Source organism: Pseudomonas sp. GW821-FHT01C01 (assembly GCF_059422645.1).
In genome coordinates this window covers 112,341-170,011 of record NZ_JBWKXF010000002.1, presented here as the reverse complement: position 1 = coordinate 170,011, position 57,671 = coordinate 112,341, and the positions used below count along the sequence as shown (strand labels likewise).

Genomic DNA, 57,671 nt, shown 5'->3' with positions numbered 1-57,671 from the left:
TGCATAGTAATGCGTCGATTCGCTCGCGCCTTTGGGCACCACTTCGACACCAATGGCACGCTTGTCCTTGATAATCACGCGCCGAGTAAATGCGCCCAGCATGACCGTCAGGTTGGATCGCCCCATCGCTGGACGCAGATACGCTGCCGAAGTAGATGAGCGCTTGGCATTCAACTGGGTGAGTTGGTAGTAGCCCAACCCGTCCTGAGCAGCCCCGTTAAAGTCTGGGTTGTAAGGAATCCCCATCTCTTGTCCGGCCTGGAAAAAAGCTTCACAGATCGGCAGAGGGCTGATTGGGTTTGAGACTCCCAATGGCCCTTGATACCCATGATACTGATTGGCATAGCGCTGGTTATTTTCAGCACGTTTGAAGTAAGGCAAAACGTCCCTGTACGCCCAGCCTTCAGCGCCACATTCGCTCGCCCACTCGTCGTAGTCCGCCGCCGCTCCCCGGGTGTAGATCTGCGCATTGATAGAAGACCCACCACCGATAACCTTGGCTTGGGTGTATCGCAATACGCGGTTCTTCAGGTGTTTCTGCGGTACGGTCGACCAGCCCCAGGAGCCTCTGCCCTTGGTCATCTTCGCGAAGCCTGCCGGCATGCTGAAGAGAGGGTGGCGATCGCCGCCACCGGCCTCCAGAAGCAGCACCTTGTTGCTAGGATTTGCGCTGAGTCGATTGGCGAGTACACACCCCGCCGAACCGCCACCAATGATGATGAAGTCGTATCTCATGACAGCACTCACAGGCGTGGGATGGCGAGCCCGCCATCGGCATGAATGACAGAGCCAGTCGCGAAACCGAATTGCCCGCAAGCCAAAGCGCTGACTATCGAAGCGATGTCACTGGTCTCACCCCAACGGCCCATCGGCACCAAACCATCTTTGAAGCGCTGCTCGTACTTGTCGGCGACGCCGGCTGTCATGTCGGTACGAATGACCCCGGGACGAACTTCAAACACGCCAATGTTTTCTGGTGCCAGGCGTAAAGCGAAAAGCTTTGTCGCCATGCCGAGACCCGCTTTCGACATGCAGTATTCGCCACGCTCAGGTGACGCCATTTCCACACTGACACTGGAAACGTTGATGATGCTGCGCGGCTGCTCAGAAGACGCCTGGATCATCTGTTTTGCGACCTGTTGCGTCAGGAAAAATGTCCCACGCAAGTTGGTATCCAGTACCTGGTCAAAGGCTGCGGGTTTCATGTCCAGCAGATCGCCGCGAACCGGTGAACCAATTCCGGCGTTGTTCACCAAGCAGTCAACTACGCCGCCCCATGTCTGCACGCGCTCAAGTAACTGAGCATGTGCCTCAAGACTTTGTAGCTCGCTCGCAACTGCCAGGCCACGTCCGCCTAAGGTTTCAATTTCCGCGCACAACTGCTGTGCGACTTCATCTTCATTACGACAAGTAAAGGCAACGTCAAAACCGTCACGAGCCAACCGCAGGACGATTGCGGCACCAATACCGCGACGTCCTCCAGTGACCAATGCAACTGGGCGTTTTGTAATCTTGTTGTTATTTGTCATGGCTTCACTCTCAACGTTTGGAACGTTCCAATTTCTCTGCAAATGAGCGCGAAAATTACTTCGGCAACCACCAGTTCGTACGCTCGCCAATGTGCAATTGGACAGTTTTCTGCTCGGTGTAGTCTTCGACTGCGTGACGGCCCAATTCCCGACCCAATCCGGAGTCACGGAAGCCACCGAAAGGTAATTCGGCGAAACCATCGAGGAAGGTGTTTACCCATACGGTGCCAGCGTCAATTTTCCGAGCAGCCTTCAGGCAGACATCGATGTTTTTGCTCCACACTGCAGCCGAGAGGCCGTAGCAGGTGTCGTTGGCCAGCGCGATGGCTTCATCTACCGATTCGAAAGTCAGTACCGACAGAACAGGCCCAAAGACCTCTTCCCGGGCGATGGTCATGTCAGAGGTGACACCGGTGACGATGGTTGGTTGGATGTAGAGCCCAGGTTCCGTGCCGTGACGTTCGCCACCCAAGCTGATCGTTGCGCCGGCCTCTCTGGCCTCATCAATGGCAGCCTGGATACCGCCCATTTGCGTTTCGCTGATGATTGCGCCGACCTTCACGTCTGGATGCAATGGGTCACCCACTGGAACCTGGCGGGTACGCTCGATAACGGCTTGGGTAAAGCGTTCAGCGATATCTTTGTGCACCAGGATGCGACTGCCGCTGTTGCAGCATTCGCCAGCGTTGAAATAGACGCCAAATACAACGGCATCTACGGCAGCGTCCCAATCACAATCCGGGAAAATGATCTGCGGGTTTTTGCCGCCCAGTTCCAGGGAAACTTTTTTCAGTGCGGCGCCGGCTTCGGCTGCAATCAGGCGCCCTACTCGCGTGGAGCCAGTGAACGAAACCATGTCGACTTTCGGGTGGCCGACCAACGGCTGACCCACGGCAGGGCCAAGGCCAGTCACAATGTTTACGACGCCTTTTGGCAAGCCTGCCTCAAGGAGGATTTCGCCCAGCATCAGGGTAGTGCCATTCGTGAGTTCACTTGGTTTGATCACAGCGGTGCAACCCGCAGCCAGAGCAAAGGGCAGTTTCTGACTCAGAATCCAGATTGGAAAATTCCACGGGGTGATCATCGATACCACGCCGACCGGTTGACGCAAGACAACCCCAAGGTGCGACTCGCCCAAAGTGTTGTAGCTCTCACCGTGAAGGTTGCGTGCAAGAGACGCCGCATATTTCCAAAGGTCAACACAGCCACTGACTTCGCCACGAGCCTGGGTCAACGGTTTGCCGGTTTCCAGACACTCGATGAGTGCCATCTCTTCCACTCGGGCAGAAATACCGTCGGCCACTTTGAGCAACACATCGGCCCGCTCGCGTGCGGACATGTTTGGCCAGGTGCCCTCATCAAAGGCTGCTCGGGCAGCATCAATGGCCCGCACAGCATCAGCACGTGCAGCGTTAGGGTAGATGCCAACCACTACGTCATGAGCCGGGCTACGGCGTTCCGCCTGATCGCCGTTCTGCGCATCACACAGTTCGCCATTGATCAGCATGCGGCCTTTGAACGGGGCCCCAATAATCTCGGCGCTGTTATCTACGGTCAAAAACTTCATTTCAAACTCCTTGGTAATCGGCTGGTCGACGTTCGTTGAAGCTGATTAAGCCTTCTTGTGCGTCGTTGGTGGTGGCGGCCAGAGCTCCAGCCATCCCCTCAAGCACGGCAGCTACATTGGTGCCAGTGCCTGCGTCGATGAGTTGTTTCGTGAGTTGCACCGAGATCGGCGCCTGCTTACTGATTTGATGTGCCAACTCCAGGGCATGGGCCACGACATTGCCAGGCTCGGTGATGTCTTGAACCAATCCAACGCGTTGAGCTTCAGCTGCATCGATACGTCGACCCGTTAAAGCCATCAGCTTCACCTGACTGGGGCCAATCAACTTGACCAAGCGCTGCGTTCCCGACCAACCTGGGCAAGTCGCGATACCCGCCTCAGGCAATGCAAAAGTCGCGTTCGGTGCTGACACACGAATATCGGCGGTTGCCAGCAACTCAAGCCCACCCCCAAATGCATGGCCGTTGATCGCTGCAATGACAGGCAGGCGCAGATTTGCCCAAGCATCGAATACGCGATGCCCGTCTCGCACCCACTGACGCCACATATCCAGAGGCTGCAGACCTGACCACACTCGAATATCGGCGCCCACACAGAAGGCGCGGTCACCGGTGGCGGTCAGTACCACTGCCCGTAGATCTGTGCGTTTATCCAAATCAAGCGCAATCTGACCTAACTGCGTAATCATTTCTGGAGTTAGTGCATGGAGCTTGCCTGGGCGCTCAAGACGAACGACCGCGACCGTTTTTTGAATTTCTACTGATACAAAACCCTCTACTGAGCTCATGCCTGGTGCTCCTTCAATTGCAGCCCCATCAGGGCGTCAGTGAAAATACAAGGGCTCATTACTCGTACTTCGTCTGCTACAAGCAGCGGGAAATCTGCCTGGGCGAGCACATCTTTTTCCAAGTCCAGGCCGGGTGCGATTTCAGTCACCATCAGGCCATTGGCGGTGAGTTTCATCACGCAACGCTCAGTGACATAGGTGACGTCCTGCCCGCGCTCCAATGCCATGCGACCACTGAAGGTCACGTGATCCACGTCCTCGACCAACTTGCGGGATTTACCGTCCTGCAAGATGTTCAGACGCCCGTCATCCACAGACAGTTTGGCGCCGGCAGTGAAGAAGCCGGAGAACACAATGCGCTTGGCGTGGGTAGTGATGTCGACAAAGCCGCCGCAGCCAGCAGTGAGGTAAGGCTTTCCTGGCAGCTTCGATACGTTGACGTTGCCGAACCGGTCAATCTGCAGGAAAGACAGTAAAGTCAGATCGAAACCACCGCCCTGGAAATAGGTGAACTGAGCCGAGGACGGCATGATTGCGTCGGCGTTTGCGGCGCAACCGAATGCGAAGCCCAGCAACGGCATACCGCCGACAGCACCTTGCTCGATGACCCAGGTAGCGGCGCCGTGGTAACCCTCTTCCAACAGGATCCTAGGCACGTTTGCCGAGATGCCAAAACCCAAATTCACAGCCATACCCTTCTCGACTTGCATGGCGGCGCGACGAGCGATGACTTTTTCAGCGCCCCAGGGTGCAAACTCAAATGCGGATTCCGGCTGTTGGATTTCACCGCTGATGGCAGGGTCGTAAACAACTTGAGTTGTTTGCATTTGATCAGGCGCCACGACGATATGGTCAACCAGGTTGCAGGGGACATGTACATCGTGAGGCTTCAACGAACCGGCACGCACGACTCGTTTCACCTGCGCGATAACGATGCCGCCGTTGTTGCGAACGGCCAAGGCCTGATCAAGAGCACCGAGCAAACCGCCTTCGTGTTCGTAAGAAAGGTTGCCGCGCTCGTCAGCGGTGGTCGCACGAATGATCGCGACCTTTGGAATGACGGTGGGAAAAAATAGCCACTGCTCGCCCGCAAACAACACCTTCTCAACGATAGGCATTTCGGCAGCCAAAGCATTCATCGCACAGCCCTGACGAGCTGGGTCTGCGAAGGTATCCAGCCCCACTTTGGTCAACACACCAGGACGCTTGGCCGCAGCGTCCTTGTGCAGATCAAACAAGATGCCGCTTGGCACGTTGTACGCGGCGATCTCGTTATCAGTGATCATCCGCCAGATCTCCGGCATTGGCATCGAGGAAGGGCCACTTGGATATGAGCCAGCCATCACTTTACTGATCAGACCTGGTTGTGCCAGATGTTCAATGCCTTTGATGCCGTACATATCACCAGCGGCAATGGGGTGCAGCATTGTCAGACCTGCAGGGTGCGCAGAATTGCGATAACGCTCCCCCACTGCAGCTAACACTGCGTCTGGGCATGCAAGGCCACTGGATGAACTGACGGTAACGGTATCTCCGTCGTGGATCAGGCTCGCAGCCTGCTCAGCAGTAATGAGCTTTTTCATGAATATTTTCGCCATGTTGAAAACGTAATGGCAGCGCTGATGAAGCGACTGTCGTATCAGTGCCTAGGACTAAAACCAGCGAGGTTTGCGCTTACGGCCACCCCCAAGGCACCAGCGAAGGCATCCAAGCTTTCTTGACGGGATGCGATCGTTTCGGATTGGGAATAGGAAAAAGGGGAAAAGAAGGAATCGATCCGAGTACGTAAGCGCGAGCAGAGCACTGGAAGCACAGAGACAACGTTCATCATGAGTCACCAATTTTTGTTATTTAATCGTTCCAATGTATTTTTGGAACGTTCCAAAAATGTAAATTGAGTATAGAATCCTGTCAACACCATTTGTCGTCGAGAGCACGCAAGGGAACGAAATGCTTTGGCGTAACGATATGTTCAGGATGTTCTGGCTAGCCGACCGACCGCAAAAAAGGGTAATTTGGAACGTTCCGGCTTCGGTCGACTTCCGCCTCCAACCGAGATTTTTACGTTGACCGATCATCATTTGCCTGAAGAGAAGGCCACCATAAACGACATCGCCAGGGTGAGCGGAGTATCCAAATCCACGGTGTCACTTGTGCTGAATAACAGCCCCTTGATACGTCCTGCGACCGCAGAAAAAGTGCGAGCTGCCGCCGAACAATTGGGGTACGTCTACAATCGTAGCGCTGCAAACCTTCGACAGGGTGTCAGCAACGTTATCGGTATGGTGGTCAACGACCTGAGCAACTCATTTTTCGTTGAGTTACTGATTGGCGCTGAGCGCAAAATGCTGGAATCGAACTACATCACCCTCCTCGCCCACACAGCCGAAGATCAGAATGTTCAACGCCAAGTGCTTGCATCAATGCGTGAACACAAGGCTGCCGGGCTGATCATTTGCCCGACGTTCGAGACACCTATCGAGCTGGTGACCTCACTTAGGCAATGGGGCTTGCCTTTTGTGACCGTCATGCGTGCGCTGGGTGGAGACGACACTGACTTTGTAGGTTGCGATAACTACCTCGGCATACAGATTGCGACACAGCATCTGATCGACCTTGGGCATAAAGACATCGCCTTCATCGGTCGAAACAGCACCTATTCGGTGAGCATGGAAAGATTGAAGGGCTACAGCGATTGCCTGGAGAAGAATGGGATTACTCCAAACACCGACTGGATGATCGAAACACCCATCAGTTTGGCCGGGGGCAAGGACGGAATGAGCCGCTTGTTGGATCAGCAGCACCGTCCAACCGGGGTGATTTGTTACAACGATCTCATCGCCACAGGCGCGCTGAGCGAACTGAACAATCGCGGGCTTCGTGCAGGTCGGGACATCGCGATAATCGGCAGTGATGGTGTAGCCGCATCAGCCTATTGCAGCCCTCCCCTTACGACACTGGCGCTGGAGCCTGAACACCTTGGCGAGGTGGCGAGTGAGATGCTTTTAGCCAGATTGAAGAACCCCGATGCGCCTCCTATGAGATTTTTACTCAAGCCAAAGCTAATTGTACGAGACACGTGCGGAGCCAAGCTCCCTAAACGCTGAGTTGATGTTGCAATGCACACGGAAATTATCTCGATGACGGCCTTGGAAGAAATGCTTGCAGGGGCTGACGCCCTGATTTTTGATTGTGACGGAACATTGGTAAACAGTTGTCCCGTTTACTCAGTGGCCTGGACTGCCGGGTTTGCGCTGTCTGGAATAATCATGGATGTGGGCTGGTACGAAGCCCGTAATGGTCTTTCTGAACACGTCCTGATGGATCAATTCGAACATGAACATCGTGTCGTTCTTGATCGCGAAAATGTTGTCGGAACCATGAGACGCTGCTACCTGGATCACCTGACAGCCAACCTCCAAGAGATAGCAGCAGTAACCGAGATTGTCAGGCGATTCGCTGGCAAGCTGCCTATGGCCGTAGCTTCGGGTGGATCACGTGAAATCGTTACCAGTTCTCTAGATACGCTCAACCTCACGAAACACTTCGATAAACTCATCACTATCGACGATGTGGGCGTTCCTAAACCTGAACCTGATCTATTTCTTGCCGCGGCTAAATTTCTTGGAATAGCCCCTGAACGATGCTTGGTATTCGAAGACAGCCCCCAAGGTATAGAAGCAGCTAGACGCGCCTCTATGTCAGTCATAGATGTGGCACATCTTCTTATAAACCCCTCACGCGAGTTTACGTCAAGATGTGGGGTTCACTTGAAATGATGGCCGTGCTGACGCCGAAATTCAGTCGGCGTCATACCCTTTAGAGCCTTGAACTGTCGATTGAACAAAGCGACCGAGGGATATCCAACTTCCTCGGAGATCAAGGAAATCACAGTCCCACTTTCCATCAACAGCGCGCAGGCTCGGCCGATTCTTAATTTGGCGATATAGTCAAAAGCAGTGCTGCGCGTATGACGCTTGAACATACGGTGAAAAGCAGAAACGCTAACGCAAGCCATCTCAGCAAGATCTGGGATCATCAGCGCGGAGGCAAAATTCGCGTGTATATAGTCTAAAACGCGGTGAATGCGTGCGTCCTCGTAAATAATTTCAGGCACGAACGCGGGCTCTGGTGGAATGATGCGTTGAGCCGCAGTGTCCTGAGTCAGTTTAATGAGGATATCCAACAGAGAAACCAGGCGCTGCGATTCGTCCTGATAGACCATGTCTTCAATTTTAGGACGTAGCTCACGAGCTATTTCACTACTGAATGACACCGCGCACTGGGCAGCCGAAAGCAAGGTGCGAATCTGACCCATCTCCGGAAACAGGGTAACCAGCGACGTTGCCCACGCCTCCGAAAACCAGATAACCAATGCAACATGGGGCTTCCCGGTATCGATAAGCTCGCGAGAACACCAGCTGTGTGGCACGTTTGGGCCAACGAGGGTCAGATCACAATCGTCGTATAGCTGCACATCACTACCGATGTAGCGATGCCCTCGGCTGTTAAGGGTCAGGGTCAACTCGTACTCGGGATGATGATGCCACTCAAACGGAATCTCGTCAGGCAAGCGCCTGTTCAGCATCGTCCATGAGGCGTTGGCCTCACTGGGAACCTTCTCAAAACTCGGCTTCATGACGATCCTATCCCACCCATTCAATCGGTACAGACGCCACAATCGTATCACTCAACGCCTGTTACGACACTCCTCAATTCATCGGATTCGAGGCATCCTGAACCTCACCAGTTTGTAAAAATAATAACTATCAATAGGTAATCAAATGGTTAATCCGCCGCGATGCAAAGAGTTCAATCTATCCCACCAGTCGGACAAATTGTCAGATCCTACATAAGCAGAATCTGCGTACGATCGTTACAAAAAATTCACATTGGAAGTGCTCCACGGTCTCTGAACGTTCAGAGCTCGAGACTACGCACAACCGAAAATTCCTTTCCTACTACAAGAAAATATAGGGAGTGGATATTATGCAAGGCGTATATATAGCAAAGAAAGAGTCTCAAACTTTTGCCAATAGCAATGTACAAAGACTTAGCTTTTTCGTTTTTTGCCTATTTTTCATATTTGGAAGCATCACCAGTTTAAACGATGTATTGATCCCAAAACTTAAAAGTCTTTTTAGCCTAAGTTATGCCGAGGCGATGCTAGTACAGTCGTCCTTCTTTCTTGCCTATTTTATTGCGTCAATCCCTGCCGGACTGCTGATAGCCAAGATTGGTTATATGCGGGCTGCTTTTGTCGGGTTACTCACGATGGCAGCAGGTTGCTTGCTATTTATCCCTGCGACCCAGGCTGGCATCTTCGGCGCCTTTCTGGGTGCGTTGTTTATTCTGGCAATTGGCGTGACTGTGGTACAGGTTGTCTCGAACCCGCTTATTAGCCTGCTCGGGCCTGCGAAGACTGCGCACAGTAGAGTCACGTTTGCTCACGCATTCAACTCGCTGGGTACCACAGTCGCTCCATATTTGGGCGCTATCTTGATCCTGGGCACTCTCAACGAAGTGGACGCTTCCGCATTATCTCCAGCGGCGCTTTCTGAGTTCTTGGCCAAAGAAGCAGAAGTAATCAGCAGCACTTACGCTGGCATTGCCATTGCCCTTTTCATCGTAGCGATGATTGTCTGGCATCAACGCAAGCAGATTCCGGCGAGCACAAGCCCTCAACATTCCAACCCGCTTGCAGCCTTGAACCTTCTCAAGCAACCTCGTTTCGCATTCGGAGCTGCCTGCCTTTTCTTTTATGTGGGTGCGGAAGTTGCAATCGGAAGTCTGCTCACTAACTTCCTGATGCAAGAATCGACCTTCGGTTTCGATGCAGAACTAGCAGGCAAACACGTTGCTTATTACTGGGGCGGCGCCATGGTTGGTCGCTTCATTGGTGCCGCGCTTCTTCGTCACTTTGCCCCTGGCAAGATCCTCGCAGCCGCCGCAGCTGTGGTAATTGCCCTGATCACTGTCGCCGCTAACTCCAATGGCTCTACCGCAGGTTGGGCGATCCTTGCCATCGGCCTTTTCAACTCCGTCATGTTTCCCACGATTTTCGCTCTTGCATCCGAGGGCCTGGGCTCACGCGCCGCTGAAGGTTCAGGACTGATCTGCTGCGCCATTGTTGGAGGTGCCATCGTGCCGCCGCTAACAGGCTTGACTGCCGACATGACCAGTCTCTCCTTCTCACTGGTTGTTCCTGCCATCTGCTACACCGCCATTGCCTTGTACGGCTGTTACACCCGTCGAGCTGTACGCTGAATCTCTCAAGATCACATTTAACAACTACAAGAGGAATAAACGATGAAATGGGGACTAATCGGTGCAAGCACCATCGCCAAAGAATGGGTGATTTCGGCTATCCGCGCTGTCGGAGATGATGTGATTGCAGTCGTCAGCGCTGACGATCAGCGAGCGAAGGAATTTGCACAAAGCAACGAAATCGTTCAATACAGCAGTGACATCAATGCACTGCTTGAGAATCCCGATGTGGACTCGGTATATATCTCCACAAAAAATCACCTCCATAAAGAGCAAGCGTTGCTCGCAATACGTGCAGGCAAGCACGTGATGTGCGAGAAACCTTTGGCGCTAAGCCTTGAAGACGCACAAGAGATGGTTAAAGCGGCGCAAGATGCTGGATTGGTTTTTGCTACCAATCACCACCTGCGCAATGCAGCTAGTCATACCGCCATGCGGCAAGCCGTCCAAAGTGGCCTGATCGGTAAACCGCTGGCAGCACGAGTGTTTCACGCAGTATCTCTTCCACCTCACTTGCAAGGCTGGCGGATCGCCGAAGGAGCCGAAGGTGGTGGGGTCATCCTGGACATCACTGTTCATGATGCGGATACCTTACGCTACATCCTGAATGATGATCCTTTAGAGGTCACGGCCTTTACTCAAACGGGCGTCCTGAGCAAAACAGGGTTAGCCGATTCTGTCATGGGTGTCATGCGCTTCAAGTCTGGCTTGATCGCTCAATTTCATGACTCATTCACCGCTAAGCACGCAGATACCGGACTGGAAATCATTGGCACCGAGGGAACCTTGGTAGCTCGTAATGTGATGACTCAACAGCCAGTGGGTGAAGTGTCGCTGATTAACGCTCAAGGCACTCGCAAGATGATTCTGGAGCATGTGAATCTTTATGAGTCCGGGTTCCGCCAATTCGGCGAGGCTGTTGCCGGGCGCGCGCAACCTGCAGCGACAGGGCACGACGGCATTTGGTCATTGGCCACCGGTATAGCGGTCGTCCAGGCAGCACAGTCTGGCCGAGCCACTCCTGTAGTTCACTGCTGAACCGTCGGAGGCAACATGAAAGAGTGCCCTGATATCATCATCATCGGATCTGGCATAGGAGGGGCGACAGTAGCAGCCGGACTTGCCCCCTCTGGTGCACGTATCACAATCCTCGAGGCTGGCGAACACCTGAATAACTGTCCTGAGCAGATAGACCAACGAGCTATTTTCCAGAAGCAATTCTTCCGCCCAAAAGAGGTTTGGTACGAGGAGAACGGCAAAGCATTCAGTCCTGCCAACTACTACAACGTGGGTGGTAACTCGAAGTTCTACGGCGCCGTGTTAGCCAGGTACCGAAAAGAAGACTTTGAGGAAATGGAACATCAGGAGGGGGTATCTCCTGCGTGGCCGTTCAGTTATGAGGAGTTGGAGCCCTGGTATAGCCGCGCAGAATCACTCTACAAAGTTCGGGGAGCGCTTCACCAGAATCCAACCGAGCCGTTCCACTCGCGCCCATATGATTATCCGGCTGTACCAGATGAGCCATCTATCTCTGAAATTCGGAGCCGGCTGTCAGCCAAGGGGCTTCACCCCTATTCGTTGCCCCTCGGTGTAGACATTGATCGCTGGATAGCAAATCGGGCCACCCCATGGGATGCCCACCCTCATAGCAACGAGGGGAAAATGGATGCTGAAACTGCTGCACTCAATACTGCGCTCGGGTACGAAAACGTCAGCCTTATAACGGGGGCAGCTGTCGTTGCACTGAAGACATGTACAAAAAATGGCCCTATCACTGCTGTTGAATATCGAAAGGATGGCGCTGTTCATCAGATGAAAGCCAAACTGGTCATCCTTAGCGCCGGAGCAGTTCAGTCGGCTGCTTTGCTCCTGAGGTCAGCGGATGGCAATCACCCTGCAGGTCTTGCAAATAGCTCTGACCAAGTCGGCCGAAATTTTATGAATCATAATGCTTCAGCTGTGATCGGTTTTAGCCCGAGCTTCGTGAACAGCTCGGTCTATCAGAAATCATTTGGAATTGACGATTTCTACCTTTCCGACAGCAATGGTGGATATCCCTTGGGGAATATTCAGCTCTTAGGCAGGATTTCCGGTGCGATTCTGAAAGGAAGCATGCCGCTTGTCCCGGAATGGATACTGAATAAATTCAGCCGTCACTGCGTGGACTTTTACGCAATGAGTGAGGATCTCCCCTCGCCCACCAACCGGGTGACCGTTGAAGGCGATCGCACTGTTCTTACCTGGGAGCGTACCAACTGGAATGCCCACCTAACCCTCGTCAACACGTTCAAAAAAGTTCTCAAAGAGGCGGGATTCCCTATTGTTCTCACGCGCCCGTTTGATAAACGCACGCCTTCGCATCAGTGCGGAACCATCCGAATGGGCAGTGATTCTGCTAGCGCGCCGCTGGACATCTACTGCCGCTCATACGACCACCAGAACCTGTTTGTCGTCGACGCCAGCTTCATGCCAACTTCTGCCGCAGTGAATCCCTCGCTAACGATTGCAGCGCAGGCTCTAAGAGTGGCGGAACATATATCACTTGTAGACTTAAAGGCTGTTACTGACCTCAAATCACAAGCATTAATGTCCTGAAAAAGCGCCAGATAGCCTTTGAGTGTGCTATCGGCATGTCCTGCGAGGCCCTCCGCCAAAGAGCTTCGTCTCCCATGGTAAGCCGGCAGCTGTCGCTGATTTTCCAATCGGTGAAATGGCAGAACCTGAAGAAGTCGCAGAGCTCCTAGCATTTGTTTTGCGTAAATCGCTGGCCTCGCTGAATGGCGCGACATTGGACGTTAATGGAGGGAGTTACATCCTGAAACCAAAGGCGATCCAACCCATTGGACTCCCCTGTACTGATGGAGGTACTACAATGAATTTGAAGGAAGAACTCGCATTATTGGTTCGACAGGAAGAAGCGCTCCAGTTCAGCGGTTTCGATGAAAACACGGCGTGGCAGCTAGGCTCGCTGCTGCACGAACGGGCAGTAATTGAGGAATTGCCTATTGTGATCGACATAAGACGATTCGACCGTGCATTATTTTTTGCGGCCAGGCCCGGGGCGACTTCGGATAATCACGACTGGGTACGGCGAAAAACGAACACCGTGCAACGCTTCCTCTGCAGCACTTATCGAGTCGCCCACCAGCTCGCTATTGAGCAGCAAGACATTCTGCAGCGCTACCATATCTCCCCTACGGATTTCGCCAGCTGTGGTGGGGGTTTCCCAATCATTATTCAAAGAGCAGGGGTTATCGGCAGCGTGACTGTTTCGGGCCTGCCTGACCGTCAAGATCATCAAATCATCGTTGAAGTACTTTGCAATCTGCTCGGATATGATCAAGCAGTGTTTGCTTTATCAGATAAAGACGTCGCCTAGAAAGAGTTACCGCCAAACCTGCCTCTTGCAGGAAGTTAATGGTTAGGCATGAGCCTTTGTCCGGTGCAATCCTTGTTAGTGCGACAGCAGTGCTCCAATCTCACGCGTAAAAATCAACTACCAATCACTCTGTAGCGGCGCGGATAGAAGTCTCAGCATTCTGATAGCTCGAAGTACTAGTTGTCTGATGCGACTGAGCTCTGATTGATGGTTGAGCCTGGGTTTTTTCAGGGGTAGTGTCATCATCATTCATCGCCTTTCGAAAACCCTTAATCGTTTCACCAACATCGGCACCCAACCCTTTAAGTTTCTTCGTGCCGAAGACCAAAACCACAACTACCAATATTACGATCCAATGCTTCCAATCCATGACACCCATTTCATCCACCTTTAACCTGAACCATTATTTAATAAATATAGACGAGAATAAAGCCTCATCCAATCACGGGATATAACTCAGAACAATCAACAATTAGCCTCGAAAGTAGAGCCGCTCTTGGAGAAGAAACGACAAATTGGGTTCATACTTTAACATAGTGATGACTCGCACCAAAAAAAGTGCCTTCGATAGCTGAAGGCACTGCCACCAAAGAAGTAAGATTAAACCCATTTATCAAGAGTCGCCACATTGCGACTCTTGTATTCAAAAAACATTTGTTATGGCGTCCTACTGAAACTAGGCTCCCTGATATCCACTCACGAACTTTGATGCAAGTTCTTGACTACGCATCAAGAGCCATGTGCAACGCCATTCGAACTTACTGCTTCCGATTTCTTCGCTACATTTGCGACGGGACCACGCCAGGCTATAACACCAAGCCAAATGTAGAACAGCGGCGTGGCATAAGTTACGCCTGTGAGTGCTAAACCAGCTAACTCGCCCATATCAAGCACTTTCCCGAAGCTCGAAACTAAGGCGCAAACAGCATTGAGGAACACCACAACTGAAAAAGCTTTTTTGTGCCGCCACAAAATTATCGAAAGACCGAGATACCATACGCCCGACAAGAAGAACTCCAATCGACCCCACATACCGTCCTGAACAGCCATAGTCAGGATCCGGAAAGTTTCCTGGGTAATCAGTTGAGTAGCGGGATCGTTGGTCGTCGCGTGCAAAACGGTCAGGACCGGCCAGACAACAGAAAGGATAGCCGCGCCGATGGCACCCACTAGTGCGAAGAGGATACCTGCGACCGTGGAGACTGATAGCAGATAAGGTCGGTCTTCTCTGAGCGCAAACCAGAGATACAAACCTGAGGGTATGCTGAAAAGATAGAAGCCAAACATGTCGCTGAGCATCATCCACTTGAGATTCGGTGAACCGGCGACACCAACATCGAGTTGGCCAACAATGTTACCCGTGGCTTCGTACTCAAAACTGCCTGCTTGGATGGCTAGGTAGACAGTGTTGAAACAAAGGAATACTGCCAAAATATTTAGCAGCAATAAAAAACGATTTCGCGTGAAATGAGTGAGAGCTGGATTCATTTTTTAATCCCTTCTGCAGCCAGAGGCTAATTATTAGAATTCGCGAGTTTGCAAATTATTGCAGCACGCGTACCGGGGTCCGATACCGGACCATAGGGCATACCATTGCCAGGAACCAAGGACTGTGGATCAGTCAAAAACAGGTCAATCGTGCTAGGCGTCCATTTTAGGCGGCTCTGCGTCATTGCTGTAGAAAATACATATCCCAGAAGGGATCCCGACATCCGCCCCAAAACTCCATGGAGATTTGGACCGAACTTGTCATCTCCCTTAGCTACCGAATGACAGACAGAGCATTGACTCCAGCTTCGCTCGACTTGCACAGGGTCACAGTTCTGGTGACTAGCAATCGCGCTGCAAGGAAGTAGCGCGATCACGACTGTCCTAAAAGTGTCCTTAATCAAGCTTTGCTAGCAAGTAACTCGGAGGTGACTCGACCAGCGCGGAGCCCTGTTTCGATGGCCCCGTCGATGAAACCACGCCATCCATCCGCAACGTCTGAACCTGCAAAAACGATTCGACCCTCGGTCTTGCGCATGTCAGCTCCGTATTTGCTCCACATCCCTACCTTATAGTCACACCAGCTGCCTTTGGAGTAAGGGTCATTGGTCCAATCATAAGCGAACGTATCCAGAACTTCGGCGTCAGGCAGGAGCTTCTCTACCTCCTTGAGCACGAGATCTTTGTTGTTGTAGTCAAAGCCAGGAGTCGGGTATCCCATGCAGAAAAGTGTTGTGTGATCGTCATAGAAATGGTCGGTGTACACCATGTTTACCGGGTGCCCTACCCCGGCCAGACTTTGGTAGGCGCCCTTGTTTCCTTTGACTTTGATCTTCAGCTTGAAGCCGGCACCTACATGGCGCTCTTTGCTCGCGGCAACCTTGCCTGGCAGCAATGCAGGTGACCATTCGATGTCATTCCAGCAATTCATCGGCATAGCCACCACGCAAGCACTGGCCTTGAAAACCTCTCCGCTTTGAGTAGTTACCGTGACTCCGCTCGCATTCTGCTCGACTTTACGGACAGGCATGCTTTTACGTACGTCCGCTTTGCTCTCATTCAGCATGCTATTGATAAGCGAAGATGTACCTGACTTGATGTAGTACTGAGTGCAAGCCCGCAGAAGCCTGCCCATGTCATTGTCAGCGCGGGCGTACCAGTGAATCTGATCCAACATTCCCGCAGTTTCCAGGCTGCCACTTACTGCCGTGGCAAAGAAGGATTCAAGAATGGTATGGGTAGTGATATCCAGATCGATCTGCTTCAGACGCTGAGCGATGGAGATATCGTCGTGTTTCAAGAAGCTCAAATCGAAATTTGGATCATAGGGACGTGGAAACGCATTGATCAGGTCGCCGCAGAAAACCTTCATGCCTTTGTCAAGCATGGCAAAGGAGTCAGCCGGGTCAACGTTTTTCAGCTCATTGTTGATGAGTACGGTGCCATAGGTAGGGTTCGCGCCTGGCGTCTCATCAATTTCGAGTCCATACCGCTTCAATTCAGCCCAAACGTGAGGCTGGTACCAATGGACCCATTGGCCACCAACTTCGGACTGCTGACCGAAAATATCAGCCGTCCAGGTACGACCACCGAGGCGATTACGAGCTTCCAATACCAAACATTTTTTCCCTTGAGCCCCCAATTCGCGAGCGGCCGTTGAGCCCGCCATACCAGCACCAATGATGATCACATCATAAGCACCTTTATGCTGACTGGTTTTACTATTGTCTGATGCGGCTGCACGCACCAGAGAAGAGGCCGCTAACGTTGTTGCACCCAGAGCGATACCCAACAAAGTGCTACGCCGGCTCAGTTGCAAAGGTGTTTTTTGTTCTGGATCTTTATCGTTAGTAGACATTATTAATCTCGCACCCATAGATAAAAACGCACCTAGCTTCGGCTAACCAAAGAAAGTAAGCGTCGGCCTTTTTATACTGTCATATCACGAGAGTATAGAACATTGGAAGCCGCATGAAAGTCCCTCCTCCAACTCATACTACCGCGCAGATCTATTCCACATGATACTGTCCATCGGGGCAATCCTAAAACTTAGCAAAATGATCCAAAAAATTTGCATCAAGCCAACAAATACGGATCACTCCTGCAGCACACTTGTGTCAATTAATATTTTAGCAGTGAGAAACCAAAAAAAATCACAAAAAAAATGGCCCGGGATTAGTAATCAGCCAGGCCATCCTAAAAATTACAAAACGCATTAAGGGCACGCGATCAAAATACGAAACTGTCACATATGCGCACGACTATTATCATTTCGATGCATTGTCGCACTTGGGATTTCGTTGAAAAGTTTTTTATACTCACTTGCGAACCGGCCCAAATGATTAAACCCCCACTCAGTTGCCACAGTTGAAATATTTATACCCCTCCCCCCCTTTAGTAACTGCTTACGCACTTCAGATAGGCGTAGCTTTTTTAGATAGGCCATAGGGGACATGCCCATATGCTTTCTAAACCCATCGAAAAGCTTAAACCTCGAAACTCCTGCCGCAAGCTCAATATCCTCTAGCCGAATATCTTCCTGCGCATTGGAGTGAATGAAGTCTTTAGCCTTCAACAAATAGCTTGGTAGCTTACCGATCAAACACTCCTGGATTTCATCGGTGTAGTTATTCTTTTGAGCCAAAATTAGCCCTCGGACGAGAGACGCTTCAATATCTCTGGAAAATAGCGTTTGATCGAATACAGCTCCTCCGGCCTCCTGTTCCGAGACGAAGTGCCCTATCAGGCGCCACCAAGAGGCACTGGCACCAGCCTGTCCGTCCATCACGGGATCAAAATTGATAGGGATTTCAACCGGGCGCTTTAGGATTTCTTCGAGAGCCAACCTCATGGTTACGCGTGGGATAACCACAGAGAGTTTTTTGCAATCACCTGCCATGGATAGCTCCTGGCTGTGAAAGGGCGAGACGATGACACCAATGCTCCTATTCGAGTGGATACGGTTTCCCAGATAAAGCAGCTCCTGCTCGCCAACAATAGGCAAACTTAAACTGTAGCTGTCCAGATGCTCGGATCCTTCGACTCCGATTCGGACGTCAGCCCCGTATTCCATGGTGCCCAGCGTTGTCGCATACGACCGAAAGACTCTCGCACTATGCCGAAAAGACACCCGATCAGGCTGGGCGCTCTGAAGACTGTGGGGACCGCATACTTCCTCCATCCATGCTCGGGCTCCTGCCATGTCATAGCTGTTGATTCGGATATCACTATGGGTAACGACATGAGACTGAGTCATTAGCAAGGCTCCACGATTATGGATGACGTGCGCTCTTCGGCGCGTACCCGGAGGAAAGCAAGACGTATGCCACAGAGCAGACCATGCCGAAAATCTACCTATCCGGACATCCCTATCCGACTAAATGGATAATACCCATGCTCAAAGCCAATTACCCTTCGCGCAGTAACACTTTACGCACGATTTCAGTGCATAAAAGCCGATTTATTGCACCACTTGTTACCGAGCGACATTGGCAATGTTGTTAATTATTGACACCAATCTACTCAATAAGTAGCACTGCGATAACCAATAATGATTATCATCCTTGTGCAATTCGACGGCATATGAATGTATAAAACCACCAATTTTATCGATCACAATTAGTGGATTTAAGTCATCTACAAACCGGATAGACCAATCGCTGCTGTCCCCTTCTAATGGGAACCCTGCATAGCCGCACGATTGAGGATCTACCTATGAGCCGTATGCGTGATATTAGCCAGTGGCAAGAATATATCGAAAGTTGCTTAGACTTCCGGAGTGAAGAAGGCATCTACCGCGTTGCTCGAGATATGTTTACAGAGCCAGAGCTTTTCGACCTGGAGATGGAATTAATCTTCGAAAATAACTGGATTTACGCATGCCATGAAAGCGAAATCGCAAACAAGCATGACTTCGTTACAATGCGTGCGGGACGCCAACCACTAATTATCACCCGTGATGGCGAAGGCACGTTGAATGCATTAATAAATGCCTGTCAACATCGCGGTACTACTTTGACTCGTGTCGGGAAAGGAAACCAGTCCACCTTTACCTGCCCATTCCACGCTTGGTGCTACAAAAGCGATGGGAGGCTCGTAAAAGTAAAAGCCCCGACTGAATACGGCGAAGACTTCGACAAAGCAACTCGCGGTTTGAAGAAGGCGCGCATTGAAAGCTATAAGGGTTTCGTATTCGTTAGCCTTAACGTACAGGGCACGGACTCGCTTGAAGATTACTTGGGCGACGCAAAAGTATTCTTCGACATGATGGTTGCCCAATCTCCTACGGGTGAACTGGAGGTCCTTCCTGGCAAGTCGGCGTACACCTACGATGGTAACTGGAAGTTGCAAAACGAGAACGGCCTCGATGGCTATCACGTAAGTACCGTCCACTACAATTATGTGTCCACCGTGCAGCATCGGCAGCAGGTTAACGCTTCCAAAGGCATTGACTCCGGCGACACCCTTGATTACAGCAAGTTGGGGGCTGGCGATACCGAAACTGACGATGGCTGGTTCGCCTTCGAGAACGGGCATAGCGTCCTGTTTAGCGACATGCCAAATCCGGAGGTTCGCCCGGGTTACGCCACCATCATGCCTCGTTTGGTCGAGGAGTACGGCCAAGACAAAGCTGAATGGATGATGCACCGCCTGAGGAACCTGAACGTTTACCCAAGCATGTTTTTCCTGGATCAAATCAGTTCGCAGTTGCGGATCATCCGTCCAATCGCTTGGGACAAGACGGAAATCAACAGTTTTTGCCTAGGCGTGGTAGGAGAGTCCGATGCCGACCGCGAAAATCGCATCCGCCAATTCGAAGACTTCTTCAACGTTTCCGGAATGGGCACGCCGGACGACCTTGTAGAGTTTCGTGAAGCCCAGCGCGGATTCCAAGCCCGTCTTGAGCGATGGAGTGACATTTCTCGAGGTCGTGACAAGTGGACAACTGGTCCGACTAAAAACACTGAGACCATCGGGATTTCACCCGCCATGATTGGTGCCGAATTCACACACGAAGGCCTGTACGTCAACCAGCATGGAAACTGGCAGAAGTTTCTGCTTGACGGTCTCGCGCGTAAAGCGGCCGATGCCGAAGCCCTGAAACTGAAAGAGGTATAAGCAGATGAACTTCGAACTTCAGCACCAGATCGAACAATTTTTGTTCAAAAAAGCAGAGCTTTGCGATGCCCAAGATTGGGATGGATATTTGGCACTGTTCAGTGAGGACAGCGTATTCCATCTGCCGCAGTGGGACTCTGAACATGTTTACACCACAGACCCAAAGCGCGGAATGTCCCTGATCTACTATCCGAATCGCGGGGGCCTGGAAGACCGTGTTTTCCGTATTCGCACGGGCAAAGCTGCCTCTGCGACACCAATGCCCAGAACTTTGCATCAGATTAATAACGTGCGGATCCACCCATTGGAAGGTGGCGACCTCGAAGTACGTGTGAATTGGCAAACTTTGTATTACCGCCAGTCCACCGCTGAACAGTTTTTTGGACGAGCCACTTACACACTTCGACCTCATGGTGATAGTTGGTTGATTTCAAAGAAACATACCGTGCTACTGAATGACACGATCAATTCGGTGCTGGATTTCTACCACATTTGAGTCGCAGAAAGGTTAAGTCATGTACAAGGTTGCGTTGAACTTCGCTGACGGCAAGACCCTGTTTTGCCCGGTCCAGCCTAACGAAATTTTGTTAGATGCTGCACTCAAGAGTGGAATCAAGATCCCCTTGGATTGCCGCGAAGGGGTTTGCGCGACCTGCCAAGGCCGTTGCGAATCGGGTAGTTACACTCAAGATTATGTGGATGAGGAGGCTCTTTCGGAGCAGGATCTGGCAGAGCGTAAGGTACTGTCCTGCCAGACGAGAGTGCAGTCTGACGCGTCATTCTACTTTGATTTCGACTCGACCCTCTGTGGAAGCCAAGGAACAGCTGAAGTAACAACTACCGTCACTGAAGTGATTCAGGTATCTGAGAGCACTGCGATACTGAAGGTCGAAATAGGGGCCAACGCAGCTCCTTTGAATTATCTGCCGGGCCAGTATGCGCGGATTCAAGTTCCGCATACCGAGCACAGCCGCTCCTATTCATTTGCCTGTGCACCTGGAAGTCGGACTCTTGAGTTTTTGGTACGCCTCTTGCCCAGTGGCGTGATGACAGACTATATGCGAGATCGTTGCAAAGTTGGCGATACGATCAAGATGGAGGCGCCATTGGGAGCCTTTTATCTGAGGCATATTGACCGTCCGCTGATAATGGCCGCAGGCGGAACAGGCCTTTCCGCTTTTCTGGGCATGCTCGATCAGTTGGCGGAGAAAGGCGGCTCAGGTTTCCCGATCCACCTCTTCTATGGCGTTCGGACCGAACAAGACTTGTGCGAAGTACCTCGCATCGAGGCATACAAGAAAAAAATTAGACATTTCGATTTCACACCGGTTCTTAGCGATGCGGATGAGAAGTGGCCGGGGAAAAAGGGGTTCATTCCTGAGCATCTCCTGCCGTACGAAACGTCTGACACACCATTTGACATGTACATGTGCGGCCCTCCCCCAATGGTAGAGTCCATAAAGAAATGGCACCTGGATAAAAAACTTACGTCAGTCCGGATGTATTTTGAAAAGTTCACCGAAAGCAATACCTAATCTATTTTAGGCCTTGGCTTATTTGCTGATGCTTTCACAAATTTAGAAACATCGTTAAAAATAATCACTGGGACCGGACTACCAGTTAAGTTTAATGATCGCTTGTTATATGCGCAGGTTTCCTATGTCCAAATTATCATTAAAAGTAGAAAAAATTGAAGCTCTTACTCCCCGCATTCGGCGACTGGTGCTTACAGCTAAAGATGGGGAAAAGCTGCCTGAATTCACCCCAGGTGCGCATCTAGAGCTGCATATTCCTGGTGAGCGGAAGCAGAAACGCGCATATTCAATCGTGAATTTGTTGGCGCATAACCACTATGAAATTGCGGTACAGCTCGATGACAAGAGTACTGGTGGTTCAAAGTGGGTGCACAGCCTCACAGAGGGCCAAGTTATTGAGGTCGACCCACCTCGTAACCACTTCCCTCTAATAGAGGACGCTGAGCACTACCTGCTCATTGCAGGAGGTATTGGCATCACACCAATGTTGAGCATGGGTCGTGCGTTGACGGAGTCCGGAAAAGACTTCACCCTGCATTACGCAGGCCGTGATGCAGTGGACATGGCTTACTTAGACGAAGTTAAGTGTTTCGACAAAAGTCGGTGTTGGATCAGCGGCGGAGATGTTACTAAACGTTTTCCCGCATCAACGGTTTTAGCCAACCCCGGTGCACGAACTCATCTATACATATGCGGCCCAACAGAGATGATCACCTCTGTGATCCAAATAGCTCGGGAGCTCGGCTGGCTCGAAGAACACGTCCACTACGAACTTTTCGCCGGATCCCTTGAAGAGGAAGGTGATCAAGCATTTGAGGTGGAGCTTCGCGCAAGTGGCGTGATACTGGCAGTTAATGCGGGCCAGAACCTGCTGGATGTGATGATTGAAGCAGGTTTAGATCCGATGTTTGACTGCCGACGCGGCGACTGTGGTGTATGTGTGAGTCAAATCATTGATGGTGAAGCCGATCACCGTGACATATGCCTAACTGATCGCGAGCGATCCAGCGGCGCCTTCTGTACATGTGTTTCTCGTGCCAAAACTGCCAAGTTGGTACTTGACCTCTAATAAGCAACGGAGAGAACAATGATTCCTACGAATGAACAAATCTCGGATTTGATTCGAGAAGATAGTGTGCATAAGAGTGTCTATACCGATCCTGTTCTTTTTCAACTTGAAATGGAGCGAATTTATGGCCACGCATGGATTTATGTGGGCCACGAAAGCCAGGTCAAAAACCCTGGTGATTACCACACCACTCGTATTGGCGATCAAGATGTTGTAATGGTCCGTGCACCCAATGGACAGGTGAACGTTCACTACAACCGCTGCCCGCACAAAGGGGCAAAATTAGTCGCGGACGGTGACGGCAACGTCGGCAAATTCTTCCGCTGCCCCTACCATGCTTGGACATTCAAGCTGGATGGCTCGCACTTGTCGGCCCCGTTGAAGAGCGGATTCGAAGGAACTTGCTATGACCCTAAGCACCCTGATTTCTCCATGGTCAGCGTGGCTCGGGTTGATAGCTATCGCGGCTTTGTATTCGCGAGCCAGGCTTCGTACGGCGAAGATCTTAAGACTTTCCTCGGCGGTGTCGTGACGTCAATTGACAACATGTGCGACCGCTCCCCTGTCGGTGAGCTTGAAGTTGCCGGTGGGATTTTTCGAGTACAGCAACGCTCCAACTGGAAAGTTTTCTACGAAAACCTCCATGACACCATGCATGCTCGTGTAACCCATGAGTCATCCGTTGATGCTGCGCGTGAGGAAGCCGAGGCGATTGGCGAAATGCCGTTCGAACTCCTAATCATGGACGGCAATGGCGAGCCCTACGACTTCTGGGAAAAATTGGAGCTTCGCGCTTACCACAACGGCCACGGCTACATGGAAGCGATTTTCGATCCGGGCGCCGCTGAGCGGGACGAAGTATCTCGTGCGCATTTCGAATGCCTGAGTGAAGCATACGGGGCAGATCGGGCTCGTGAAATCATGGGTATGAATCGTCATAACACCGTGATTTACGGGAGTGGTTCGCCTCATACCGTATTCATGCAATTCCGGGTTATTCGTCCCGTCTCGGTCGATAAGACCATGGTCGAAATACAGACTTTCCGCTGCAAAGGTGCACCCGATGTAGTGTTCGACCGTGCACTTACTTACGCGAACGTCATCAACTCCCCTTCTTCCAACGTGATGCCAGATGACGTTGAAGTTTATGCACGCTGCCAAGAAGGCAACATGACCAGAGGGGGTAGCTGGATCAGCATGCACCGTTATGTCGGCACAGATAAAGTTCTCGAAGATGGTGCGGTATCAACCAATGGAACAAGTGAGCTTCCAATGCGTAATCAGTTTGCTGCCTGGAAGAAGTTTATGACTGGAACCATCATCGCCAAGGAGAGCAATAATGTTGCTTGACCGCTCTTTCAACGTAAAAACCGACGACCTGACAGCTACAGTTGTTGATGAAGAAACCCTGCGTTCGATCGAGCGGTTTATCTTTAAGGAAGCTCGACTTCTAGACAGTTGGAAGTTTTGGGAGTGGGATAAACTATTCACCGATGACGGAATGTACTGGGTACCTCAAAAGCACAATCAGGTGAACCCGTTTGATCACATCTCCCTCTTTTGGGAGAACCGCATGCTGCGTGAAACTCGCATACGTCGGGTGGAAAATGCTCGCAATTGGTCACAGCAGCCACAGACTCAAACGGCTCACCTGGTAGGTAACGTGTGCATCGAAGGCTTGGATGCAGACGACTTCCTTGTCGTAAGTGCCTCTTTCCAAGCCACCGAATGGCGTCTCGACCAGCGTCAACTAGCCGGACGTTATACCTACAAACTTATCGGCAACAAGGTTGATGGCTGGAAGATCAAGCTTAAGCGAGTCGACCTAGTCAATTGCAACGACGTATTCGCTAATCTGGAGGTATTCGTTTGATGGATCGGCCAGTCGTAATTGCTCTCCATTACCAGAATGACGTCCTCCATGCGGATGGGCGAATCAAGGTAGGTCTAGACACTGATGGAGAGGGGCGCGCGAATCTGATTTCAGCTGCGACCGAATTGCTACGCGTTGCTCGTAACAACGGCTGGCCTATCATCCACGCGCGGGTTGCATATCGTGGTAATTATTCCGACCTGATTGCCAACGCCCCGATCTTGGAGAACGTAAAAAAGATAGGTGCAGTAATAGATGGATCATGGGGCGCTGAGTTCTTGGACTGTCTAAGCCCGCACGAAAATGGGAAGGAGTTTGTAATCACTCACAAGCGTATCAATGCTTTTTATGGTACGCATGCGGAGGCACTCTTGCACATGCTTGGCGCTCGCACGCTAATTATTGCAGGTGTAGCAACTCACTCAGTTGTAGAGAGTACAGTAAGGCACGCTGTGGATTGTGGATACAACGTAGTGGTTCCCTCTGACGCATGTTCGGCTGCTGATCCCGCAACCCATGAAGCATCTCTTAAAAGCATGAGTTTGATCGCCAAAATCTCCAGCGTCCGCCAATTGATTGAGGTGCAATAATGAGCCTTGCAGGAAAAGTTGCAATTATAACTGGGAGCACTCAAGGACTTGGTCTCGATATTGCCAAGGTCATGCTATCACAAGGCGCCGAAGTAATGCTTGTGGGTCGGAATGCGGTTGTTGGCCGTGAACTTTGCGAACAACTCGGGCCATGTGCTTCTTACACTGAGTGCGATGTCGAAAACGATGAAAACATTGACACGTGTATCGATAATACGATCAATGAATTTGGTAGAATTGACATTCTTATCAACAACGCTTGTATCTATATCGATCACGGTATCGAATCATCTCGCGAAAACTGGCACAAAAGCTTAAATGTAAACGTGATATCTGCGGCAATGTTTGTGCAGAAAGTGTCTCCCTTTTTAAGGCCTGGAAGCACCATTGTGAACATCACGAGTACCGGTGGCAAATTCGGTGCAGCAGGCCGAGCGCTCTACCCCGCCTCGAAAGCAGCAATGCTTCAGCTAACCAAAAATTTCGCAGTGAGTTTGGCCGATAGAGGCACCCGTGTTCTCAGCGTTTCCCCTGCCTGGACTTGGTCCCCCGCCGTCGCAGGCCTGACAAATAACGACATCGAACTTGCGGATCGCGTGGGCGCGGATTTCCACCCACTCGGTCGGATAGGACGCGGTGAAGAGGTGGGCAACGTTGTTGCGTTTCTATGCACCGCCGGAGCTTCTTGGATGACTGGTGTGGACGTGCCAGTCGATGGGGGATTTTCAATCCTTGGCCCGGACAGAGGGCTATCGCCCCGCGTCTGGTTCCAGCGTCATTCCGATTCCGAATAGTTAAATTCAGAGGAGCACAAATAATGGGCGAATTCATCGGCATCCAAACCCTGGATAAAGAACAATCGTTTCGCGGTTATCTCGCCGTACCCGCTAGCGGAAAGGGGCCTGGGGTTGTTCTTGGCCAAGAAATTTTCGGTGTCAACGCTAACATGCGTGCAGTCGCTGACCTCTACGCCGAAGAGGGCTATGTCGCGCTAGTGCCAGATCTTTTTTGGAGATTGGAGCGAGATGTGGACCTGGGTTACACGGAAGAAGATTTCACTAAAGCAATCGACCTCTTCCAGCGTATGGATGTAGATCTGGCTGTTCGTGATATTGCTGCAAGCCTTGCCAAATTAGAATCCTTGGATCAAGTCGAAGGCGACGGCCTCGGCTATGTGGGATTCTGTATGGGCGGTAAGCTAGCCTACCTGACAGCTACACGTACCCGTGCAGCTTGCTCGGTCGGGTATTACGGCATGGGAATCGAAGAGTATCTCGACGAAGTGGGCGAAGTTACCGGTCGACTGGTTCTGCACTTTGCCGAAAACGATGCATATTGTGGCACAGAGGCGCGCTCGAAAATTAATGCGGCGCTAAAGGGCAACAAATGTGCAGAAATCTACACCTATCCAAATGTCGATCACGCATTTGCTCGCGCTGGCAGTGTCCACTTTGACAAACCTGCTGCACTCATGGCGCACGAGAGAACTATCGCCGCATTGAAGCGTGAGATAGGCCCTTACTTCAACCTTTCTGATTTGTGGGACGAGCACGTTAAGCACGAGTTCGACACGCGAGACGTTCCGGCGACTATGGCGACTATGGTGGCTGAGCCTTACGTCAACCACATCCCAACGATGACCGGTGGGGTCGGAAGCAAAGAGCTAAGCCGCTTCTACCAGCACCACTTTGTTCACGGAAACCCACCGGATATGAAACTGATTCCTCTGTCGCGAACAGTGGGCGCACTTCAGATTGTCGATGAGTTTATCATGTGCTTTACCCACACCACGGAGATCGATTGGTTGATCCCTAATGTGGCCCCTACAGGCAAATATGTCGAAATTCCCATGCTGGGAGTAGTTAGATTCCGAGGTGACAAGCTCTACCACGAGCACATCTACTGGGACCAAGCGAGCGTGCTGGTCCAGATTGGCCTATTGAACCCTGAGGGGTTGCCGATTGCGGGGGTGATCACTGCACAGAAGCTCCTGGACGAGTCGCTCCCCTCAAACACGTTGATGGATAACTGGAAGAAGAGCGAACCCGTCTGACGCAAAGGTCTCGGGGGCCTGTAACCGGATGACCACCAGGCTCCAGTAATTTGGCGCGACGTTTCGCAACATTTTCTCCGTGTAAAACTTGAATCATAGGTGGGCTGCAATGACCGACTTAGCCATAAAAGACCTGAAAATTTACCACCCTTATATCAATGGTAAATCCTGGCAGAGCGACGACCAACCAGAGCAGATCGTGATCAACCCCTACAACCAAAAAGCGATTGCTCGCGTCAAGCTTGCGACAGCGGCTGACATCGACAGCGCTATTGAGGCTGCATTCGAGGCGCAAAAGGCCTGGGGGAAAACGCTTGCAAAAGAGCGAGAGGCTATTCTCTGCCGTGCTGCGGACATCATCGAGCGCCGTCGCGGTGACATTGCGAAGATCCTCATCGAGGAAGGCGGCAATGTGTTCGGCAAAGCGATGTTCGAATGCGACTACATGGTCAGCGCATTCCGCATCGCAGCAGGACAAGCACGAGACATACGCGGAGAGACCATGCCAGCTGACGGTGCTGGGCGTATCTCAATGTCCATTCGCCAGCCACTAGGCGTCATTGCAGGGGTCGGCCCGTTCAACGCGCCGCTGCTGTTAAACGGGAAAAAACTCGCCCCCGCCTTGGCCGCTGGCAACGCATTCCTGCTGAAACCTGCACCGCAAACGCCACTGATTGGGTTGCTGTTTGCTGAAATTCTCGAAGAAGCAGGTGTTCCACCTGGTGTCTTCAACGTGCTGCCGACTACCAATGAAGCACTGGGTGATAAGTTCTTCTCAGACAAACGCGTCAAGATGGTGACTTTCACGGGATCAGCGAAAGTTGGCCAGTACCTGTCTGAGCTTGCTGGGAAATTCCAGAAGCGAATCGTTCTGGAGCTTGGTGGTAAGAGCCCTATCGTAATCCTGAATGACGCCAAGCTTGATTACGCAGTGAGTGCCGCTGCTTTCGGCATTTTCTTCAACCAAGGCCAGGTTTGCATGGCTAACTCTCGGATTATCGTTGAAGAAGCGATCTACGAAAAATTCTGTGCTGCATTCGTTGAGAAAGTCCGCTCCATTCGTTGTGGTGATCCAAAAGATCCTTCAACGATAGTCGGTCCGTTGATCAACTCCAAACAGTGCGAATTCATCCGTGGTCAGATCGATGATGCCCTGTCTAAAGGTGCGACGTTGCTAACCGGTGGAGAGTATCAAGGAAATCTGTTCCAGCCTGCCGTCCTGACCGATGTTGAACCATCAATGGCTGTATACAACGAGGAAAGCTTTGGACCCTTGGTTTCCATTTATATGGCCAAAGACTTCGAGCACGCAGTCGAGCTTGCGAACGACACATCCTACGGACTTTCTTCCGGCATTGTGACCAACGACCTTCAAAAAGCATTTGATTTTGCACTTCGGATTGAAGCAGGCTCAGTTCACATCAACGACAACTCTTTTGACGACGATCCAAACGCACCTTTCGGAGGATTTAAGGAGAGCGGACACGGCAAAGAAAATGGTCGTTATTCGATCCACGACATGACCGAATTGAAATGGGTCACATTACAACTCGGCGAGCGTGCCTTCCCTATCTAAAGAGGAATAATAAATAGCCCCACCGCCATCGGCTGGGGCTTTTTATAAAATTCCTACGCCCGCATCGCCGGGTGCTGCTTCAAAATAATAAAATCAGAAGGCAGCAAGTACATCAGCTTTGTCTCGGACTTTTTAAAATTCCAGGGATCCCAATCCTGCCGTTCTGCTTTAACTCCATTTACCGCTCTACATTGCGTAGAAACTTACCCGGAGTACAAACTGTGGTCAGAAATAATAAAAAAATGGGAACTCTGATAATGCTCGCCGCACTTCAGACCTCCTTAAAAGCTGAAGCCTATGAGTTATATTCGTCAGATAAAGGTGCTGTGAACGCGGATTTCGAATTGGCCTTAGGGGCATTTCATAGCCGTAAAAGTTATGCCCAATCCAGTGACATCAAAACAGGATCAAAAGACTGGCAAGAATCTTATGCAAAATATGGATTCAGCAGCTGGTTTGCAACAGGTGATGCAGAGCAGAGTACTTATGGGGCGCTAAACTGGTTGTCTAGTGCCACATACGGACAAGGCGATGCGGCAGGCTGGACGGATGGAACCGAACGTACCACCAAGATTGAAGACGCTTACCTTGGCTGGAAATCAGGAAATGCTTTTTCGCTGCTTGGTAAGGATGGCCTAGATCTTTCAGTTGGCCGCCAAAATGTCATCGTTGGTGACGGTTTCCTTATTGCTGGAGATGCGCTAAACCTTGGTAAGTCTTTCGGAGATGGGAAATTCAACCGAGGGGGGGCCTATTATCTTACGGGTCGAAAAGCTTTTGATGAGACAGCCGTCATAAAAATAGGTGGCAAAGAAGGCCTCCGCAGCGATTTGATGTGGCTCAAATCAGATAACCCCGCTCAGGGTAAAGCAGAAATAGTTGCGGGAACACTTGAAAATGTAAATGCCCTAGGGACCGTAGGGCTGACATATTTGAAAGTAACAGATACGGACGAAGCCTTTGACTTCATTGATCGTAAAGGCACCCGAACGGTATCTGTGCGAGCGCAGGGCAATCTAGGACATCCAAATTTGTTTCTAAGCGGCGAGTATGCTCGACAACATAGAAACTCAACTGGCGACGAGAATGCCTGGTACACGGAAGCAGGATGGACTTTTTCTGATATAGCATGGCGCCCCTATGTAAGCTATCGCTTCAGCCGTTTCTCCGAGGGTTACGACACTTTATTCTATGGTAACTTCAGGGCACTAGGAACCTGGTTCCAAGGCGAGGTTGCTAGCAACTACTCAGGCCCCTTCAGTACCAATACACGCATACAGCAAGTCGGCTTGACGCTGACCCCTACGGACAAACTCACATTAGGCGCACTGGCTTATCGATTTGATACCTTAAGCTCCACAGCTGGTGCATTCTCAAATCTCGACGGCAAAGAGCTAGATGTGTATGCCATGTGGCAGGTTACGGACCATATTTCAGCAATCCCCCTAGTTGGCTTCTATAAACCTGACAAAGATGTTGAAAGCGGCGGCTCTCAATTGGGTGACAACCGAACCAACGTATACTCACAATTCATTCTCCAAGTGAAATTCTAGTTAGGTGACGGGTCCTAGCCGACCCGTCATTTTTTTAAAAATACTTGCCCCGCGCTTTGGAAGTTTTATTCTCATCAGCGGGCATACCGAAGCAACGTGTTCCAATACTTAATGCGAGCATTAGTATGTCCAACTCTCTATCCATTCGGCTTAGAATTACCCTCCTGGCTGGCCTCTCACTCGCAGCCGTAGTTATTACCCTTGTTTGCATGAATATTTACCAGAGCAGTTCGAACAATGTTCTGGTCAGTCATGAAAGCGAACGCGCTCTAACACAAAGCACTGAACAACTCCTGCTAGCCCAAGCAGCTGAGAAAGCCGCTCTCTTGCAAAAGCTTTATTCTTCGGACGTCATGCTCGCACACGATATGGCTGAACAGCTTTCCAATCTAGGCAGCGCTGCGAAACGGCTCGGCATATCCGACGCTGCCATCCGCGAAGAAGCCACTAGGGCTATAGAAAGGGCGTTCAAACGCAACAAATCTGTCTTAGGGGTATGGGGTGTTTTTGAACCTAATGCTCTTGATGGAAACGACCAAGCTTTTGTGAATGACACAGGCCGCGGATCGAATGAACAAGGGCGGTTTGGTTCTTATTGGAGCCGTTTCGGTGGGGCCGACATCCACAGTGCCATCACAGAAGCTGACTTGAATAAGGAGGATGCGAACGCGGCTGGTGCACCAGCTAATACGTGGTACAGATGCGCATTAGCCTCGGGCAAGCAGTGCCTATTAGAGCCCTACGCTGGAATGGTCGGCACCGAAACCGTACTCATGACGACTGTTGCCATCCCCATCAATATAAACGGGACGATCGTAGGTGTTGCAGGTGTGGACCTTGCCTTAAGTTCGCTCCAAGTAAACGCTGAGCAGGCTGGAGCTGAGCTGTTTAATGGCGCAGGTCATGTTCTGATTGTATCGAGCCAAGGTATCCTTGCAGCTAACAGTGATAACCCTAAAAGTATTGGAAATTTGATTCAAACCCCCCTTGGCGAGTATGGGCAGGAAATACTCCAACTGACTCAAGCGGGTACGGCCACTGTCGTTGCACGGGGAAGCCTAATCAGAGCAATTTATCCGGTGAGGCCGGTCGAGGGGGTGCCAGCCTGGGGAGTTTTAGTGGACGTTCCCAGAGACGTGTTGCTTGCAGACGCATTGAAAATGCAATCAATGCTCAACGACTCACAACGTAGTGGTACCTGGATGACCTTACTTGTTTCAATTGGCGCTGGACTCCTAGGGATGGGCCTTTTGTGGTTAACCGCGTCGGGCGTGTCTAAGCCTATCAATCGTGTCGCTCAGATGCTGGAAGACATCGCCAGCGGTGAAGGAGATCTAACACGGCGCCTTGATTACAGCCGTAAAGACGAACTGGGCGCTCTGACGAGCAACTTCAATAAATTACTAGATAAGCTTCAGCCAACCATCGCCCTCATCAAAACCAGTATCACCGACGCTCGCACGACTGCTGATAAATCGTCCCAAATAGCGCATCTAAATAGTGAAGGAATGCAGCAGCAGTATCGTGAGATCGAGCAGGTAGCTACTGCCTCACACGAAATGAGCGCTACCGCTCAAAACGTTGCTGCCAGCGCCGCCAATGCGGCCACAGCAGCTACCGGCGCTGACGAATCCGCCCGAGAGGGTATGAAAATAGTCGAAACTACAGCTCGGGACATTAAAGCCTTGGCTGAGGATGTCAGCAGAGCGGTCGGTGAAATCGAAACTCTGGCGGTTCACAGCTTAGAAATCGGGACTGTGCTGGAAGTCATTCGCAGCATTGCAGAACAGACCAACCTCCTCGCCCTCAATGCAGCAATTGAAGCTGCACGAGCGGGCGAAAGCGGACGTGGTTTTGCGGTCGTGGCGGACGAAGTTCGCAACCTCGCCAGACGCACTCAAAACTCGGTGGAGGAGATTCGAAACGTCATTGATCGTATCCAAGGAAGCACCCTAGATGTTGTGTCTGCGATGCATTCGAGTCGTGAAAGGGCAAATGTGAATGCTACTCAAATTATCCGAGTGTCCAACGCCCTTACACAAATCAGCGACGCAGTTGGTGTCATCACAGAGATGAACTTGCAGATAGCAAGCGCTGCTGAGGAGCAAAGCTCCGTAGCTGAAGAAGTAAGCCGAAACGTGTCAGCGATACGTAGCGTGACTGAGACACTGACAGGACAAGCCGCTGAATCAGCTAAAGTGAGTGCGCGTCTCAACTCGTTGGCCAGTCACCAGATAAGTTTAGTGAGTCAGTTTAAGGTCTAGTTATTGAGGCCGATGCCGAATTGACCTACGTGCCGATGCAAGACTGCCCCACCTTCAAATCGCCCCCCCCCCCGGCACAGGCGATGTTTTTCGAGGACTCAGACTGGGTCATTGACATCTCGGCAAATGGGTCAATTCGGTGTCGGCGTCAACAAGAACATCAAACTAGCCTAATAATGCGTGCTTGAGCACCGAATCGGTCGTGGCCTGATAGTGGTTGGAGAGCAATTCGCAGGCCTTGTCCATATCCTTTGCCAGAGCGGCATCCATCAGCAGTCGGTGTTCGTGAGGCCCATCACACGTGCTGCTATCGACATAGTGCATCGACAAAAAGCGGTAGCGCGCCGTCTGGTCACGCAGTGACGAGCACAAGCGCAGCATGTAGCTGACTTAGGTGATTCGCGCTTCCGCCCGCTGATTCCTCAGGCAACCTTGCGACTCTCTGTCTTCGACGGATTTAGCGCGCTTTCACACAGCCTGGGTCGAGTTGGGCTTGTCGTGACCTACGCTCATCAGGCAGCCCCACCCCATTCCAAGGCACAAAGAACGCGGCGCACTTGTTTGCCCCCGATCTCGGTTACGCAATGCAAAATCGGAGTACTCCCCCCAAGGGCTTTGTTAGGCTTAGACATCCATTGCGCGGCAGTCTCGCGGCGCTCAAAAATCTGTTCGGCATGTTGGCAAACAGCAGCAATTCGATCTAGCCGTTCCGACGCGACAGCGTTGAGGCGCTTTTGCTCACGCGCACAACGTCGAAGCGTGGAAATCGACATGCTGAACAGTGCCTCCACACTGCACTCCTGGAGATCAAAGGTCATACGAATGGATCGGAAAAGAAGAGCAGGACATCCCTCCCTGATCTGGGAAAGCCGCTCTGAGTCGTTGAGCAAACTTTGATTGGCGCTGAAACTCCAAAATGCGGCGATCAGCACTTCACGTGATTTGTCCGTCGCTTTCGTCTGCTGCCAGGTAGTCGTCGAGGTAGGCAAAAGCATTCCCCCAAATAAACTGATCAAATGAAGCATAGGTCTTCTATCTGATCCGACGAGCATTCCCGCTGACTCAGACTATCCGGCATTGAGTTGCTGGACAGGCCCTCGATAACTGATAGTCAGCAGCAGTCGCTTCTAGCCTAAGCGATGCGATGCGATGCGATGCGAAAACACACGAATCGTTTTGCGCTCTGCAGTGCCACGAAAAACCTGCCAGCGTTTGACTGGTCAGCCGCCCCAAAATGTGCATAAGAACGCGATTTTCATTCCGCTGCTGACGGGTAATCGAGGCCTAAACCTTTTTCGGCTTGACCGTTCAACGCGCCCAGCTCCCAAAGGGCGCATCCGCGTCAATGTAGCGTGCCGCCGAATGCACGTCCTGCCAACCGACATACTCCATCAGCGCTTTGCTGCTCCAACCGTTGCGACTGGCCTAGGTAGCGAAGCCGCGACGCAGGGAGTGCGCGGTGTAGCCCTCGCCCACCACCTCACTACGCAGAAACGCGAGGCGTAACAGACGCGAGAGGCTGTTCGGATTGACCTCGTTCTCGGCCAGATGGCCCCAGCGGTCGATCGCACGAAACACCGGCCCCTGCTGCAAGCCGCTGGCCTCCAGCCAGAGTTGGTAGGCCTCGACCGGACAAAGTCGCTTCAACGCCGGCACGCACAGCATGCGGCCGCGGTGGTCGCGATCGCTCTTGCTGCTCGGCAGGTAGAGCTGTAAGCCCTGCCCTGGACGCAACTGGATATGTTCAACCTGCAAGCGGCACAACTCCTCGCCGCGGAAAGCCCGCCAGAACCCGAGCAGGATCAGCGCTTGATCGCGTATGGCGCGCAGTCGCACCGCAGAGCCCCCCGCGTGTTGTTGCGCGGCTAGCCGCCAATGCAAGCCTCGAGCTCCCGCAACGGCAGTGCTTCGGCCTGTTGCGTTGGGCGTGGGTGCAGCGCCTGGATACCGCGCAGGACATCACGCACCCGAGTCGCTTTGGTCGGGTCAGCGAAACCGTGTTGGCGGTGCCAATGCGCCAGGGCCGCCAAATGCGTGCGCAAGGTGGCGGCTGACAATTGCGCGCCATAGGTCGCCAGATAGCGCACCAGGCTTTCACTGGAGGCCGGCAACAAGCCGTTCCACCCCCCTTCGAAATGCTCGACGGCTTGCCGATAACGGCGCTGGGTGCTTTCACGCCGCGCTGCCTGCAGATAGCGCTCGGCTGTATGACTCACTGGTTTCCTCCTGACGTACCGCTAAAAGGGCATTTTCACCGGCATTCGCCCCTAACGTTCAAGAAACTTGCACTCTCAAACCTGATAATTACCCCGACGCACGATCCTGCCGCCAGATCTGTTCGATAAATACGCAGAGTTGTCCTTTTGGCACGGTGGCCCAGCCAGCGCTGCCACTTGCCGAAGCCGGGTTTTCCAGCAGAGGATCATCCGGCACCAGCGTTTGCGCCTGTGCCACGCCTGCCAGTCCGATCAAACCTAAAGCTAAACCACGAAAGCGTTGCATATCAGTGTCTCTCTGACGAATGCGCGGCGGTCTACGACAGCGGCAGTAACCGTCAACCCCATAACTAGGGATTCATTGCAAAACACACTCAAGGCCAAGACTTCCTATCGCTCTACGAATCTTGAAGGACGCGTCAGTAGCGTCGCTGATCACCGTGCAGGACCTGATATTGCGCGCTCAGGATTTGAGTTCGGTGTACTTCATGCCGTTGAAAATTTACATCCTCGTCGGTGCGATTTACTTTGCGCTGTGTTATACGCTGGCACTAGGTGTGCGGTTAAAGCTACTGACACGGACCGCGGTGTGAACCAGTGCCCGACACTCAATGACTCAACGGCGAACGACTCGCCGGTTGCACCAGCCACGCGGCTACCGCCGGATCCCACCGGTAAACCCCTCCCAAAATGAGACACGCCGACTTTTTCAACAGAATCGAGCAGAAGAAGGCATCAGCACTCAGCATCACGCTTCAATTGGCGAAGACATTGCGATCATAATGAACATCCCCGCCAAGACCAAAGTGTGAGTAACATCATGACCGAAGCCCAGCGCTGGACAGTGACATGCCAAGATACAGCGGATGGAAGCGGTGACGTCATCATTGACTTGCCGCCTGACCTGCTCGCCAGTTTAGGATTGAGCATCGGCGACGTACTGACTATTGAAGTGATCGACGGCGCGATAGTTCTGACGCCGAAGTCGCGCGACTCAGCTACACCCTGAGTCGCTTCGGCGCACATGACCTAATCTCCAAACGGGCATATGCGAACGGCACAACTGAACGGCGGCGATTGGCAGATTTTACGTAGCGACTCAGACTTCAAGGCAGTGACTACGTTTTTACACAACTACGGGCGATTGCGGCCGTCGCTACAGGACGAATCCGCCACAAAAGGTCTCTTAGGTATTTGCCTTTAATAGAGACTCATCACTGGTTACGTAGTGGTACTCATGTGGGCAAAGTCTTCCACCCGGACCAAATAAAAGCTTGGCTGTGAAACACTCTAGGTACGTGAGAGCTTCCAGTTGAACGTGGCGTTGGTAAAAGGCACGTCGGTCGCATAGGATCCTAGCTCGGTTCTTCAGGCACAACTTCACCAGCTCCGCCAGCATGTAGCCACGAATGTCGTACCGCGCGTCGACCGCCTTAATTACTGTCGCATAACAAAAATGGAAGGTTGGCCTGTATTTACGGGGGCTTTGGTACAGTTGTCGATCGCTCACATCTCGCCCTCCTTTGAATTTTTTAACAGCCGTATGTAGCTGCCAAACCTGAGATATGAGAATAATTTATTAGCATATCACCCGCAAAATAAAGAAAAAGCTGGAAAAATTACCAGAAATGAAGATTTTGTTTGGTGACTCAAGAAAATCTCTAGGATAGATGCTGCCTAAAAGGAAAAGTGCAGATTCCGCACGCTTGGTCGAGAGTTCACAATGGTGATTTCAGCGACGCAGTACACTCCGTAGAAGCCGTAGAGGCAAACGTTCGCAAAAGACCGCACAGGGGTGGGTTTCGACCTGCGCCATCCCCTTTCCGAAGGTGCCTCCCCCATGATTGCTGACACGATGCATAAAGTGGCTTACCGTGATTACCGAATTCAGTTGGCGTTGCTCCTGCGTATCTCCACCAATGCGTCCGATCAAGATATCCACGAACAAATCGAGGCCGGTCTTTTACCGGATAGCGTCGTGGCGCTTTGCGGTATCGGCGCGATAGGCCCCTCCGAGCGCAATCAGATTATTCCGCTCAGAACCCTCAAGGTTCGCTTGGCAACGCGTCAGCGACTCACGTTGCACGAGAGTAATCGCGTGTTCAGATTTGCTCACATTATCGCCCTGGCGGTGACGCTCTTCGGGAGCCACGAGAAGGCGAAACGCTGGCTCTCTAAACCCAAAAAGCGTCTCATGGGACAGGTGCCCTTTGCGATGCTCTCCACTTACTCAGGCACCCGACTGGTGGAGGAGCTGCTGATCCAGGCCGCGGAAGGCATCACCTGTTGAGCCCCCATGCGTCTCGAAGGGACTCAACCCTCGGCAGTTTTCACCTTGGGTGGCGTTCTTATTGGGCTCGGTAGACCCGTCGCCGCGATTGGCGCCAGGTTTTGCGCACGTTGGCAGGCTTCATCCGCTGCAGAGCCGAGGCCGCCAGCGCACTGATCGACACCACACCAGACACGCAAACGCCGTTTGACTCCCCCTGCGCCCGACACACCTGCTTGAAGGGAACGTCCTTTCGCCAAGAAAGCACTTACCTTCGAAAGGTTGCCGCGCGGATGCTCACGGACTTTGTGCAGTTCAAGCAGTGACCCAAGTAATGCCCGTTGCGCTAATAGGCTGGGCACCGGGTTGCTGGGAATTAAACGAAGATCAGATCCCATTCACGCGCCAACAAGGCGCGGCACGCCGAGGCTGAACCACCGAAGCAGCGTCTGGATACCGTATGCATATTGGCTTCCGTGCTGTAGGTGATGACTTCGCCTCGCTCATCAACTAAAACGCCGCCTGCGCCTCTCAACAGTGCATGGCCTGCAACAACGTCATGTGCCGACACGGGATACAGTGAGAGGCCACAGACCCCCTCCCCAGCAGCGACTTTGGCGAGCCGGTAGGCAATGGAAGGCATTGCCACAAAAGTACTGGGCTGGCAGAGCTCACGGTTAAGTTCAGGCTTATTGATCGCCGCCGCACTGACCATCACGAACTCGCCACTTGCCAACGCTTTGGTGGAAAGCTGTGACCTCACCGATTGCCCATTGCGGCTCACCGCAGCGATCCCTTCAGCCCAGGCAATGCAATCGGGCACTCCCTCAACGGTGACAGGTGCATACACCACCCCTAATACCGGCGTTTGTTTGTGTAACAGACCGATAGAAAGGGCTGAACCTTTGAGCCCCTTGAGGAAGTCCGCCGTTCCGTCGTTTGGGTCGACGACCCAGCACCAGGGATGGCCGGTCAGTCGATGCCCTGTTTCCTCTCCCCAGAAGTCGCAAGGAAGAAGTTGCAGCAGGCGTGGGCGTAAGAACTGTTCGATGGCTTCGTCGACCGCGGCCTTATCACCGTGCCCCTGCGGCCCATCATCCCTCGCCCACTCGGCAATCAAGAGCTGGCCAGCGCGAATAACGACCTCAATGGTTTGAGCGAGCAGTTGTTCAAGGTTGGGGGTTGGCATGACATGGGCCGCCCTAAGGTTGGCTGGCGTGCAGCAATGTGGAAGCGCAACCAGACAGGCACAGCCCTTTGGCGGATTCAGTCCGGTGGGGTCACTTGTTCAATGGGGTTGCGCCTGTAGTTCGACTGGGACGAGCAAGCAAACGGCTACCCCCTGCCGGGTGATGACAAACGCCTGTCCTTGCGTTACCCACACCAGCAAACGCCGCATCCGGCGGCGAGCCTGGCTTTTGCTATCGGTGGTAAGCATGGCCGACGCCTCAGATTGGGTTTTAACTCAGCGTAGCCGTTGCACGCCATGGCGCGACCGTCGCGGCGCTTGAATGCCCCGCAGCACTGATGCTGGCGGCACCTGGCTCACGGGCTGAATAACGTCCGAGATTCTAGGCGTTGCAGGGTTAAATCTGTCGTTGTGCCTAGAAACCTAGGCATTCGCTCAGTGAGTGCTGGCCTGTTGGGCGGGTGACCGCGAAAGCGGTTGGACAACCCGCCAGGGAGCAAACGGTCGTGGCGTTGAAACGACTGCGCGCACTCCGATAGCGCCACCACCTTCACATTTTATTTCACATCTTTTTATAAGCGCCGCTCAGCTACTGTGCGGCTTTCCGGCCAGCGCGCAATATGCGTAAGGCGCACTCCCTGCACATATTTTTCGCCGCTCCTCGCGCAAAAAAACAGTGCCTGCCCCTGCGCCAGGTCGGCCCAACATCTCCCCACTGGCGGATCGCCCGTGGCACCGGCACAGTCGTCAATCGACAGGGGGCCAAGACGACAAATTGGATGGACGGCGACCAGCGCCCGGACCAACGCGCTGTCGAAGCAACTCAAACACCTCAGCGGACAGGTGCGCCCCGATCGGTCACAAGCGGCGTCGGTCGGCTCCAGACAAAAAGGCCGTCGTGACCGTCGGAGAAGCAGTAACATCACGGAACCCTGTCCTACCGTCGAGCGCAAACCAACAGCGGGGCAACTCGCCGGCCCGGTAATACCCTCAGGTCGTAACGCCAGGATTCGGGGCCGTACCGCCCCCCTAAGAACGTCAGGGTCAGCGGGACGCCGACCACGCAGGCGCGGTGTTGGCCCTGGCCCACTTTGCGTCCGTGCCTACGCCACCGTCTCGGCAAAACGCCTAGCGTTTGAGACGATCGATAAACTTCATCGCCGGGTTACTCGGAGGCAGCATGTCGGTAAAGAACATCGAGGTCTACCGCAATGCCGACGGACACGCGTCGACGCCTGAGCAGGAGGGCGCAAGCCACCTGCACATCGCATTGCCCGCCCTGAGCGGACACGCCACAGAGGTCTACCTCGATTGCCTCGAGGTCTTGAACCGGGTGTTTCTCGGCGCGCTGCCAATATCCGCCGATTCCGAGGAGCCAGCCTCAGGCCGCAACTCGCCCGGCACCCTGAACCCGCACACCTTGTTCAGGGAGGCGGCCATGTTGGCAGAGGCGCGCCGGATGATCCTGCAAGACGGCGATTGGGTCACGGCCGCGGGTTTGTCGCAACTCACCGGGCTTGAGCCGGCAGCGCTCGCGGCAGGCCTCCGGGCGTGGCTGCACAACGGCCGCCTGATCAGTGTGAACGACCGACACCAGGCGTACTTTCCAGTGTTCGCGTTTGGCGACGCAACGCCATGGCAGCCCACCGCCGAATTCGGTGCCGTCGTCAAAGTTCTGAGCCCACAAAAGGATGCCTGGGGCCTGGCGTTCTGGTTCGCCTCAAGCAATCACTGGTTGGGCGGCCAGCGTCCGAAAGACCTGTTGCGATCGTCACCGGAGCGGGTGCGCAACGCGGCGCAAGAAGAAGTGACAGGGCCCCTGCATGGCTAGTCCACCCATCGCGCTCCCGGCAAGCAGGGGCCTTGAGGGTTGTCGGCGGTGACGATAGCAGGCAGGTGAAGGGGTGAACGGGTGACTGACGGTCAGCAGGACCTCGACACTGCCCCCGTGCCATCACCTCAGCCGCGTGATGGACACGGCATGCATAGTTCGCGTGCCGCTCCCCCAATACACCGCTCGGCGGGCCTCGCGCTATAACTCCCGATCACCGGCTTCGCCCGCTACCAACCTCCTGGGGCCCGTGTCCGACGCGTTGACCCGCCGGCGGTGCACCAGTGTCGGTGAGCACGGACACGTCGGCGTCCCTCTGGGCCGCTGCTCCTCGGCCCCTCTCCGTCAGCGCCCCTTCGGCGCTTACGGCCCGCGGTCAGCGAGCCCCCGCCGCCGTCCACCGGCCAAACCGAACTACGCTAAACGTGAGGCTTACGGCCGGCAGCCCCCGGCCGAACTCGGTCCTCCCGCGGGTTGGCGGGTGGTTGGTGTAAAGGTGTTTGGCGCAAAAATGCCAAAAAAAAGCGCCTGACCCGGGATAACCCCGAGTTACCCCGCACCAACAGACACCGGCGATACAACAGCCTATGGAGGGTTTCATAGCCAGCAATTACATGACGCGTGACACAGCACGCAAATGTCGGGAGATGGACCATGGCCAGCGGCGTCATTAAAAAGGCGCTGATACAGGATGTTTGCACTGTGTGCGCAGTCTCGACATCACCACCAACTCTGCGTTCAACTTGCGCAGCAACAAGTCACTAAGCGACTGCTGCCTACTCAATTGGGCGAAGCGCAACGCCCCCTGCGATGGAGGACGCTACGTTACCAGTACCTGGGACTAACTTTTACTGGCCGCCTGCCCTGCTGAAATCGGGCGGAAGTCGTGGGCCCGTTCCCGCCAGCCATCCAACCGGTTCCAAGTCTCTACCTGCCAACAGGACAGCGTCCAAGAATCGATTCGCACGTGCCGAGCGCGCCCTGAGCGCCGCCTGCGCCGCGGCTCTGAAATGCTCAGCGACCTGCCATTTTTCCGTTTTGACTTTGCGCTTACCTTTCATTACGGCTCTCGAAGTGGGTCACGAACGTCTACTCCCGACACGCATTGAGACATGAGCGGACCGCTTTGGACTTTTCCCGATCGACGCTCGTTGCTCCAAAGGTACCACTCGCGTTGATCAGAGTGGCCACGCTTCACCCAGGCGTACCGTCAATCATGGCTATCGTCCAAAAAAACGCCATGACGTTTGAGAATCTGGGTTTCTCATACCTGTGGAATCGCTCACTTCAAGGCTGAGTTGGCTAGGTTGTACAGCTGTAATAACGTAGGCCATAGCCCAGTACGAAATCGTCGCTCGCGCAGTCATTTTGACTCACTCGGCTGCCGGAGCCAGTCACCGAACGGCGCGTCGGCCTCCACGTAGCGCAGCGCACTGTGCACATCGCGCCAGCCGACATACTCCATCAGGGCTTTCGTACTCCATTGATTGCGCGTGGCCCAGGTGGCAAACCCGCGACGTAGCGAGTGGCCGCTGTAGCGCTCGCCGGCGACCCCACCGCGGGTCAAGGCCCGGCGTAATACCCGTGCCACGCTGTACGGGTGCAGCGCCTCAGGCGAGAGATGGCCCCAGCGATCGATGCCACAAAACACCGGCCCCCGCTGCAATTGACTGAGTGCCAGCCACTCCTCGTACGCCTGCACCGGGCACAGGCGTTTTAACGCTGGCACACTGACGCTGCGGCCCTGGTGCTCACGGTCGGATTTGCTGCTGGCGAGAAACAGGGTCAGCCCTTCGCCGGGCACAAGTTGATTGGTTTCAATGCGCAGGCGGCACAAGTCGTCGCTGCGAAAGGCGCGCCAGAAACCCAGCAAGAGCAAGGCCCGGTCGCGGCCGGCGCGCAAACGCACGGAGAGGTGCGGTGACGTTTGCTCCAACTGCAGCGCTGTCACGCACCGCTCCAACTCGAGAACCTGCAAGGGTTCGGCCTGACTGACTGGCCGTGGATGCAAGGCCTGAATACCGCGCATCACGTCCCGCACCTGCGGCGCTTTGGTCGGGTCGACAAAGCCATGATTCAGATGCCAACGCGCCAGCGCCGCCAGGTGACCGCGCAAAGTGCTGATTGACAGGGCGTCGGCGTGCTCAGCCAGGTAACGCACAATGCTGTCACTCGATGCTGGAAGAAACCCACCCCAACCCACCTCATAATGCGCTAGGGCCTGTTGGTAACGCCGTGTGGTGCTTTCCCGTCTCGCCGCTAGCAGGTAACGCTCGGCGGCCGTACTCATGCTCAACCCCTCCTCTTCGCTGACGTGGTCTCAACCTAGCTCAAATAGGTTGCCGATCTCGATCGAGAACCAGGCAAGTGACCTTGCATGCGCCATACTGCAAAGATCTGAAATCCCACAGGAGCTTCGACATGGCCCGTGGCGGTATCAACAAAGCCCTGGTGCACGCGGCGCGTGACGCCCTGCTCGGGCGTGGGCTGCATCCGAGCATCGACCTGGTCCGCGTCGAGCTGGGCAATACCGGATCAAAGAGTACGATCCAGCGCTACCTGAAGGAGCTCAACAGCGTCCCTGAGAAAACCCTGCCGCCCGCTGTCGATGACGAAATTCTGTCGTTCGTAGCCAGTTTAGCCCAGCGCCTGAACCAGAATGCGCAGAGCGCGGTCAAGGAGGAGCGCGGGCAACTCGACCGACAACAGCTGAGTTTTGCGCAAGAACGTACGCAGCTGCGCGAACGCCTAGAGCAATCCTTGTCGACCATCACCCAGCTGAGAAGCGATTTGGAGCAACAACGTCAGTGCGAACGGGAACTGTGCAAGCAGCTCCAGGACAGTGAGGGGGACCGCCAAGGACTGCGCCAAGTGGTGGCGGGCCAGCAACAACTGCTTGAAGAACGTGCGACCCAATTGCAATCGCTGGAAGAAAAACATCAACACGCGCGCGAAGCGCTTGAGCATTACCGGCAGGAACAATTTGCGCAGCGGGGGCAGGAACTGCGTCGACATGACGAGCAAATCCAGCAATTACGCCAAGAGCTGCGGACATTGCAGAATGCGCAACTGGTCAAGCAGGAGGAGTTGCTCGCCGTGTACCGAGATCACGAACGGCTGCTGAATGAAAACCGCGGTCATCAGGAACAGCTCCGGCTACAGGCCAAATCCGTTCACGATGGTCAGCTTGCCAACGACACGCTGAATGCACGGGTTCAGCAATTACTTACTGAACAAGCCATGTTGCGCGAGCGAATCAAACCGTACCTGTTTCGGCACCGCGAAGATCGCCGGCGATTACGCGACCAGGCCCGGCAACTTGAGACCTTGCAAACCCTACTGCACCCGGTCCCCCCCACCGTCTAAGTTGCCCTGTTTATCGGCACCGCGCTTTCACATTGGGCTCGACGGTGGGAGTGAGTTCAACATGCCAGACTTCAGGTACTGATTGATCATCAAGTTTTGTCGCTAAAGGCCTGTATCGATGGCGTCGCCGTCGAGTCGTGTCGGCCTGATGGCTTCTGGGGAGAAACGCCCTCGGATGTACCCATTCTCCGCGGCTGACGGGACTCGGACTGCTGCTGATTTAAGGGAAAAAAACACGCTAGCTGCGCGACCATTGGCTCCGCTGGTAACCCCGGCAATACCCAAAAATGATGGTTGCCTCTGCGCCGACGGTCACGCTTCAAAATCCGGTCGACTGCTGATAGGCGGATTGGCGTAGCACTGGACGAAGTTTGCATTGGATCGGTGACAATAACCCGCTCAGGGTTCCAATCAATGAATGTCGCGTGAGTGACCTTAATCGCATCATCCTGGCTAATGCCATAGCGATACTGCAGTTTGCGCACCTGATCACGCAGTTGTTTCAACCGGTGTTTGAACAGGCTCAAGCTGCGGGGCCAAGCCCAAACGGAGACAAGAACACCTCGGTGAATCAGGTGGTCTACAACCTGAAACATCAGGCGAGTGGTCCCCATCAGCCCCGGCTGCAGACAGATCAGCATAAACGCCAACGTAAAGCGCCGACTCAGCCAGTCCCGCTGTGTCTGGAAACGCGGTGAGCGGCTGGCATGGACAGCAAGCAAAATCGAAAAACAACGCCAGTCGCCATTGGTATATGGCGACAAGGATTTTAGCGGGTGCCCGGTCTCGGGAAACTTACCTTCCCGTATGTGAAAGGCCAGCCTATCCAGCGGATGGAAAACCTTGTTCTCCAACTTACGCCGCAGGCGCGGATCCGAATCAATCGCATCGTCTTGTGCAAGCTGGTCTAACTCGCGAGCCGCTCTATCCAAGCACCGCAGTACCCCCCATAACGGGTTGATCAACACCATTATTAGGATAAAGAAACGTTTGCACAAAAGCAGACGCAAATACCCCTCGACCATCACACCCCGCAGATAACCCGCATATTTTCTGCTGAGCGGATCGACCAGACGCCCATAATCCTCACGCTCAAAATTCTCACACCATTGTTTAAGCGCAACATCATTCCGCGCAATCTTGGCCGCCATGATCCATTGATTGGTGAAGACGATGGCCTGGATACGATGGATATTTTGTTTCGGAGTACAGGTCTTTTTACGCGCAGCCTGGTTGTGACGGGCAGGCATGTTGGCTGACTCAGCGGCGAGGATGTTTTATTACAACACCCTAATGAAGGTTTTCATTAAAACAATTCTGCATTGAGTAAATTCGAAATCTATATAGAAAGAAGTGTCAACACATTTATAACCCAACCATCTGAACTAATGAAAAAATAATAGAAGCTTCTAGTGCGCCGTTGACAGGCGATAATTTCGCATTTTTTGGGCAAAGACCGCCTTTGAATGTAAAAAAAAAACAGTTCGATAATGGCCAGTATCAGCCACAAGGAGGCGGTTTTCCCCCATTCGAATCGGAGAACAGTCATGAGCACTTCGCGATCACACCAAGCCAAGCATCGGTTGTATGACAACCTACAGCGCCCCCCTACCGACCCCACTGTACTGTGGGTACAGTTTGAACAGAGTAGACGCTGCCACTCCCTGAATCATCGGCGCCGCCAACATGAAGGCGCGTCGCCGAGAAATGTGTCGCGTTCCGCTTTCCCCGCGCTACCCGCTTCGTACTTGGAAACGTACCTTTCCCATCCAGTTGATGGTGACTGGAGGATAAGCGCAGACAAGCGCGTTGTTTTTCTTGCCTCAGCAGCAATCAAAATCGAAACCACGCTCATGGATTTGAGCGTAATTCATAGTGATGCTGGCCCGTATGTACCGTGTTATGTGGCAATCGCGCTGGATATCCGGTCAAGGCGCGTTTTAGCCTTTCGACTCTTTTACGGGGTAACTCTCCACCAGGCGACTCTCAGAGCCTTGGACGCGATGCTGGAAAAAGTCACTGGGGCGGTGTCGATCTTCGCGTGCGCTCCACAACGTTATCGGTACGGCGGGACCGATTTTGAGGTCATCGCCATTCGAGACGGCAGTGTTTGGCTGCGTCCAACGGGCTTTCTCGAATCTAAGGTGACCTTGTGTTGCACTCGTACAGCGCTACGCCGCACGCTCCACGCTATCCCTGCAGGGTTAGCCAGCACCTTACTGCCTCGGCGCAACGCCGGAGAAGCGGATGTGACGGCGCGCGCGCATCCAAAACGTAGCAAGGTCGATCACCAAGCGAAAGCGATACAAGAGTTCGCAAGGCACTGCGCGAGGACAAACGCGTGGCATCCGGCGCTTCCGACTTTCAGGACGCTGGCCGGCATCATTGCTGTGAACATCAAGCGCCTCAATCAAACGCGCCCCCTCGACGTCCAACTGACGAGCCCCTCTTACACCAAGTTGTATCGGCTTATTCGCGACATTCGTGGGGAACGTCGCAACTAGCGGAGGTTGTCATGAATACGTTCAACTATTTCACCAAAAATCGCCGTACATACATCATCGCCAATGTGATCGAATGCGATGCCTGTCAGCTGTCTCTCAAGGGGAAAAGGAATGCCCCGGTTTACCTCACCATCGCATTTCACATCAATTCTGAGTATGTGACGGGATGGAGGATCAGTCACCAGCGGCCGGGACATCGTTCGACGTTGCGAGCTCTCGATTCGTCCTTGCGAAGCGCGAAACTCGGTGAGCAGAGCAAGCCGTGCTACGTCATCTCAGAAGTGGCCGGTGGCCAGGCCGTCAGACAAGCACTGCATCATACAGACTCAGAAGTGCAAATCTCCGAGCCTTGGGATCCTTCAGTCGTAGCGCATGCAGAGCGTTTTTTTAGAGTGCTGCACCATACCTTTATTGAAAGGTTGCATCTGAAGTTTGGCGATGCGGCACCTCCGCCCATAGGCCTGAAAAAACTGCGCAAGTTGTTCAAAAGCTGGTTGTCTGATTACCACCAGACTCCGGCTATGCACCTATCTCGCGCGCAAGCCTTTACTTACATGTATTCGCGCGAGATCCCTCGGAGCCAGGCTGTTGATCATGAGCCGAGCGTTGCGGGACAACCAAGTGCCGCCCACCATCCTCACGCGCCGAAGGGCCAAATTTCCGAGCCTGATATTTTCCCGTTCCGTCGCTCGACAAGGCGAGTTCGCACCGGTCAGGTACCCAACAGCGAGGCGCTCTATCTGGGCCACCCCTTTCCAGCCGTACAACTGGCGCCGCCCCCCCCTAAAATCTGATGAGCGAATAGTTCACAAAGTCGTTGAGAGAAACCATGCGGTTCGATGCCGCGACCGCATAGTTCTACACAGTAAAAGTGCAGTGTCAGGCATGGCAAATCGAGTGGCGTCGCGCCGACAAGCAACAGCTCATGCCTCCATGTCTTCACCAACCTGCGGTACCGGTACTTTCACGGCTTCGGCGTTAACGATTTGGAGCAAGCGTATCTGCTGGATTTCCTGTCCTGCTACAAAAAGTCTTTCACCCTGAGTGAATTGCTCAGCAGTGCTCACCCTCCGAGCTTGCGGGCCAGAACCACTGGCTGTTGCGGGGCGAGCTGAGTACCGATCCGAGCCTGCCGCTGAACCGGCGCTCACTGATCCAGCAGGGGACCTGTGGAGGCGGTTAGCGTGCCGCCGCTTGGGGTCGGCGGACGTACCGGATGGACGACGGCCGGCTGTATGAGGTCATCAATGTGCCCCGTGAACTCGTTTCGTTCCGAGACACACAATGCTCGCGATCAACACAGGAGTTAGATACTTTCAAAAAAACCACTCAAGCGAGTCGAGGAGTTCGACCTAATCCTTGTCAAGTTCGCACTCCCCATACGCTGCCCGTCATTGAGGTTAGCGTATGACAACTAGGCTAAAGGGCTACCATCATGCTGGATAAAAACTGGGTTCCGTCACATTTTTCACCGGCGCGCGACGTGCGTAAAAACCGCTATGGAAAGTCTCTAGTCTATTTTCCATCGCGAAAAAATCACACCCAGCTTATCTGCGAAAGTCACAATGAAGCCGATATGTGTTTGATCCTGGAATATCTACCTGCAGTCATTCAGTATTACATCCAGCCAGTCAGCCACACTTATAATTACGGCAACAAACCTTATACGTATACACCTGATTTTTTTATCCAACGCGACGACCGCAGTTATTTTATCGAGATAAAAGGAGGGTATTCGGATCAGACCAGTTCTTATCAGCGCACTTTAGATAGTTTTGCAGCTACAGCGAGCGCGTTAGGTTACGGATTTGAAGTTTTCGTCCTTTCCGACTTCCCCACTGACGAAACTCTGGACAATCTCGGGCTCCTGTATTCGCGATCTCATCAGGTCACTGCTTTTGAGCAGCGTCAACTCATGCAATGCCTTAGCACATGGAACGGACCACTGACAATCTCTCTATTGCTCGCGCACAATCCATCGCCCTCAATGAGAGCGGTGTGTGCTGCCATTTTTCAACAAAAACTGAATTGTGATCTCACTACCATGCTGAACTTGCACACCCCGCTTTACAGTGAGGTGAAACATGAAAAACACAACCCTGCCTGGCCAAGCTTGGTATCCCTAAATCAATCGCTTTCCTCTCCCAACATCTATAGGAATGTCGCCACTCCAAATTTATGTATAGCCGCCGTACCCGAGGTGGCGATAAATTCAACATTCCAGCCAACGCGCCATTAACCAGAGCCCGTCCGCCTGACAGTGCCGACGGGCACGCCCCTTAGTACTTGCATAGACAAGATGCATAACTTAATCAGGATAGTAATAACTGAGCACACAACCCAAACCCACTGCAGAGGTTCCCGACAAATTTAGTGAAACTTTATACTGCATTAAAATAATGCGACGCCATGGTTATAGTATTATGCCCCAACTATGGACTGCCATCTATGGACAACATCAAGACAATCAAGCCCGGTAGTCAATACAACATTTACGGGAAAATTTACGAGGTGGTTTCAACAGAAGACACTCGGATTACAATGCGCTCGACCCAATACAAACAAATACTATTCTTCACGCCGTATTTGCTTAATAACCTTCTACTAAAAGGAGAAGTGCGCCTGCACGCAATCGCAACAATTGATTCATCGTACGAGGCTATCTTACACACTATGCCCCAGGCCCAGAAGAAAAAGTATCTACGTAAAGTATACTATATTCGAGAACTGACGGAACGCTTTCAAGGTTCTCTGCCTCATGATGCCGTTGAGGCAGAATTAGAGCGGTTAGCGAAATGCCATGGGGACGACAAGGCCCCCTGCTACACCAGCGTTTACTCATGGTCAAGGACTTACCGCGAGTCAAATTTCAATCCATTTTCGCTGATCAAACGAAAAAGCACTCTCCCTCGCGGCAAGCAACTCAACAATGAAACACGTGACATTATCTCAACGTTTATTTATAAGTTTTATTTACAACCCAAGCATCCTACGATCAAAACCCTTCACAAGCTAATTAAGGGGCACATTGATAACGAAAATTCGGACCGCAGCAGCTACTCTGCAATTAAGATCAGCACCCCTTCGCTCTCCACCGTGACTCGGGAGATCAATCGCATCAGTCAATATTATAAAGATGTGCAACAACTCGGAAAACAGGAGGCGCAAAGGGTCAACAACTACAGCAGGAAACAAAAAATTTCGCGACTCTTACTAAGACTCGTCGAAGGAGATTCACACGAGATGGATATTATCGTGGTTGATGAAAAGGGACGAGTGCTTGGGCGGCCATGGTTACACTTGCTGATTGAAACCTCCACGCGCTATGTCATCGGATACGAACTTTCCCTGACCCCTCCTTGCGCCGAAAAATTCATGAAGTCGCTACGGATGGCATTGTCGGCTGAAAACCCCGAATACTTCGGTGGTCGCCCGGTCGAAATTACCGTTGATAATGGTGCAGAAGCAGCTAATGAAACGGTTAAAAATATTGGTGATCTGCTTTGTATAAAAATACATTATGCACCACCCCGCACGCCGAATGCCAAAGCAATTATTGAACGCTTTTTTGGTACGCTTAACAGTCAACTCATCCACGCAATGGAAGGTTCTACCGGATCAAACCCCGTCATTGGCAAACATTACAAGGCCGAAGATGGCGCCTGCATACAGATGAGCAAGCTGAATGAGATTTTTGATAGGTTCATCCATGAAGTTTATCACCATGAGTACCACCAATCCATTCATACATCACCGCATCAAGCGTGGCTGACAGAGACATTAGATCAGCTACCACCGGAACGTTACACCCAAGACGCACTGAAGAGCGTATGTCGGCAGATTGTATACAAAAGAGTAAACGGCGGGAGGGTTACACACAAATCTCTCTCATGGACCAGTCCCACCCTGCCCGCGATTGCAGCCGCACTAGGCAAGAGCCGAAAAGCTAGAGTCTACATAGACATTACCGACCTCTCACGTGTGTGGGTTTGTCACCCGGATAAACCCACTGAACTAGTTGAAGCAGTGGCAACAGCCCCCTACCAAAACAAGTTAACCATGTACGCGCATCAGCTTGTTTTGGATGAACTCAAAGACCACAAAATCAAGTTCGATGAAAGCGCAGCATGTCAAGCACTGTTAAAAATCTATAACGAACTTTGGGAAATTAAACACAACTCAACACCTCAGTCTCGCCATAATCTGCGGAAAAATAAACGACTGTTGGTGGCTGCGGAAAAACTCGGCCTTTCATCGAATACTTCGCGATCCACAGGCAAAAACAACGCACCCACGTCAGCCAAGTTACCGACCGATTCCGCCAACCTTCCCTTACAGAATCTGCCTACCTACGTGATCAGGAGTTAATCTCATGCCACTATCCATTGCCATGGAATCGAAAATGATCGAGTTCTCAAATACTATAATTATGCACCCTCAATATGCGGCGGCCATCGAAAAATTGCTTCACGGCATGGAAGCCACGCGGTTGAGAAAGGAACCCTGCTGCGCACTCTTATTGGGTAACCCAGGAACGGGGAAAAGTACTGCCTGTACGCAGCTAATCAATATGGTCGGTGGACAGCGCACAGTCTTACTTGAAAGTGGGCAATTCAAACAAGTTCTCGCCTTTGATTGTCCTGTACCAGCCACGTACTCAATTATAGACTTGTGCACCGAAATGCTCAAGGCGCTTGGAGACGACCCTCCTGTAGCCAAACTCGCCACATTACAAAATCGGCTTTTCCGTTTGCTGAAAACATGTGAAACCAAACTCATTATTATCGACGAAGTGCACGACCTGCTGAATCCAAGTGCTGTAAAGACATGGCAGAATGTATGCAAGTGGATAAAATACGTGGCTAACAGCACTGCTATCCCGATTATTCTATCAGGAAAAACCAGCACAGAGTCACTGATAGACAAGCACGAAGAACTGGCTGGTCGCTATCCATATCGCGCCAGACTGAGCAACTTGAAGTACGATTCAATTTTCATGGCGGTATTGCTCAAATTGAATACTGAAATGAGCAGAATCGGAAACTTCTCTAAACCGTTACACATTACCGATAGCAAAATTTCATGTGCGTTCTATTTGCACACACTTGGGAATATGCGGTCTTTACGAACACTACTTTATGAAATTATGCACATCGTATTAACCCGTGAAGGCGACGAAGTCACAGTTTCGGATTGTGCAACGGCGGCGCGACTACTAAACGACGGGATCGAACCCTACACAAATCCCTTTGAAGTATCAGCTGGAACAATTCAAGAACTTATGGAGCAACTGAAAGATGCATGAATTAGCTTTTTGGCCTAGGCCCTACCCACATGAAAGTCCGTCTAGCCTGGTTTCACGGACGGCTTTCCTTAATGGATATACCAACGTCAGGAGCTTTTCGCGCGCTCTTGGAGTAGATGCTTTTATAAGCTTTAAAAACTTGTTCGAAGGAGAAGTCATTAGCGATTTTTTTTTGAAAAATGATGAAAATCCATTTGCCTCTCAAAGCGTATTTTACAAGCGATCATCTCCTTTAGCGACAGGCTTGCGTAACACCATAATAGCAAAAATTGAGATCCCTTTCAGAAAATGTCGGCATCACTCCCGATTTTGTCCGGCCTGCTTAACAGAAGGTTACTGGCGATTTATCCAAGATATCGACTATGTGGCTGTATGCCCCTACCATCATCTCTTTTACCTGAGCAACTGCCCCTCATGTGATAGGCTCTATCAATGGTCATATACCAATGGACCGTTTTGCAAATGTCAATTTGACCTACGCAACGCGTTAGCCACGCCCACCCAAGACACAGCCACGATAGAATTATTAGAACTATTTCTTAATCTTAACCAAGATGCAATCACCCGAACGTTCGCCGCTCTTGATTGCATGCAATACAAACTTCTTTCCGATCCCGACACTAACTGCGTAATCAGCGCGGCGGTGAATATAGGCAAAGAGGATAAAAAGTTTTTTATCTCTTACCTTACGAACCTAACCAACAGCCATCCGAACTTCCCGACACAAACATTGCTAAGTTCATGGATTCGGAGCCATGATCAATGGATCAGTAGCACAGCATTGGATTATTTGAAAAATAATTCACTCCAATCGCACAATTGCACTGTGCAGAACTGCTGCAAACCTCTCGCATTCAGCTTTGCCGAATTAAAATCCTCATTCGGCACTGTCGGCGCACTTGAAACCACACGAGCCATTATAAAAAATCATTCATTTCAAAAAATATGTATCGCCAACAGAATTTTTTACAACAAGGATCAAATGTGTGAGACTATAAAAAAATTTAAACAAGAACGAACTAGAGGAGAAACTCCTACCGGATATACACGCAAAGACTATGAATCGTTACATAAAATCCAATCTAACTGGGGGGTTTTACCACACCAAGTCGAGGAACTTGTTTCAAATGGATTCATTCCAGGAGAGATTATCCTAGGAAAAATTACTCGAGGAAAATCTCGCGCAAAATTCATACACAAAGATTGTCTTAAATTATTTGCTAAAAAATTCACCACAACCCCGGCTTTGTCCAGAGAGTTTGGAATAACCGGCAATGCCATCAAGTCAATCCTCATCAAAAACAACATTATGCCGCCGAACGAAAACTTCCCCTATCTTTATTACCGAGAACAAATTACACCGGACATAAAAAAATCCATAGAATCTCGCCACGATGATTTGAAGATCTTGCGCGCAAGAAAAAAACACACCATTTGGGAGTTGGCCTCACTAATACACATTAAAAGAAAAACAGTCATTCAGCTTATTCAGTCAAATGCCATCCCACAACTTACATCACAATACAATGCTAAAACCAATTCTTTCACGGACCCGGACGCAGCCCTTAAGCTACTCATGGAATGGCGCAAAGACCATTTTACCCACTATGAGCTCGCCACCAAACTTGACACTAACGCCTATATTTTAAGACGACGCTTCGAGGTTAAAGACAATACTAAACCGTTATTCATCGGCAATCAAAAATTTTATAGCACTAGTATTGCCAAGGAAATAGAGCGTCAGTTAAAAATGTATATTCCGCAGTACAAAGCTTGGCTATTGGCTAATCTGACCTCTGGAGGCCTTAAACGCCTAATTGAAATAAAGATAATCAGGCCTATTTCCTCTGACCACCCCGCGTATTGCCCGTCAGTAAAACTGTATTGTCTTTCGGATATACTTTCACTTTCTGGCAACCTTTCCTGACCGGTTCATCGTCATACTTCTCACCCCCAAAATTCGCTCCCTCTCATGTCGAAACCGACAAGCTGCAGAGTTCGTTATCTGCTGACTCTATATCCTAAAAATTCGCCTTCTGATGATTATAATTTTCAACTGTATGATTTTTTGTTTGCTACAGCGGCTCTACCCAGTTAATCGGGTTCAACATCTACAGGTTTTCAACGATGAATATCAAAACCTTGGCCCTGATCCTGCTGGCTTTCTGTGCGCAACCGGTCTGGAGCCAGACTCCCCCCGCTTCTCCCGCCTCCGCCGATAGCCCCGCGCTGACCACGCGCCTGGCCCTGCGCGACCTTTGGGTCGAACACATTTTCTGGATCAGAAACTACGCGCTGGCCAATCAATCCGCCGACAAAAAGCAAGCCAAAGTCGCGGCGGATCAAGTCGTCGACAACGCAACCAAAATCGCCAACAGTATCGCCCCGCTCTACGGCCAACCGGCGGCGGATCAGCTGCTCAAGCTGCTTGCCGGTCATTGGGGCGCGGTGAAACACTACAGCGATGCCACCGTCGCGAAAGACGCCAAGGGCAAGCAGGCTGCGGTCACCGAGTTGACCAGCAATGCCAAGGCCATTGCGGTGTTTCTGGCCACGGCCAACCCCAATCTGCCCGAGGCAACACTGGTAACGATGTTGTCGGCCCATGGCGGTCATCACATTGCCCAGATCGATGAATTTGCCGCACACGATTACGCTGGTGAAGCCCGCACCTGGGCGATGATGCGCACGCACATCCTGGCGCTGGCCGACGCGTTGACCGGCGCGCTGGTCAAGCAATTCCCGGACAAGTTCTGATACCGCGCGAGGGCAAACCATGCTGGAAGGACTGGGCCGAACACAACAGGACCTGCTCAATGCGCTGCTGCATCATGCGGGCGGCATGAGCATTGACGAGTTGGCTGAACATCTGGCCGTCACGCGCACGGCAATCCGCCAGCATCTGGCGGCGCTGGAGCGTGACGGCTTGGTGCTGCGCGGCGACACCCGTCCGACGGGACGTCGTCCGGAGCAGCTGTATCGGCTCACCGACCACGCGCGGGAGCAGTTCCCTCGCCACTATCAGCTACTGGCCAGCGTATTGATTGATGAAGTGGCGGGCATCATCGGCCCTGAAGCCCTGACTTCACTGATGCGCAGCATGGGGCGAAAACTGGCTTTGGACCGTGAACAACAGGTCGTTGACGAAGCCAGGATCGTCCAGCACATGAACCAGGCGGGCTACGAAGCCGAGGTATTTTTCCGCTCAGCCGGCACCCCGGAAATCGTCGCGCATAACTGCGTGTTCCACCGCCTGGCCGCTGCCCATCCGGTGGTCTGTGAACTGGACCTGGCCTTGATCGGCGCGTTGGGTGGCGGTGAAGTCGAGCACAGTGAATGCATGGTGCGCGGCGGGCATGTCTGCCGCTTCAAGCTGCGTCCGCCCGAAACCCCGGAAGTCGCGACAGAGGCTAGTTCGCTTAAACCCATGGATTGATCCTTGTGTCGTGCGAAAACGCCATCATCCAGACCTGCCGACACCCTTCGTCGGACTCGTGACTTCGCCCGCAAATAGACGCGTGCCCCGCGTGAACCTTGTTTCGAGGCGCCAGTCATAGCCCAGCGCTTTTCCCCACTTTTCTTCGTTGTCATCTCATCAGAGTTGTCCGTCCCATGCGCCAAACTGTCGTTGCCTTGCGCTTTTCTTCGCTGTGCCTGTTTCCCCTGCTCCCCGTTTTTGCCAGCCCCGCCCACGCCGATGGGCAGCGGCAACTGGTAGACGCCATCAACGACTATCGCGCCCATCCGCAACGCTGCGACCGGCGGCCCGCGCAACGATTATCACCCCTGACGCTCAAGTCGAACCTGGCCCTGCCCGTTGGCTATGGCGGTGGGTTGCGGGACCGGTTAAAGGCTTCCGGCTATCAGGCAACAATGGTGCGGTCGATCCGCGTGGTAGGTGCACGGGATGCCGAAGAAGCGTTCGACCTGTTCCAGGACGAGCATTGCGCCGCACTGCTCGACAACCAATACGCCGACATCGGCGTCAGCCGCGCCGGGAGCGAGTGGCAAGTGGTGCTGGCGCGGCCGGTGCTCGACGGGCAAATCGGTGACCCACGCAGCGCCGGCCAGGCGTTGCTGGCTCAAGTCAACGCGGCCCGGGCCAAGCCGCGCCTGTGCGGTCGCCAGCGTTTTGCCGCCGCACGGCCGCTGTCCTGGAGTGCAGCCCTGGGCTCTGCTGCACAAGGCCACAGCAAGGACATGGCCTACGGCAATTATTTCGCGCATCAGGACCCCGACGGTGACATGCCGGCAGACCGCGCCAGAGCCGCCGGTTACCGTGGCCGGCAGATCGGCGAAAACATCGCCGCCGGGCAAGGTTCGCCCGGCAAGGCCATGGCCGGATGGCTCGCCAGCCCCGGGCATTGCGCCAACCTGATGAACCCGATGTTCACCCAGGTCGGTGCCGCGTACGCCGCCAACGCGCGCAGCGACGAAGGCGTCTACTGGACAATGCTGTTCGGTGCGCCGTGAGCCGCTGACCAGACCCACCTTGCGGGCATTAAAAAGCCCGCAATGGGCGGGCTTCGCGGGTGAGTATAAGTAGGTGGCCGGTGCTGGTCTCCGGCTTACAAGGTTTATCAGGCCTCCCACAAAAGAGTCATGAAACTGTAATGGAACTCTTCTGCTTCACACGGCATAAGGGCTGGATCCCAGCGCGGGGATCTTTCTAACCGTGTACCCTTCGGAACGCGCCCCACGTCTCCTTGCTATCCTTTTGCGCATCAGTCTGCGTCTTCACCTACAGGTTTGAGGATAGCAAAACAGACACAATTGCCAACCGGGCTTTTAGACCGATTTTGACCAGCAGAAAACACGGCAGGACGGAAAAAAACTAAGCCCGCAGCGCGGTTCGAAAGGGGTTGTACATCCAACATTGATGGTGCCTGACACGCCGCCTTCGCGGGCAAGCCCGCTCCTACAGGGATCGATGCCGGAAGCGACAAATAACCTTGTAGGAGCTGGCTTGCCAGCGAAGGGGCCGGCACATTCAACATCGATACCTCAGGCAGGCCGGCGCACCACCCTCACCCGGCCGCTATCGCCGCCACCGCAGAACAACCGCTCGCCGCCATCGGACTCCAGCCCCGACACGCCGACACCTTCCGGCATTTTCAGGCTCTGCAGCACCTCGCCCGACTGCGGATCGATGCGGCGTAGCTCGCTTTCATCGCCTTCCCACGTACCGTGCCACAGCGCGCCGTCCACCCAGGTCACGCCGGTGACGAAACGGTTGGATTCGATGGTGCGCAGGATCTTGCCGTTCTCGGGGTCGATCTGATGAATCTTGCGTTCACGGTACTGGCCCACCCACAACGTGCCTTCAGCCCAGGTCAGGCCCGAATCGGTGCCGGCGCCGGGGGCAGGAATCGTCGAGAGGATGCGGCCGGTGCGGGGGTCGATTTTCTGGATACGATCTTCGGCGATCTGGAACAGATGCTCACCGTCAAACGCGGTTCCGGCATGGGCAGCGACATCGATCGAGTTCAGTACCTTGCCACTTTCAGGGTCCAGGGCGTTGATTTTGGTGTTGCTTGCGAACCAGACTTTTTCGCCGTCCCAGGTGACGCCGCACACATGGTCGACATCGGCAAACGGACCATATTCACGAATGATTTCAGCAGTTGCGTGTTTCATCTGACATTCCTCAATGGGGGGGTGGTGGCGTTCATCCTAGCCACCGGGCAGCGGCGCCGGGAGTAACAAGGTCGTCGCGAATCCCGGCACGGGCGGCGTCATCCAGCGCCGCGCGCGACCGCGGCCAAACCACTGCACCTTGCCCTCTGCCGCCAGCGTATCGAGCGCCCGTTGCACCGTGCGCTGGCTGGTGCCCAGCGCCAGTGCCAGGGCGGAACTCGACCACGACTCACCATCGGCGAGGCAGGCAAACACCGCGGCAAATTTTTCTTCGACGGGTGGCGCCAGTGTCACCACCTCCGTACACACCGGTGATTGCAGGGCATAACCGCGTGCCGTCGCGATGACGCCGGCCAACGGCTCGAGTGCTTTACGTAGCCTGCCGATTTCAACGCGAAGCCGGGCGCGATGGGATTCATCCGAGAGCTTCAAGCGGAACGCCCGGGCGATCAGCGTTTCCCGCGGAACGTCGGCGGGCCACGCTTCGGCCAATGCGCGGACAAGCATGAACAGAATCGGGCGCGTAGCGAGCGACACCGACATGCCGCAGCCACGCACAATGTACCGGCAGGCATCCACCACCAGCGACGTTGAACCGAGCAACACTTCAACCTCATCGAGCAACAGCGTCCGTACTTCACCTTGGGCAATCAGGTGTGCCGCGGGGGCATCGAGCAGATTCGCAGCGTGTTCGACCTCAGCCATC

At 52.9% G+C, this 57,671-nt stretch carries 51 protein-coding genes and 1 pseudogene (2 of these 52 cut by a window edge); 32 read left to right on the top strand and 20 right to left on the bottom strand.

Annotated elements, in window-relative coordinates; translation table 11 throughout:
• The 5 genes in view from AC07XF_RS02195 to AC07XF_RS02175 are tightly spaced (at most 55 nt apart) and all read right to left on the bottom strand, a layout consistent with a single transcriptional unit that may run on beyond the window.
• Window positions 1-735, bottom strand: partial view of a GMC family oxidoreductase gene (locus AC07XF_RS02195; protein ID WP_492583466.1) — the start only. It extends 903 nt beyond the left edge of the window; the window shows 735 of its 1,638 coding nt (coding positions 1-735); the start codon lies at window positions 733-735; its stop codon lies beyond the left edge, outside the window.
• Between the two features lie 8 nt (window positions 736-743).
• Window positions 744-1,529, bottom strand: a complete 786-nt coding sequence (locus AC07XF_RS02190; protein ID WP_492583468.1) for a 3-ketoacyl-ACP reductase — start codon at window positions 1,527-1,529, stop codon at window positions 744-746.
• Window positions 1,530-1,584: 55 nt separating this feature from the next.
• On the bottom strand, window positions 1,585-3,096 hold the full coding sequence (locus tag AC07XF_RS02185) for an aldehyde dehydrogenase family protein (RefSeq protein WP_495025224.1): 1,512 nt from the start codon (window positions 3,094-3,096) through the stop codon (window positions 1,585-1,587).
• A 1-nt stretch (window position 3,097) separates the two neighbouring features.
• Complete coding sequence (locus AC07XF_RS02180) at window positions 3,098-3,883, bottom strand: enoyl-CoA hydratase/isomerase family protein (RefSeq protein ID WP_056854706.1); 786 nt, start codon at window positions 3,881-3,883, stop codon at window positions 3,098-3,100.
• Window positions 3,880-5,466, bottom strand: coding sequence for an acyl CoA:acetate/3-ketoacid CoA transferase (locus AC07XF_RS02175; protein ID WP_492583472.1), 1,587 nt, complete (start codon window positions 5,464-5,466; stop codon window positions 3,880-3,882). Before AC07XF_RS02175 ends, AC07XF_RS02180 begins: the two co-directional genes overlap by 4 nt.
• 432 nt (window positions 5,467-5,898) lie before the next feature.
• Between AC07XF_RS02175 and AC07XF_RS02170 the strand changes: the two genes are divergently transcribed.
• Window positions 5,899-6,990 carry a LacI family DNA-binding transcriptional regulator gene (locus tag AC07XF_RS02170; RefSeq protein WP_495025223.1) on the top strand — a complete coding sequence of 364 codons (1,092 nt, stop codon included), beginning with the start codon at window positions 5,899-5,901 and terminating at the stop codon, window positions 6,988-6,990.
• Between the two features lie 33 nt (window positions 6,991-7,023).
• The gene (locus AC07XF_RS02165; RefSeq protein ID WP_495025222.1) at window positions 7,024-7,662 is read left to right on the top strand and encodes an HAD family hydrolase; all 639 of its coding nucleotides are present in this window, start codon (window positions 7,024-7,026) and stop codon (window positions 7,660-7,662) included.
• On the opposite strand, the gene AC07XF_RS02160 is transcribed toward AC07XF_RS02165, so the two are convergent.
• Entirely contained in the window at window positions 7,650-8,522 is an 873-nt protein-coding gene (locus AC07XF_RS02160; RefSeq protein WP_056854708.1) for a helix-turn-helix domain-containing protein, read from the bottom strand. The two genes, AC07XF_RS02165 and AC07XF_RS02160, sit on opposite strands and share 13 nt — an antisense overlap.
• Window positions 8,523-8,872: 350 nt before the next feature.
• On the opposite strand from AC07XF_RS02160, the gene AC07XF_RS02155 reads away from it, so the two are divergent.
• From AC07XF_RS02155 to AC07XF_RS02140, 4 genes are all read left to right on the top strand, one after another.
• Window positions 8,873-10,150, top strand: a complete 1,278-nt coding sequence (locus AC07XF_RS02155) for a sugar MFS transporter (protein WP_495025221.1) — start codon at window positions 8,873-8,875, stop codon at window positions 10,148-10,150.
• Between the two features lie 42 nt (window positions 10,151-10,192).
• Entirely contained in the window at window positions 10,193-11,188 is a 996-nt protein-coding gene (locus AC07XF_RS02150) for a Gfo/Idh/MocA family protein (protein ID WP_495025220.1), read from the top strand.
• Window positions 11,189-11,203: 15 nt separating this feature from the next.
• The gene (locus AC07XF_RS02145) at window positions 11,204-12,745 is read left to right on the top strand and encodes a GMC oxidoreductase (protein ID WP_495025219.1); all 1,542 of its coding nucleotides are present in this window, start codon (window positions 11,204-11,206) and stop codon (window positions 12,743-12,745) included.
• Between the two features lie 277 nt (window positions 12,746-13,022).
• Window positions 13,023-13,529 carry a heme-degrading domain-containing protein gene (locus tag AC07XF_RS02140; protein WP_495025218.1) on the top strand — a complete coding sequence of 169 codons (507 nt, stop codon included), beginning with the start codon at window positions 13,023-13,025 and terminating at the stop codon, window positions 13,527-13,529.
• Window positions 13,530-13,653: 124 nt separating this feature from the next.
• Here AC07XF_RS02140 and AC07XF_RS02135 read toward each other — a convergent pair whose 3' ends face one another.
• The 4 genes from AC07XF_RS02135 to AC07XF_RS02120 form a co-directional block, all read right to left on the bottom strand.
• On the bottom strand, window positions 13,654-13,908 hold the full coding sequence (locus AC07XF_RS02135; protein WP_495025217.1) for a twin-arginine translocase TatA/TatE family subunit: 255 nt from the start codon (window positions 13,906-13,908) through the stop codon (window positions 13,654-13,656).
• A gap of 350 nt (window positions 13,909-14,258) precedes the next feature.
• Window positions 14,259-15,017, bottom strand: a complete 759-nt coding sequence (locus AC07XF_RS02130) for a hypothetical protein (RefSeq protein WP_495025216.1) — start codon at window positions 15,015-15,017, stop codon at window positions 14,259-14,261.
• A 400-nt stretch (window positions 15,018-15,417) separates the two neighbouring features.
• A complete protein-coding gene (locus tag AC07XF_RS02125; protein WP_495025215.1) occupies window positions 15,418-16,875 on the bottom strand; it encodes a flavin monoamine oxidase family protein in 1,458 nt (485 codons plus the stop codon).
• A 387-nt stretch (window positions 16,876-17,262) separates the two neighbouring features.
• Entirely contained in the window at window positions 17,263-18,273 is a 1,011-nt protein-coding gene (locus tag AC07XF_RS02120) for an AraC family transcriptional regulator (RefSeq protein ID WP_495025214.1), read from the bottom strand.
• Window positions 18,274-18,731: 458 nt separating this feature from the next.
• Between AC07XF_RS02120 and antA the strand changes: the two genes are divergently transcribed.
• From antA to AC07XF_RS02055, 13 genes and pseudogenes are all read left to right on the top strand, one after another.
• Window positions 18,732-20,135, top strand: a complete 1,404-nt coding sequence (gene antA / locus AC07XF_RS02115) for an anthranilate 1,2-dioxygenase large subunit (RefSeq protein ID WP_495025213.1) — start codon at window positions 18,732-18,734, stop codon at window positions 20,133-20,135.
• 4 nt (window positions 20,136-20,139) lie between these two features.
• Window positions 20,140-20,631, top strand: coding sequence for an anthranilate 1,2-dioxygenase small subunit (gene antB, locus AC07XF_RS02110; protein ID WP_495025212.1), 492 nt, complete (start codon window positions 20,140-20,142; stop codon window positions 20,629-20,631).
• A 19-nt stretch (window positions 20,632-20,650) separates the two neighbouring features.
• Window positions 20,651-21,670 carry an anthranilate 1,2-dioxygenase electron transfer component AntC gene (gene antC, locus AC07XF_RS02105; protein WP_495025211.1) on the top strand — a complete coding sequence of 340 codons (1,020 nt, stop codon included), beginning with the start codon at window positions 20,651-20,653 and terminating at the stop codon, window positions 21,668-21,670.
• Between the two features lie 124 nt (window positions 21,671-21,794).
• Window positions 21,795-22,739 carry a PDR/VanB family oxidoreductase gene (locus AC07XF_RS02100; RefSeq protein WP_495025210.1) on the top strand — a complete coding sequence of 315 codons (945 nt, stop codon included), beginning with the start codon at window positions 21,795-21,797 and terminating at the stop codon, window positions 22,737-22,739.
• Window positions 22,740-22,757: 18 nt separating this feature from the next.
• On the top strand, window positions 22,758-24,089 hold the full coding sequence (locus tag AC07XF_RS02095) for an aromatic ring-hydroxylating dioxygenase subunit alpha (protein ID WP_495025209.1): 1,332 nt from the start codon (window positions 22,758-22,760) through the stop codon (window positions 24,087-24,089).
• On the top strand, window positions 24,079-24,612 hold the full coding sequence (locus AC07XF_RS02090; RefSeq protein WP_495025208.1) for an aromatic-ring-hydroxylating dioxygenase subunit beta: 534 nt from the start codon (window positions 24,079-24,081) through the stop codon (window positions 24,610-24,612). The genes AC07XF_RS02095 and AC07XF_RS02090 overlap by 11 nt, the downstream gene beginning before the upstream one ends.
• A complete protein-coding gene (locus AC07XF_RS02085; RefSeq protein WP_056854722.1) occupies window positions 24,612-25,202 on the top strand; it encodes a cysteine hydrolase family protein in 591 nt (196 codons plus the stop codon). Before AC07XF_RS02090 ends, AC07XF_RS02085 begins: the two co-directional genes overlap by 1 nt.
• Window positions 25,202-25,996 carry an SDR family oxidoreductase gene (locus tag AC07XF_RS02080; RefSeq protein ID WP_495025207.1) on the top strand — a complete coding sequence of 265 codons (795 nt, stop codon included), beginning with the start codon at window positions 25,202-25,204 and terminating at the stop codon, window positions 25,994-25,996. The genes AC07XF_RS02085 and AC07XF_RS02080 overlap by 1 nt, the downstream gene beginning before the upstream one ends.
• Window positions 25,997-26,019: 23 nt before the next feature.
• Complete coding sequence (locus AC07XF_RS02075) at window positions 26,020-27,255, top strand: dienelactone hydrolase family protein (RefSeq protein ID WP_495025206.1); 1,236 nt, start codon at window positions 26,020-26,022, stop codon at window positions 27,253-27,255.
• A gap of 109 nt (window positions 27,256-27,364) precedes the next feature.
• Window positions 27,365-28,831 (top strand): aldehyde dehydrogenase family protein, encoded by a 1,467-nt coding sequence (locus AC07XF_RS02070; RefSeq protein WP_495025205.1) that lies wholly within the window; start codon window positions 27,365-27,367, stop codon window positions 28,829-28,831.
• Between the two features lie 242 nt (window positions 28,832-29,073).
• Window positions 29,074-30,384, top strand: a complete 1,311-nt coding sequence (locus tag AC07XF_RS02065; protein ID WP_495025283.1) for an alginate export family protein — start codon at window positions 29,074-29,076, stop codon at window positions 30,382-30,384.
• 125 nt (window positions 30,385-30,509) lie between these two features.
• Window positions 30,510-31,790 (top strand): annotated as a pseudogene (locus tag AC07XF_RS02060) (methyl-accepting chemotaxis protein); the annotation flags it as partial.
• A 102-nt stretch (window positions 31,791-31,892) separates the two neighbouring features.
• A complete protein-coding gene (locus AC07XF_RS02055; protein ID WP_495025282.1) occupies window positions 31,893-32,648 on the top strand; it encodes a methyl-accepting chemotaxis protein in 756 nt (251 codons plus the stop codon).
• Window positions 32,649-32,813: 165 nt separating this feature from the next.
• On the opposite strand, the gene AC07XF_RS02050 is transcribed toward AC07XF_RS02055, so the two are convergent.
• The 5 genes from AC07XF_RS02050 to AC07XF_RS02030 form a co-directional block, all read right to left on the bottom strand.
• Complete coding sequence (locus tag AC07XF_RS02050) at window positions 32,814-33,029, bottom strand: FCD domain-containing protein (RefSeq protein ID WP_495025204.1); 216 nt, start codon at window positions 33,027-33,029, stop codon at window positions 32,814-32,816.
• A 131-nt stretch (window positions 33,030-33,160) separates the two neighbouring features.
• Window positions 33,161-33,673, bottom strand: coding sequence for an Xre family toxin-antitoxin system antitoxin (locus AC07XF_RS02045; protein WP_495025203.1), 513 nt, complete (start codon window positions 33,671-33,673; stop codon window positions 33,161-33,163).
• Between the two features lie 400 nt (window positions 33,674-34,073).
• A complete protein-coding gene (locus tag AC07XF_RS02040; protein ID WP_495025202.1) occupies window positions 34,074-34,529 on the bottom strand; it encodes a site-specific integrase in 456 nt (151 codons plus the stop codon).
• Complete coding sequence (locus AC07XF_RS02035; RefSeq protein WP_495025201.1) at window positions 34,514-34,864, bottom strand: site-specific integrase; 351 nt, start codon at window positions 34,862-34,864, stop codon at window positions 34,514-34,516. The genes AC07XF_RS02040 and AC07XF_RS02035 overlap by 16 nt, the downstream gene beginning before the upstream one ends.
• A gap of 88 nt (window positions 34,865-34,952) precedes the next feature.
• A complete protein-coding gene (locus AC07XF_RS02030) occupies window positions 34,953-35,150 on the bottom strand; it encodes a hypothetical protein (protein ID WP_495025200.1) in 198 nt (65 codons plus the stop codon).
• A gap of 534 nt (window positions 35,151-35,684) precedes the next feature.
• Here AC07XF_RS02030 and AC07XF_RS02025 point away from each other — a divergent pair.
• Together AC07XF_RS02025 and AC07XF_RS02020 are read left to right on the top strand one after the other, a co-directional pair.
• A complete protein-coding gene (locus AC07XF_RS02025; RefSeq protein ID WP_495025199.1) occupies window positions 35,685-35,873 on the top strand; it encodes an AbrB/MazE/SpoVT family DNA-binding domain-containing protein in 189 nt (62 codons plus the stop codon).
• Between the two features lie 831 nt (window positions 35,874-36,704).
• The gene (locus tag AC07XF_RS02020; protein ID WP_495025198.1) at window positions 36,705-37,154 is read left to right on the top strand and encodes an Xre family toxin-antitoxin system antitoxin; all 450 of its coding nucleotides are present in this window, start codon (window positions 36,705-36,707) and stop codon (window positions 37,152-37,154) included.
• Window positions 37,155-37,509: 355 nt separating this feature from the next.
• On the opposite strand, the gene AC07XF_RS02015 is transcribed toward AC07XF_RS02020, so the two are convergent.
• Window positions 37,510-38,322 (bottom strand): inositol monophosphatase family protein, encoded by an 813-nt coding sequence (locus tag AC07XF_RS02015; RefSeq protein ID WP_495025197.1) that lies wholly within the window; start codon window positions 38,320-38,322, stop codon window positions 37,510-37,512.
• A gap of 1,180 nt (window positions 38,323-39,502) precedes the next feature.
• On the opposite strand from AC07XF_RS02015, the gene AC07XF_RS02010 reads away from it, so the two are divergent.
• Window positions 39,503-40,153 carry a hypothetical protein gene (locus AC07XF_RS02010; protein WP_495025196.1) on the top strand — a complete coding sequence of 217 codons (651 nt, stop codon included), beginning with the start codon at window positions 39,503-39,505 and terminating at the stop codon, window positions 40,151-40,153.
• Between the two features lie 1,363 nt (window positions 40,154-41,516).
• Here AC07XF_RS02010 and AC07XF_RS02005 read toward each other — a convergent pair.
• Window positions 41,517-42,443: a site-specific integrase gene (locus tag AC07XF_RS02005; RefSeq protein ID WP_495025195.1), complete on the bottom strand. Its 927-nt coding sequence runs from the start codon at window positions 42,441-42,443 to the stop codon at window positions 41,517-41,519.
• Window positions 42,444-42,574: 131 nt separating this feature from the next.
• On the opposite strand from AC07XF_RS02005, the gene AC07XF_RS02000 reads away from it, so the two are divergent.
• Complete coding sequence (locus AC07XF_RS02000) at window positions 42,575-43,519, top strand: DNA-binding protein (protein WP_495025194.1); 945 nt, start codon at window positions 42,575-42,577, stop codon at window positions 43,517-43,519.
• Window positions 43,520-43,608: 89 nt separating this feature from the next.
• On the opposite strand, the gene AC07XF_RS01995 is transcribed toward AC07XF_RS02000, so the two are convergent.
• Entirely contained in the window at window positions 43,609-44,769 is a 1,161-nt protein-coding gene (locus tag AC07XF_RS01995; RefSeq protein ID WP_495025193.1) for a hypothetical protein, read from the bottom strand.
• Window positions 44,770-45,267: 498 nt separating this feature from the next.
• On the opposite strand from AC07XF_RS01995, the gene AC07XF_RS01990 reads away from it, so the two are divergent.
• From AC07XF_RS01990 to AC07XF_RS01950, 9 genes are all read left to right on the top strand, one after another.
• On the top strand, window positions 45,268-46,023 hold the full coding sequence (locus AC07XF_RS01990) for a hypothetical protein (protein ID WP_495025192.1): 756 nt from the start codon (window positions 45,268-45,270) through the stop codon (window positions 46,021-46,023).
• An 11-nt stretch (window positions 46,024-46,034) separates the two neighbouring features.
• The gene (locus tag AC07XF_RS01985; RefSeq protein ID WP_495025191.1) at window positions 46,035-46,817 is read left to right on the top strand and encodes a hypothetical protein; all 783 of its coding nucleotides are present in this window, start codon (window positions 46,035-46,037) and stop codon (window positions 46,815-46,817) included.
• 641 nt (window positions 46,818-47,458) lie between these two features.
• Window positions 47,459-48,262, top strand: a complete 804-nt coding sequence (locus tag AC07XF_RS01980; RefSeq protein ID WP_495025190.1) for a TnsA endonuclease N-terminal domain-containing protein — start codon at window positions 47,459-47,461, stop codon at window positions 48,260-48,262.
• A gap of 209 nt (window positions 48,263-48,471) precedes the next feature.
• Window positions 48,472-50,391 (top strand): TnsB C-terminal domain-containing protein, encoded by a 1,920-nt coding sequence (locus tag AC07XF_RS01975; RefSeq protein WP_495025189.1) that lies wholly within the window; start codon window positions 48,472-48,474, stop codon window positions 50,389-50,391.
• A 4-nt stretch (window positions 50,392-50,395) separates the two neighbouring features.
• Window positions 50,396-51,328, top strand: a complete 933-nt coding sequence (locus AC07XF_RS01970) for a TniB family NTP-binding protein (RefSeq protein WP_495025188.1) — start codon at window positions 50,396-50,398, stop codon at window positions 51,326-51,328.
• Window positions 51,321-53,255: a TniQ family protein gene (locus AC07XF_RS01965; RefSeq protein WP_495025187.1), complete on the top strand. Its 1,935-nt coding sequence runs from the start codon at window positions 51,321-51,323 to the stop codon at window positions 53,253-53,255. The genes AC07XF_RS01970 and AC07XF_RS01965 overlap by 8 nt, the downstream gene beginning before the upstream one ends.
• A 200-nt stretch (window positions 53,256-53,455) precedes the next feature.
• Window positions 53,456-54,085, top strand: coding sequence for a hypothetical protein (locus AC07XF_RS01960; protein WP_495025186.1), 630 nt, complete (start codon window positions 53,456-53,458; stop codon window positions 54,083-54,085).
• Between the two features lie 19 nt (window positions 54,086-54,104).
• The gene (locus AC07XF_RS01955; RefSeq protein ID WP_495025185.1) at window positions 54,105-54,764 is read left to right on the top strand and encodes a helix-turn-helix transcriptional regulator; all 660 of its coding nucleotides are present in this window, start codon (window positions 54,105-54,107) and stop codon (window positions 54,762-54,764) included.
• Between the two features lie 176 nt (window positions 54,765-54,940).
• Window positions 54,941-55,801 carry a CAP domain-containing protein gene (locus AC07XF_RS01950; RefSeq protein ID WP_495025184.1) on the top strand — a complete coding sequence of 287 codons (861 nt, stop codon included), beginning with the start codon at window positions 54,941-54,943 and terminating at the stop codon, window positions 55,799-55,801.
• A gap of 531 nt (window positions 55,802-56,332) precedes the next feature.
• Here AC07XF_RS01950 and AC07XF_RS01945 read toward each other — a convergent pair.
• Window positions 56,333-56,965 carry a Vgb family protein gene (locus AC07XF_RS01945; RefSeq protein WP_495025183.1) on the bottom strand — a complete coding sequence of 211 codons (633 nt, stop codon included), beginning with the start codon at window positions 56,963-56,965 and terminating at the stop codon, window positions 56,333-56,335.
• A gap of 36 nt (window positions 56,966-57,001) precedes the next feature.
• Window positions 57,002-57,671, bottom strand: partial view of a helix-turn-helix domain-containing protein gene (locus tag AC07XF_RS01940; RefSeq protein ID WP_495025182.1) — the 3' portion only. It continues 551 nt past the right edge of the window; only the last 670 of its 1,221 coding nucleotides appear in the window; the start codon falls outside the window, past its right edge — the gene reads right to left on this strand; its stop codon occupies window positions 57,002-57,004.

Coding starts and splice junctions, on each gene's coding strand:
- AC07XF_RS02120 (WP_495025214.1), bottom strand. CDS start 18,273: ATGACTCAGTCTCATGTCGTTACCCATAGTGATATCCGAATCAACAGC.
- AC07XF_RS01950 (WP_495025184.1), top strand. CDS start 54,941: ATGCGCCAAACTGTCGTTGCCTTGCGCTTTTCTTCGCTGTGCCTGTTT.
- AC07XF_RS01985 (WP_495025191.1), top strand. CDS start 46,035: ATGAATACGTTCAACTATTTCACCAAAAATCGCCGTACATACATCATC.
- AC07XF_RS02000 (WP_495025194.1), top strand. CDS start 42,575: ATGGCCCGTGGCGGTATCAACAAAGCCCTGGTGCACGCGGCGCGTGAC.
- AC07XF_RS01965 (WP_495025187.1), top strand. CDS start 51,321: ATGCATGAATTAGCTTTTTGGCCTAGGCCCTACCCACATGAAAGTCCG.
- AC07XF_RS02150 (WP_495025220.1), top strand. CDS start 10,193: ATGAAATGGGGACTAATCGGTGCAAGCACCATCGCCAAAGAATGGGTG.
- AC07XF_RS02070 (WP_495025205.1), top strand. CDS start 27,365: ATGACCGACTTAGCCATAAAAGACCTGAAAATTTACCACCCTTATATC.
- AC07XF_RS02050 (WP_495025204.1), bottom strand. CDS start 33,029: ATGCTGCGCTTGTGCTCGTCACTGCGTGACCAGACGGCGCGCTACCGC.
- AC07XF_RS02130 (WP_495025216.1), bottom strand. CDS start 15,017: ATGAATCCAGCTCTCACTCATTTCACGCGAAATCGTTTTTTATTGCTG.
- AC07XF_RS02155 (WP_495025221.1), top strand. CDS start 8,873: ATGCAAGGCGTATATATAGCAAAGAAAGAGTCTCAAACTTTTGCCAAT.
- AC07XF_RS02055 (WP_495025282.1), top strand. CDS start 31,893: ATGCAGCAGCAGTATCGTGAGATCGAGCAGGTAGCTACTGCCTCACAC.
- AC07XF_RS02100 (WP_495025210.1), top strand. CDS start 21,795: ATGTCCAAATTATCATTAAAAGTAGAAAAAATTGAAGCTCTTACTCCC.
- AC07XF_RS02085 (WP_056854722.1), top strand. CDS start 24,612: ATGGATCGGCCAGTCGTAATTGCTCTCCATTACCAGAATGACGTCCTC.
- AC07XF_RS02045 (WP_495025203.1), bottom strand. CDS start 33,673: ATGCTTCATTTGATCAGTTTATTTGGGGGAATGCTTTTGCCTACCTCG.
- AC07XF_RS02160 (WP_056854708.1), bottom strand. CDS start 8,522: ATGAAGCCGAGTTTTGAGAAGGTTCCCAGTGAGGCCAACGCCTCATGG.
- AC07XF_RS01995 (WP_495025193.1), bottom strand. CDS start 44,769: ATGCCTGCCCGTCACAACCAGGCTGCGCGTAAAAAGACCTGTACTCCG.
- AC07XF_RS02125 (WP_495025215.1), bottom strand. CDS start 16,875: ATGTCTACTAACGATAAAGATCCAGAACAAAAAACACCTTTGCAACTG.
- antB (WP_495025212.1), top strand. CDS start 20,140: ATGAACTTCGAACTTCAGCACCAGATCGAACAATTTTTGTTCAAAAAA.
- AC07XF_RS02135 (WP_495025217.1), bottom strand. CDS start 13,908: ATGGGTGTCATGGATTGGAAGCATTGGATCGTAATATTGGTAGTTGTG.
- AC07XF_RS02065 (WP_495025283.1), top strand. CDS start 29,074: ATGGGAACTCTGATAATGCTCGCCGCACTTCAGACCTCCTTAAAAGCT.
- AC07XF_RS02090 (WP_495025208.1), top strand. CDS start 24,079: ATGTTGCTTGACCGCTCTTTCAACGTAAAAACCGACGACCTGACAGCT.
- AC07XF_RS02030 (WP_495025200.1), bottom strand. CDS start 35,150: ATGCAACGCTTTCGTGGTTTAGCTTTAGGTTTGATCGGACTGGCAGGC.
- AC07XF_RS02165 (WP_495025222.1), top strand. CDS start 7,024: ATGACGGCCTTGGAAGAAATGCTTGCAGGGGCTGACGCCCTGATTTTT.
- AC07XF_RS01980 (WP_495025190.1), top strand. CDS start 47,459: ATGCTGGATAAAAACTGGGTTCCGTCACATTTTTCACCGGCGCGCGAC.
- AC07XF_RS02145 (WP_495025219.1), top strand. CDS start 11,204: ATGAAAGAGTGCCCTGATATCATCATCATCGGATCTGGCATAGGAGGG.
- AC07XF_RS01960 (WP_495025186.1), top strand. CDS start 53,456: ATGAATATCAAAACCTTGGCCCTGATCCTGCTGGCTTTCTGTGCGCAA.
- AC07XF_RS02005 (WP_495025195.1), bottom strand. CDS start 42,443: ATGAGTACGGCCGCCGAGCGTTACCTGCTAGCGGCGAGACGGGAAAGC.
- AC07XF_RS02010 (WP_495025196.1), top strand. CDS start 39,503: ATGTCGGTAAAGAACATCGAGGTCTACCGCAATGCCGACGGACACGCG.
- AC07XF_RS02175 (WP_492583472.1), bottom strand. CDS start 5,466: ATGAAAAAGCTCATTACTGCTGAGCAGGCTGCGAGCCTGATCCACGAC.
- AC07XF_RS02075 (WP_495025206.1), top strand. CDS start 26,020: ATGGGCGAATTCATCGGCATCCAAACCCTGGATAAAGAACAATCGTTT.
- AC07XF_RS02185 (WP_495025224.1), bottom strand. CDS start 3,096: ATGAAGTTTTTGACCGTAGATAACAGCGCCGAGATTATTGGGGCCCCG.
- AC07XF_RS02140 (WP_495025218.1), top strand. CDS start 13,023: ATGAATTTGAAGGAAGAACTCGCATTATTGGTTCGACAGGAAGAAGCG.
- AC07XF_RS02025 (WP_495025199.1), top strand. CDS start 35,685: ATGACCGAAGCCCAGCGCTGGACAGTGACATGCCAAGATACAGCGGAT.
- AC07XF_RS02180 (WP_056854706.1), bottom strand. CDS start 3,883: ATGAGCTCAGTAGAGGGTTTTGTATCAGTAGAAATTCAAAAAACGGTC.
- AC07XF_RS02015 (WP_495025197.1), bottom strand. CDS start 38,322: ATGCCAACCCCCAACCTTGAACAACTGCTCGCTCAAACCATTGAGGTC.
- antA (WP_495025213.1), top strand. CDS start 18,732: ATGAGCCGTATGCGTGATATTAGCCAGTGGCAAGAATATATCGAAAGT.
- AC07XF_RS02190 (WP_492583468.1), bottom strand. CDS start 1,529: ATGACAAATAACAACAAGATTACAAAACGCCCAGTTGCATTGGTCACT.
- AC07XF_RS01970 (WP_495025188.1), top strand. CDS start 50,396: ATGCCACTATCCATTGCCATGGAATCGAAAATGATCGAGTTCTCAAAT.
- AC07XF_RS02095 (WP_495025209.1), top strand. CDS start 22,758: ATGATTCCTACGAATGAACAAATCTCGGATTTGATTCGAGAAGATAGT.
- antC (WP_495025211.1), top strand. CDS start 20,651: ATGTACAAGGTTGCGTTGAACTTCGCTGACGGCAAGACCCTGTTTTGC.
- AC07XF_RS01955 (WP_495025185.1), top strand. CDS start 54,105: ATGCTGGAAGGACTGGGCCGAACACAACAGGACCTGCTCAATGCGCTG.
- AC07XF_RS01975 (WP_495025189.1), top strand. CDS start 48,472: ATGGACAACATCAAGACAATCAAGCCCGGTAGTCAATACAACATTTAC.
- AC07XF_RS01945 (WP_495025183.1), bottom strand. CDS start 56,965: ATGAAACACGCAACTGCTGAAATCATTCGTGAATATGGTCCGTTTGCC.
- AC07XF_RS02020 (WP_495025198.1), top strand. CDS start 36,705: ATGATTGCTGACACGATGCATAAAGTGGCTTACCGTGATTACCGAATT.
- AC07XF_RS02080 (WP_495025207.1), top strand. CDS start 25,202: ATGAGCCTTGCAGGAAAAGTTGCAATTATAACTGGGAGCACTCAAGGA.